At 69.1% G+C, this 54,001-nt stretch carries 60 protein-coding genes and 1 pseudogene (1 of these 61 cut by a window edge); 18 read left to right on the forward strand and 43 right to left on the reverse strand.

From position 1 onward, the window contains the following. Positions 1–80: 80 nt before the first annotated feature. The 9 genes from ACTHNQ_RS17960 to ACTHNQ_RS18000 all read right to left on the reverse strand — a co-directional run bounded on the left by ACTHNQ_RS17960 (position 81) and on the right by ACTHNQ_RS18000 (position 12,298). Entirely contained in the window at positions 81–1,577 is a 1,497-nt protein-coding gene (locus ACTHNQ_RS17960) for an MFS transporter (RefSeq protein WP_440335311.1), read from the reverse strand. A gap of 156 nt (positions 1,578–1,733) precedes the next feature. Further along, positions 1,734–2,714, reverse strand: a complete 981-nt coding sequence (locus ACTHNQ_RS17965) for a Gfo/Idh/MocA family protein (protein WP_440335312.1) — start codon at positions 2,712–2,714, stop codon at positions 1,734–1,736. Between the two features lie 35 nt (positions 2,715–2,749). Continuing rightward, positions 2,750–4,492 (reverse strand): family 43 glycosylhydrolase, encoded by a 1,743-nt coding sequence (locus tag ACTHNQ_RS17970; RefSeq protein WP_440335313.1) that lies wholly within the window; start codon positions 4,490–4,492, stop codon positions 2,750–2,752. A 37-nt stretch (positions 4,493–4,529) separates the two neighbouring features. After that, positions 4,530–5,396: a sugar phosphate isomerase/epimerase family protein gene (locus tag ACTHNQ_RS17975; protein ID WP_440335314.1), complete on the reverse strand. Its 867-nt coding sequence runs from the start codon at positions 5,394–5,396 to the stop codon at positions 4,530–4,532. Positions 5,397–5,401: 5 nt separating this feature from the next. Beyond that, entirely contained in the window at positions 5,402–6,235 is an 834-nt protein-coding gene (locus tag ACTHNQ_RS17980; RefSeq protein ID WP_440335315.1) for an SDR family NAD(P)-dependent oxidoreductase, read from the reverse strand. 87 nt (positions 6,236–6,322) lie between these two features. After that, positions 6,323–7,120: an SDR family NAD(P)-dependent oxidoreductase gene (locus ACTHNQ_RS17985; RefSeq protein WP_440335316.1), complete on the reverse strand. Its 798-nt coding sequence runs from the start codon at positions 7,118–7,120 to the stop codon at positions 6,323–6,325. Between the two features lie 3 nt (positions 7,121–7,123). Further along, the gene (locus ACTHNQ_RS17990; RefSeq protein WP_440335317.1) at positions 7,124–8,353 is read right to left on the reverse strand and encodes a glycoside hydrolase family 1 protein; all 1,230 of its coding nucleotides are present in this window, start codon (positions 8,351–8,353) and stop codon (positions 7,124–7,126) included. Positions 8,354–8,390: 37 nt separating this feature from the next. Continuing rightward, a complete protein-coding gene (locus ACTHNQ_RS17995) occupies positions 8,391–11,048 on the reverse strand; it encodes a family 78 glycoside hydrolase catalytic domain (protein ID WP_440335318.1) in 2,658 nt (885 codons plus the stop codon). A gap of 26 nt (positions 11,049–11,074) precedes the next feature. Next, a complete protein-coding gene (locus ACTHNQ_RS18000) occupies positions 11,075–12,298 on the reverse strand; it encodes an MFS transporter (RefSeq protein ID WP_440335319.1) in 1,224 nt (407 codons plus the stop codon). Positions 12,299–12,532: 234 nt separating this feature from the next. Here ACTHNQ_RS18000 and ACTHNQ_RS18005 point away from each other — a divergent pair, with 234 nt between their 5' ends. Continuing rightward, positions 12,533–13,177, forward strand: a complete 645-nt coding sequence (locus ACTHNQ_RS18005) for a TetR/AcrR family transcriptional regulator (protein ID WP_440335371.1) — start codon at positions 12,533–12,535, stop codon at positions 13,175–13,177. Between the two features lie 470 nt (positions 13,178–13,647). After that, positions 13,648–14,103 carry a hypothetical protein gene (locus ACTHNQ_RS18010; protein WP_440335320.1) on the forward strand — a complete coding sequence of 152 codons (456 nt, stop codon included), beginning with the start codon at positions 13,648–13,650 and terminating at the stop codon, positions 14,101–14,103. A gap of 178 nt (positions 14,104–14,281) precedes the next feature. Here the strand turns inward: ACTHNQ_RS18010 and ACTHNQ_RS18015 are convergent, their stop codons facing one another. The 3 genes from ACTHNQ_RS18015 to ACTHNQ_RS18025 all read right to left on the reverse strand — a co-directional run bounded on the left by ACTHNQ_RS18015 (position 14,282) and on the right by ACTHNQ_RS18025 (position 15,953). Then, the gene (locus tag ACTHNQ_RS18015; protein ID WP_440335321.1) at positions 14,282–14,677 is read right to left on the reverse strand and encodes a hypothetical protein; all 396 of its coding nucleotides are present in this window, start codon (positions 14,675–14,677) and stop codon (positions 14,282–14,284) included. Beyond that, entirely contained in the window at positions 14,674–14,976 is a 303-nt protein-coding gene (locus tag ACTHNQ_RS18020; RefSeq protein ID WP_440335322.1) for a hypothetical protein, read from the reverse strand. Before ACTHNQ_RS18020 ends, ACTHNQ_RS18015 begins: the two co-directional genes overlap by 4 nt. A 164-nt stretch (positions 14,977–15,140) precedes the next feature. Continuing rightward, the gene (locus ACTHNQ_RS18025) at positions 15,141–15,953 is read right to left on the reverse strand and encodes a nuclease-related domain-containing protein (RefSeq protein WP_440335323.1); all 813 of its coding nucleotides are present in this window, start codon (positions 15,951–15,953) and stop codon (positions 15,141–15,143) included. A gap of 183 nt (positions 15,954–16,136) precedes the next feature. On the opposite strand from ACTHNQ_RS18025, the gene ACTHNQ_RS18030 reads away from it, so the two are divergent. After that, positions 16,137–17,105, forward strand: coding sequence for a G5 domain-containing protein (locus ACTHNQ_RS18030; RefSeq protein WP_440335324.1), 969 nt, complete (start codon positions 16,137–16,139; stop codon positions 17,103–17,105). A 372-nt stretch (positions 17,106–17,477) separates the two neighbouring features. On the opposite strand, the gene ACTHNQ_RS18035 is transcribed toward ACTHNQ_RS18030, so the two are convergent. Beyond that, a complete protein-coding gene (locus tag ACTHNQ_RS18035) occupies positions 17,478–17,879 on the reverse strand; it encodes a zinc-binding dehydrogenase (protein WP_440335325.1) in 402 nt (133 codons plus the stop codon). Here ACTHNQ_RS18035 and ACTHNQ_RS18040 point away from each other — a divergent pair. Next, on the forward strand, positions 17,868–18,017 hold the full coding sequence (locus ACTHNQ_RS18040; RefSeq protein WP_440335326.1) for a hypothetical protein: 150 nt from the start codon (positions 17,868–17,870) through the stop codon (positions 18,015–18,017). The genes ACTHNQ_RS18035 and ACTHNQ_RS18040 overlap by 12 nt on opposite strands. A gap of 230 nt (positions 18,018–18,247) precedes the next feature. Here the strand turns inward: ACTHNQ_RS18040 and ACTHNQ_RS18045 are convergent, their stop codons facing one another. From ACTHNQ_RS18045 to ACTHNQ_RS18055, 3 genes and pseudogenes are all read right to left on the reverse strand, one after another. Continuing rightward, positions 18,248–18,685: a hypothetical protein gene (locus tag ACTHNQ_RS18045; protein ID WP_440335327.1), complete on the reverse strand. Its 438-nt coding sequence runs from the start codon at positions 18,683–18,685 to the stop codon at positions 18,248–18,250. A gap of 989 nt (positions 18,686–19,674) precedes the next feature. Next, positions 19,675–20,385: a hypothetical protein gene (locus ACTHNQ_RS18050; protein ID WP_440335328.1), complete on the reverse strand. Its 711-nt coding sequence runs from the start codon at positions 20,383–20,385 to the stop codon at positions 19,675–19,677. Between the two features lie 98 nt (positions 20,386–20,483). Beyond that, positions 20,484–20,675: pseudogene (locus ACTHNQ_RS18055) on the reverse strand (ParB/RepB/Spo0J family partition protein); the annotation flags it as partial. Positions 20,676–20,920: 245 nt separating this feature from the next. On the opposite strand from ACTHNQ_RS18055, the gene ACTHNQ_RS18060 reads away from it, so the two are divergent. Both ACTHNQ_RS18060 and ACTHNQ_RS18065 read left to right on the forward strand, forming a co-directional pair. After that, positions 20,921–21,199: a hypothetical protein gene (locus tag ACTHNQ_RS18060; RefSeq protein WP_440335329.1), complete on the forward strand. Its 279-nt coding sequence runs from the start codon at positions 20,921–20,923 to the stop codon at positions 21,197–21,199. Then, positions 21,196–22,200 carry a zeta toxin family protein gene (locus ACTHNQ_RS18065; RefSeq protein WP_440335330.1) on the forward strand — a complete coding sequence of 335 codons (1,005 nt, stop codon included), beginning with the start codon at positions 21,196–21,198 and terminating at the stop codon, positions 22,198–22,200. Before ACTHNQ_RS18060 ends, ACTHNQ_RS18065 begins: the two co-directional genes overlap by 4 nt. 43 nt (positions 22,201–22,243) lie before the next feature. Here ACTHNQ_RS18065 and ACTHNQ_RS18070 read toward each other — a convergent pair whose 3' ends face one another. Genes ACTHNQ_RS18070 through ACTHNQ_RS18100 form a run of 7 tightly spaced genes read right to left on the reverse strand, consistent with a single transcriptional unit; the run spans position 22,244 to position 25,498 of the window. Then, positions 22,244–22,468: a hypothetical protein gene (locus ACTHNQ_RS18070; RefSeq protein ID WP_440335331.1), complete on the reverse strand. Its 225-nt coding sequence runs from the start codon at positions 22,466–22,468 to the stop codon at positions 22,244–22,246. After that, on the reverse strand, positions 22,465–22,794 hold the full coding sequence (locus ACTHNQ_RS18075) for a hypothetical protein (protein WP_440335332.1): 330 nt from the start codon (positions 22,792–22,794) through the stop codon (positions 22,465–22,467). The genes ACTHNQ_RS18070 and ACTHNQ_RS18075 overlap by 4 nt, the downstream gene beginning before the upstream one ends. Further along, entirely contained in the window at positions 22,791–23,684 is an 894-nt protein-coding gene (locus tag ACTHNQ_RS18080; RefSeq protein WP_440335333.1) for a hypothetical protein, read from the reverse strand. The genes ACTHNQ_RS18075 and ACTHNQ_RS18080 overlap by 4 nt, the downstream gene beginning before the upstream one ends. Beyond that, on the reverse strand, positions 23,684–23,983 hold the full coding sequence (locus ACTHNQ_RS18085) for a glutaredoxin domain-containing protein (protein ID WP_440335334.1): 300 nt from the start codon (positions 23,981–23,983) through the stop codon (positions 23,684–23,686). The genes ACTHNQ_RS18080 and ACTHNQ_RS18085 overlap by 1 nt, the downstream gene beginning before the upstream one ends. After that, positions 23,980–24,525 carry a hypothetical protein gene (locus ACTHNQ_RS18090; RefSeq protein WP_440335335.1) on the reverse strand — a complete coding sequence of 182 codons (546 nt, stop codon included), beginning with the start codon at positions 24,523–24,525 and terminating at the stop codon, positions 23,980–23,982. Before ACTHNQ_RS18090 ends, ACTHNQ_RS18085 begins: the two co-directional genes overlap by 4 nt. A 50-nt stretch (positions 24,526–24,575) precedes the next feature. Next, positions 24,576–25,277 carry a ParA family protein gene (locus ACTHNQ_RS18095; RefSeq protein ID WP_440335336.1) on the reverse strand — a complete coding sequence of 234 codons (702 nt, stop codon included), beginning with the start codon at positions 25,275–25,277 and terminating at the stop codon, positions 24,576–24,578. Between the two features lie 2 nt (positions 25,278–25,279). Then, entirely contained in the window at positions 25,280–25,498 is a 219-nt protein-coding gene (locus ACTHNQ_RS18100) for a helix-turn-helix transcriptional regulator (RefSeq protein WP_440335337.1), read from the reverse strand. A gap of 114 nt (positions 25,499–25,612) precedes the next feature. Between ACTHNQ_RS18100 and ACTHNQ_RS18105 the strand changes: the two genes are divergently transcribed. The 3 genes from ACTHNQ_RS18105 to ACTHNQ_RS18115 all read left to right on the forward strand — a co-directional run bounded on the left by ACTHNQ_RS18105 (position 25,613) and on the right by ACTHNQ_RS18115 (position 27,565). Next, positions 25,613–26,203, forward strand: a complete 591-nt coding sequence (locus tag ACTHNQ_RS18105; RefSeq protein ID WP_440335338.1) for a hypothetical protein — start codon at positions 25,613–25,615, stop codon at positions 26,201–26,203. A gap of 361 nt (positions 26,204–26,564) precedes the next feature. Next, a complete protein-coding gene (locus ACTHNQ_RS18110; RefSeq protein ID WP_440335339.1) occupies positions 26,565–27,038 on the forward strand; it encodes a MarR family winged helix-turn-helix transcriptional regulator in 474 nt (157 codons plus the stop codon). A 38-nt stretch (positions 27,039–27,076) separates the two neighbouring features. Next, on the forward strand, positions 27,077–27,565 hold the full coding sequence (locus ACTHNQ_RS18115; RefSeq protein WP_440335340.1) for a glutathione peroxidase: 489 nt from the start codon (positions 27,077–27,079) through the stop codon (positions 27,563–27,565). Between the two features lie 9 nt (positions 27,566–27,574). Here ACTHNQ_RS18115 and ACTHNQ_RS18120 read toward each other — a convergent pair whose 3' ends face one another. From ACTHNQ_RS18120 to ACTHNQ_RS18135, 4 genes are all read right to left on the reverse strand, one after another. Beyond that, positions 27,575–27,895, reverse strand: a complete 321-nt coding sequence (locus tag ACTHNQ_RS18120) for a DUF7882 family protein (protein ID WP_440335341.1) — start codon at positions 27,893–27,895, stop codon at positions 27,575–27,577. A 19-nt stretch (positions 27,896–27,914) separates the two neighbouring features. After that, complete coding sequence (locus ACTHNQ_RS18125; RefSeq protein WP_440335342.1) at positions 27,915–28,262, reverse strand: hypothetical protein; 348 nt, start codon at positions 28,260–28,262, stop codon at positions 27,915–27,917. Positions 28,263–28,357: 95 nt separating this feature from the next. Next, entirely contained in the window at positions 28,358–29,254 is an 897-nt protein-coding gene (gene mmuM / locus ACTHNQ_RS18130; RefSeq protein ID WP_440335343.1) for a homocysteine S-methyltransferase, read from the reverse strand. Then, a complete protein-coding gene (locus tag ACTHNQ_RS18135; protein WP_440335344.1) occupies positions 29,251–30,516 on the reverse strand; it encodes a trans-sulfuration enzyme family protein in 1,266 nt (421 codons plus the stop codon). Before ACTHNQ_RS18135 ends, mmuM begins: the two co-directional genes overlap by 4 nt. Before the next feature lie 121 nt (positions 30,517–30,637). On the opposite strand from ACTHNQ_RS18135, the gene ACTHNQ_RS18140 reads away from it, so the two are divergent. Beyond that, complete coding sequence (locus ACTHNQ_RS18140; protein ID WP_440335345.1) at positions 30,638–31,081, forward strand: Lrp/AsnC family transcriptional regulator; 444 nt, start codon at positions 30,638–30,640, stop codon at positions 31,079–31,081. 51 nt (positions 31,082–31,132) lie between these two features. On the opposite strand, the gene ACTHNQ_RS18145 is transcribed toward ACTHNQ_RS18140, so the two are convergent. From ACTHNQ_RS18145 to ACTHNQ_RS18155, 3 genes are read right to left on the reverse strand one after another with little or no spacing between them, the layout of a single operon-like run. Then, on the reverse strand, positions 31,133–32,512 hold the full coding sequence (locus tag ACTHNQ_RS18145) for an aspartate ammonia-lyase (protein ID WP_440335346.1): 1,380 nt from the start codon (positions 32,510–32,512) through the stop codon (positions 31,133–31,135). After that, positions 32,509–33,918 (reverse strand): aldehyde dehydrogenase family protein, encoded by a 1,410-nt coding sequence (locus ACTHNQ_RS18150; protein WP_440335347.1) that lies wholly within the window; start codon positions 33,916–33,918, stop codon positions 32,509–32,511. Before ACTHNQ_RS18150 ends, ACTHNQ_RS18145 begins: the two co-directional genes overlap by 4 nt. After that, positions 33,915–34,970, reverse strand: coding sequence for a homoserine dehydrogenase (locus ACTHNQ_RS18155; RefSeq protein ID WP_440335348.1), 1,056 nt, complete (start codon positions 34,968–34,970; stop codon positions 33,915–33,917). The genes ACTHNQ_RS18150 and ACTHNQ_RS18155 overlap by 4 nt, the downstream gene beginning before the upstream one ends. 287 nt (positions 34,971–35,257) lie before the next feature. Between ACTHNQ_RS18155 and ACTHNQ_RS18160 the strand changes: the two genes are divergently transcribed. Genes ACTHNQ_RS18160 through ACTHNQ_RS18170 form a run of 3 tightly spaced genes read left to right on the forward strand, consistent with a single transcriptional unit; the run spans position 35,258 to position 38,719 of the window. Further along, positions 35,258–36,769 carry an amino acid permease gene (locus ACTHNQ_RS18160; RefSeq protein WP_440335349.1) on the forward strand — a complete coding sequence of 504 codons (1,512 nt, stop codon included), beginning with the start codon at positions 35,258–35,260 and terminating at the stop codon, positions 36,767–36,769. 8 nt (positions 36,770–36,777) lie between these two features. Next, entirely contained in the window at positions 36,778–37,926 is a 1,149-nt protein-coding gene (gene alr / locus ACTHNQ_RS18165) for an alanine racemase (RefSeq protein ID WP_440335350.1), read from the forward strand. Between the two features lie 40 nt (positions 37,927–37,966). Further along, entirely contained in the window at positions 37,967–38,719 is a 753-nt protein-coding gene (locus ACTHNQ_RS18170; RefSeq protein WP_440335351.1) for an IclR family transcriptional regulator, read from the forward strand. A 16-nt stretch (positions 38,720–38,735) separates the two neighbouring features. Here the strand turns inward: ACTHNQ_RS18170 and ACTHNQ_RS18175 are convergent, their stop codons facing one another. Continuing rightward, on the reverse strand, positions 38,736–39,530 hold the full coding sequence (locus ACTHNQ_RS18175; RefSeq protein ID WP_440335352.1) for an IclR family transcriptional regulator: 795 nt from the start codon (positions 39,528–39,530) through the stop codon (positions 38,736–38,738). 65 nt (positions 39,531–39,595) lie between these two features. Further along, complete coding sequence (locus ACTHNQ_RS18180; protein WP_440335353.1) at positions 39,596–40,093, reverse strand: DUF427 domain-containing protein; 498 nt, start codon at positions 40,091–40,093, stop codon at positions 39,596–39,598. A gap of 102 nt (positions 40,094–40,195) precedes the next feature. On the opposite strand from ACTHNQ_RS18180, the gene ACTHNQ_RS18185 reads away from it, so the two are divergent. Next, on the forward strand, positions 40,196–40,828 hold the full coding sequence (locus ACTHNQ_RS18185) for an LON peptidase substrate-binding domain-containing protein (protein ID WP_440335354.1): 633 nt from the start codon (positions 40,196–40,198) through the stop codon (positions 40,826–40,828). A gap of 23 nt (positions 40,829–40,851) precedes the next feature. Here ACTHNQ_RS18185 and ACTHNQ_RS18190 read toward each other — a convergent pair whose 3' ends face one another. Further along, positions 40,852–41,319, reverse strand: coding sequence for a hypothetical protein (locus ACTHNQ_RS18190; protein WP_440335355.1), 468 nt, complete (start codon positions 41,317–41,319; stop codon positions 40,852–40,854). 55 nt (positions 41,320–41,374) lie between these two features. Then, on the reverse strand, positions 41,375–42,370 hold the full coding sequence (locus ACTHNQ_RS18195) for an adenosine deaminase (protein WP_440335356.1): 996 nt from the start codon (positions 42,368–42,370) through the stop codon (positions 41,375–41,377). A 204-nt stretch (positions 42,371–42,574) separates the two neighbouring features. On the opposite strand from ACTHNQ_RS18195, the gene ACTHNQ_RS18200 reads away from it, so the two are divergent. After that, a complete protein-coding gene (locus ACTHNQ_RS18200) occupies positions 42,575–42,781 on the forward strand; it encodes a hypothetical protein (protein WP_440335357.1) in 207 nt (68 codons plus the stop codon). 10 nt (positions 42,782–42,791) lie between these two features. On the opposite strand, the gene ACTHNQ_RS18205 is transcribed toward ACTHNQ_RS18200, so the two are convergent. Continuing rightward, a complete protein-coding gene (locus tag ACTHNQ_RS18205) occupies positions 42,792–43,820 on the reverse strand; it encodes an NADPH:quinone reductase (protein WP_440335358.1) in 1,029 nt (342 codons plus the stop codon). A gap of 90 nt (positions 43,821–43,910) precedes the next feature. Next, complete coding sequence (locus tag ACTHNQ_RS18210; protein WP_440335359.1) at positions 43,911–45,410, reverse strand: MFS transporter; 1,500 nt, start codon at positions 45,408–45,410, stop codon at positions 43,911–43,913. 132 nt (positions 45,411–45,542) lie between these two features. Between ACTHNQ_RS18210 and ACTHNQ_RS18215 the strand changes: the two genes are divergently transcribed. After that, the gene (locus ACTHNQ_RS18215; protein ID WP_440335360.1) at positions 45,543–46,280 is read left to right on the forward strand and encodes a TetR/AcrR family transcriptional regulator; all 738 of its coding nucleotides are present in this window, start codon (positions 45,543–45,545) and stop codon (positions 46,278–46,280) included. Positions 46,281–46,352: 72 nt separating this feature from the next. Continuing rightward, on the forward strand, positions 46,353–46,988 hold the full coding sequence (locus ACTHNQ_RS18220) for a hypothetical protein (RefSeq protein WP_440335361.1): 636 nt from the start codon (positions 46,353–46,355) through the stop codon (positions 46,986–46,988). Between the two features lie 9 nt (positions 46,989–46,997). Here ACTHNQ_RS18220 and ACTHNQ_RS18225 read toward each other — a convergent pair whose 3' ends face one another. From ACTHNQ_RS18225 to ACTHNQ_RS18235, 3 genes are all read right to left on the reverse strand, one after another. Then, the gene (locus ACTHNQ_RS18225; RefSeq protein WP_440335362.1) at positions 46,998–47,471 is read right to left on the reverse strand and encodes a MerR family transcriptional regulator; all 474 of its coding nucleotides are present in this window, start codon (positions 47,469–47,471) and stop codon (positions 46,998–47,000) included. 9 nt (positions 47,472–47,480) lie between these two features. Further along, positions 47,481–48,353, reverse strand: coding sequence for an SDR family NAD(P)-dependent oxidoreductase (locus ACTHNQ_RS18230; protein ID WP_440335363.1), 873 nt, complete (start codon positions 48,351–48,353; stop codon positions 47,481–47,483). Between the two features lie 132 nt (positions 48,354–48,485). After that, positions 48,486–49,217 (reverse strand): alpha/beta fold hydrolase, encoded by a 732-nt coding sequence (locus ACTHNQ_RS18235; RefSeq protein ID WP_440335364.1) that lies wholly within the window; start codon positions 49,215–49,217, stop codon positions 48,486–48,488. 182 nt (positions 49,218–49,399) lie between these two features. On the opposite strand from ACTHNQ_RS18235, the gene ACTHNQ_RS18240 reads away from it, so the two are divergent. Beyond that, the gene (locus ACTHNQ_RS18240) at positions 49,400–50,263 is read left to right on the forward strand and encodes an aminoglycoside phosphotransferase family protein (protein ID WP_440335365.1); all 864 of its coding nucleotides are present in this window, start codon (positions 49,400–49,402) and stop codon (positions 50,261–50,263) included. A 17-nt stretch (positions 50,264–50,280) separates the two neighbouring features. Here ACTHNQ_RS18240 and ACTHNQ_RS18245 read toward each other — a convergent pair whose 3' ends face one another. The 4 genes in view from ACTHNQ_RS18245 to ACTHNQ_RS18260 are tightly spaced (each overlapping or abutting the next) and all read right to left on the reverse strand, a layout consistent with a single transcriptional unit that may run on beyond the window. Further along, positions 50,281–51,198: an ROK family protein gene (locus tag ACTHNQ_RS18245; RefSeq protein WP_440335366.1), complete on the reverse strand. Its 918-nt coding sequence runs from the start codon at positions 51,196–51,198 to the stop codon at positions 50,281–50,283. Further along, positions 51,195–51,953: a copper homeostasis protein CutC gene (locus ACTHNQ_RS18250; protein WP_440335367.1), complete on the reverse strand. Its 759-nt coding sequence runs from the start codon at positions 51,951–51,953 to the stop codon at positions 51,195–51,197. The genes ACTHNQ_RS18245 and ACTHNQ_RS18250 overlap by 4 nt, the downstream gene beginning before the upstream one ends. After that, positions 51,950–53,623, reverse strand: a complete 1,674-nt coding sequence (locus ACTHNQ_RS18255; RefSeq protein WP_440335368.1) for an ABC transporter ATP-binding protein — start codon at positions 53,621–53,623, stop codon at positions 51,950–51,952. The genes ACTHNQ_RS18250 and ACTHNQ_RS18255 overlap by 4 nt, the downstream gene beginning before the upstream one ends. Next, a protein-coding gene (locus tag ACTHNQ_RS18260) for an ABC transporter permease (protein ID WP_440335369.1) crosses the window boundary here: on the reverse strand, positions 53,620–54,001 show its end. It continues 554 nt past the right edge of the window; only the last 382 of its 936 coding nucleotides appear in the window; the start codon falls outside the window, past its right edge — the gene reads right to left on this strand; the stop codon is at positions 53,620–53,622. Before ACTHNQ_RS18260 ends, ACTHNQ_RS18255 begins: the two co-directional genes overlap by 4 nt.

Consider the following 54,001-nt stretch of genomic DNA (forward strand, 5'->3'; position numbering starts at 1 on the left):
TGCACGCGAGATGACCGAAGGCCGCGGACACCGGCGCATCCACGCCCGCATCCGCGGCCTCGACCTGCCGACTTTCCGTGTCAGACGGTGGCCTCCGCCGGGGCATCCGCCTGGAGCTCGGCCTTCCGGCTCGCGACGCGCTTCTGCACCTCGATCATCTCGCCGCGGGTCAGCTTGTAGCCGTGCATGGCGATGAGCGTGCAGATCCACCCGAGGATGGGCAGACCGAAGAAGAGCGCCATCGTCATGAAGAGGATCGCCGTGTTCGGACTGTCGGTCGGCTGCGGCATGACGGCCGAGAAGCCGATCAAAGCCACGGCCCCCAGCGCCAGCGTCGACCCGAGCGACGAGATGATCTGGTCGACGAAGTTGTAGGTGGCGGTCACCGTCGCAGGAAGAAACTTGCCGGAGCGGTCGAGCTCGTAGTCGATGACGTCGGCGCGCATCGCACCCGAGGCCACCGTGACCACCATCGACGCGCCGTTGAGCAGCAGGTACACGAGGAAGAACACGATCGTGAGCGGAAGGCTGCCGAGCACCGAACGCAGGTCGACGACCACGCAGAACACGGCGAGCACAGCCGCGAGGATGATGCAGATCCAGGTCCACGTCACCGTGGCGGCCTTCGATCCGTGCTTGCCCGTGTACCGCGCACCGAAGATCGCGAACACGATGCCGGGCAGGATCGCGATGAGGCTGAGCGTGGTTCCGAGCTGCATGTTGCCGAGCAGGATGCCCCACATCAAGGTTCCGATCACGGCCTGCGACTTCACGACCTGAGCGAGCTTGTCGGACGCACCACTGATGAGGTACCTCAGGAACGAGCCGTTGTGGGCGAGCACATTCCACATGTCGCGGACCGAGACCTCGGCATCCTTCTTCGTCACCGCGAGGTGAGTGAAGCTCTCAGGCTTGTCGACGCGGGCCACGCCGATGCACGCGAGGATCTGGAAGACCAGCGAGCAGGCCACGTAGGTGATCGCGGTCTCACTGAGCATCCCGAGCGTGAACTCGTTGCCGTGGCGGGGCAGGAAGACGACGGTCGACACGATGGTGAAGATCGAGGGGATCAGGTAGGCGTACACCGTCGCCCACACCTGGACCGTCGGCCGCTGGCGAGGATCGTTGGTGAGCACCGGGCCCGACATCTGACCGGCGATGTCGTTCATCGACGACCCGATGATGTACACGAGGTAGAACGCGATGAAGAACACGGGGCCGAGGCCCGCGTTCGACCCCCACACGAAGAGCATGAGGATCGCCAGCGATCGGATCGCCCAGCCGGTGAGCATGAAGAAGCGCAGCTTGCCGAACCGGAAGCGGACCTTCTCGATGATGAGGCCGACGAGCGGATCGATCACACCGTCGAACACGCGGGTGACGGTGAGGATGATGCCGGCGACGGCCACGGCGATGCCATAGCCGGCGTTCTGCAAGTAGCTCATGAGGCCGACGAGGACATAGAAGATCATCGCCGAGCCGTTGTTCAACTGAGAGAAGGCGATCTCCCAGGTGCGCGCACGTCGGTAGCTGACGCCGTCGGCTTCGCTGGCTGTCGGTTTCGGGTTACGCGCCATCGCGTTTCACACTCCTTTGGGGATACTGTCACGACCGAAGACGGGAGTCGATCCACGTCGCGCGTCTGAGACGACCGCAATGCTAAGTCGGCGGATCGACGGCCGAATAGAACCGAATCGTCACGAACAGCAGTAAAGCGGCGCGCGCGTGTTCGGCTAAGTCGCGATGTCACGTACGGTCGACATTCCCGCGAGGAGCGCATCGAGGATGCGAGTGATCGCGAGCGAATCCGAATGCGTGTGCCAGGGGTGCTCGAGGCTCCCGCGCCCGATCGCATCGGTGACCGCGGCGAGCATCGGCCCGTAGCCGTTCCCCTGCCGGGGATGCTCGATAACTTCAGGGGTGCCGAAGATCCGCTCCACCGATCCCGCGTGCACGCGGGCGCGGGATCCGGCCCAGAACATCGGATCGATGGTGATCCACCCCCGCTCTCCTGTGACGGTCGCCGTGAGATCGAGGAAGCGGATGCCCGACCACGAGAGCTGCGCGAAGGCCCGGTCGTATTCGAGCGTGGCGTGCCCGTCGATGTCGGTGCCGTCCTCGAAGACACCGGATGCCGCGAGCGAGGTCGGCTCGCCGAGGAACCAGTGCGCGAGGGTGACCGGGTAGATGCCACGGTCTCGCAGGATGCTGCCGCCCTGCGCCGGAGTGAGGACGCGGCCCCGCGCCTGGAACGGAGTGCCGAAGCTCGCCCGGACGCTGTGGGCTTCGCCGAGGAGACCGTCGCGCATGCGGTCGATCACCTCGACGTGGAGCGGATTGAACCGCATCCACATGGCCTCCATCACGAAACGCCTCGCAGCCCTCGACGCCGAGTACACGCGCTCGGCGTCTTCGGCACTCGTGGCGATCGGCTTCTCGATGAGCACATGCTTGCCGGCATGGAGCGCATCGACGGCGACGTCGGCGTGCGTGTGCGCCGGCGTGGCGATGTAGACCACGTCGACGTCGATCCGGGCGAGGAGTTCGTCGAGCGACACCGTCGAGAACGGGATGCCGTGGCCTCGCGCGAAGTGATCGGCTCGGTCGGGCGACCTCCCCCACACTGCAGTGACGGTCGCGTCTGGGAGCGCGGTGAGGTCGGCTACCAGCTTCTCCGAGATGTCTCCGGTGCCGATGATCCCCCAGCTGAGCATCGTTGCTCCTTTCTCTTCAGCGCCGTTGCGCGCTGCTAGATCCGAGTCGCCGTGCCCTCTGTCACGCCGGCGCCATTGAAGCTGTCGACCGCGAACCAATACGGCACGCCCGCATTGAGCGACCCGACGACCAGTTCGGAACGTTCGTAGACGAGCCAGCTGTGGTAAAGCTTCCCGGGCGACGTGCCGTAGCGCACGTTGTAGCCGACCGCACCCGGCGCTGGCTCCCAGGCCAGCCTCGCGGTGAGCTCATCGGTGCGTTTGCCGGTCGGTGTGACCGCCAGCGGCTTCGGACCGTCGGCAAGACCGAAGACACGAAGGCCGCTCACCGCGAAGTGGCCCCCGAAGGGCATGACTCCGGACGTCACACGCACGTACCGCACCCGTCGCGGCTCCTCGAGTTCGACGAACGCGTGAGGTGCGTCGGCGCGCGTGCCGATCGTGTCGTGCACGGTCACCCATTCCGCTGAATCGGTCGACACCTCCACCCGCAACTCGGTCGGCTGCGCATCCGGATATACGGCGCGCTTGCCGAGCGTCGCACGGTGGAGGTCGCGACGCTTGGGCGCTCGCGGCGCAAGGTCGTGATCGGCGAGGTTGACCTGCAGTGCGTGCACCGTGGCCTCATCTCCCAGATCGACGCACAGCCACTCCCCCGGCTGATCCGATCCGGCGACCCACCACGTGCGCACGGACTCATCCGTCGCGAGTTCTGGGGCATGGCCGGGGAGGGAGGAAGAAGCCGTCGTCGCGGCACGGTGCGACAGCAGCATCCATCCAGCGGATGCCTCCGTCCACGGGTCGAATGCCCGGTCGGGTACCTGCATCGGGTAGTCGGCGAAGTTCTGGTTGCAGAAGAGCACGCCGTCCTCGTCGAAGCCCGCGGGAAACAGGCCGAGCCGACGCTCGAAGTCCGCGTTCACCGAGATGCGCATCGTGGCAACGTGCCACCAGTTGCCGTGCCGGTCCTGGAAAGTGCTGCCGTGGCCCGCGCCGGTGATGAACCCGCCCGGCTTGGATGAGAAGGGGCTGTTCTGGTCGTATTCGAACGGGCCGAGTGGACCGGCGCCGACGAAGCATCCGTCGGCGTAGGTGTTGAACTGTGTGCCGGGGCCCGCGTACTGCAGGTAGTAGCGGTCGCCGACGCGGTTGACGTACGCGCCTTCGATGAACGGTGCGTCGCCGATGTACGCGTCCATGACCTTTCCCGCCAGGCCGGTGCGCTCAACGGGCACATAGTCGTCTCCGGTCCGCTCCCAGCCACGGCTGTCGGTGTCGGCCGAGATCAGGGCGGCAGGCTCGCCGATGCTCTGCAGGGTGTCGCGATCCAGCTCGACCCCCTGGATCGGCTCTTTGTGAGAGCATCCCCAATAGAGGTAGAGCCTGCCGTCATCGTCCTGGAAGGTATCGGGATCCCAGAATGCGATGTCGCTGGGGGCGATCTCCTCGAAGTCGTCGTCGAGCGGTTCGACACTGCGGAAGAAGCGCCCCTTCGAACGGCGGGACGCCGTGAACAGCAACGCGCCATCGACCTCGCGCACGTCGGGTGCGTAGTCGGTGGCAGGGATCCGCTCCGACGGCTGGTGCGTCCAGGTGACGAGGTCGTCGGAGTGCCAGAAGCCACGGGTCATCGACGCGAACATGTAGTAGCGGTCCCGGTAAACCACGACGGTCGGGTCCGCCGCTTCACGATGTACGGAGCGACCGCCGAACACCCCGCGCACATCTTGGTAGCGGTAGTCGAGGTCGAGCGGGTTGCAGACGATGCGGCCGGTCATGAGGGTCCTTGAGCAGATGAGGTCATCGAGGGAGTGGTCAGCGAAGGAGGCGCCGCAGTACCTGGGCGCTCACCTCGGCGCTGCGCAGCGGCGACCCGTCGATCCAGTTCTTGTGGGTCTCGATGACGACAGCATCCATGCGCAGGGATGCTGCACGGCCGACGATCGCGTCGACCGCCAGGTTTCCCGCGCCGAGCTCGACGCTGTCGACCTTCACGATGGGGGTCATCGTCGGACCGGTGACGCGCGAACCGCGATCGGTGAGATGGAGCAGACGCACGCGCTCGCCGAGGGCGTCCAGCAGCGCGAGCGGATCGGCCCCCGCGGTGGCCGCCCAGAAGCAGTCGAGTTCGAACCCGACAGCGTCCGGATCGGTCAGTTCGATCAACACGTCGAACGCGGTTCGCGATGGACTCACGCGCCGCAACTCGGCGGTGTGATTGTGATAGAGCACGCGCATGCCCGCGGCGGCGAGAACCTGACCGGCGGCGTTCAGGCGCTGCGCCAGCCGCACCACCGCGCTCTCGTCGCCATAGTCGAACCGGTACATGCCGGTCACCACGATGGTGCGTGTGCCGAACTCGGCGGCCCGCGCGACAACGGCGGCAGGTTCGCGTTCGATCGTGCCGAGGTCCTCGTGCAGCGCGACGACCGACAGCCCCGACTCCGCCACAAGGCGCGGCCAGTCGAGCCGCCCGCCGCGGCCTACCGGCATGCCCGCGACCTTCGTGAGCGCGCGCACGAACAGCGGTGTCGGGCGGGTCATGAAGCCGTTGAGCTCGATCCCCTCGAACCCCGCCGAAGCCAGGCGCGCGAGCGTATCGCGCGCCTGGCTCTCGGTGGAGGTCACTCGGCCGATCTGGATCTGCTGGATCGCGCGCAGCGGCCGCTCCGTGGCAGGCATGTGGATCAGAGCGTCTCGCCGGCGTCAGCCATCAGCGTGCTTCCGGTCATGATCATCGAGAGGTCGCTCGCGGCGAAGAGCACGACGCGGGCGATGTCGTCAGGGGTTCCCATTCGGCCGATCATGCTGTTGGCCATGACGTCGAGCGGGGGCATCTCGATCCCGGCCGCGGCGGCGGCCTCGGCCCCGGCCTTCGCGGCGGCGATGTTGCCCTCGGTCGGCACGAAACTGGGGGCTACACCGAGCACGCGGATGCCGAGCGGGGCGAGGTCGACCGCAAGCGCTTTGGTCATGCCGAGGGCCGCGTGCTTCGAGCCGACGTAGGCGGCCATACCCGGGAACGCCACCTGCACCCCGGCGGTCGAGACGATGTTCACGATGACGCCGCCCCACCCGTCCGCCGACATCCGGCGCGCGGCCTCGCGGGCTCCGAGGAAGACGCCACGGGCGTTGACGGCGAAGGTCGCATCCCACATCTCGTCGGGCATCATCGTCACGGGCGCGTTCGGGAAGATCCCGGCGTTGTTGACCCAGATGTCGATGCCGCCGAGTTCAGCGACGGCGAGGTCGGCCGCCGCGGCAACCGACGCCGCGTCGGCGACGTCGGCGCGCGTGCACACGGCTCGGACGCCGTACCGCCCCGACAGCTCCGCGGCCGCGACAGCGGCCGCATCGGCGTTGAGATCGATCAGCAGAAGGTCAGCGCCTGCTTCGGCCAGGCGCGAGGCGATAGCCTTGCCGAGGCCCTGCGCGGCGCCGGTAACGACGGCACGGCGTCCCCCGAGTGAGAGAAGGTCCGAAATCGGGCGATCCGAGACATCGGCGAACGGGAATGACATGGGTGCTCCTTTGCGTGCTGAATTCAGCGGGTTCGTCTGGGTGTTCGAAGGCGGGCGCTGACCAAGAGGACGTCAGCGCCCGCAGGGTCAGTTGAGCAGGGCGCCCATCTGCTTGGCGATGAGCGTGGTGGCCCGCCGGGGGCTGAGACGCGACAGCTTGTCCATCGCGGAGGCGTCGCTCCCGATGGTCGCGCGGTACTTGCCCTTGACCATCGCGTCGACGATCGTCGCTGCCGCCACAGACGGCGGTGTCGTCTTGTACGCGGGTGCGTCCTGCGACCCGTCGGACAGCGCGACGCCCGAGTTCGCGGCGATGTCAGTGCCGATCGCCCCCGGGAAGATCACCGTCACAGCGACGGATGTGTCGAGGAGCTCGGCGTAGAGCGCCTCGGTGAGCACCTTCACCGCTGCTTTGGAGGCGCCATAGACCGCCTGACCGGGAACCGGGGCATAGGCGCCCATGCTCGCGACATTCACGAGAGCAGCTTCGGGACGCGAGGTCAGAACCGGCAGGAACGCCTTGACCATGTTCATCGTGCCCCAGAAGTTCACGTTCATGACCTTCTCGATCTCCGCGTACGGCAGATCGGCGACCTTCACGAACTTCTGGATCACGCCCGCGACATTGATCACGCCGTCGGCGGGGCCGTGGGACGCCGTGACCTGCGCCGGCAGCGACTCCACGGCATCCCTGTCAGTGATGTTCACGACGTGCGCAGTGAACCGGGAACCGGCATCGGCGAGCTGCGCGGTCTTCTGCAGGCCGGCGTCGTTGAGGTCGACGCCCGCGACCGAAGCGCCGGCGGCGAGGAGCTGAAGCGTCACCTCGCGACCGATGCCGTTGCCGGCGCCGGTGACGACGAACGTCTTGCCCGAGATCTTCATCGGTCAGCCCTCTCGCGACAGCGCGTTGCGCTGCGCCACCTCGCCGAGCCAGCCGAGGCTGGGCTTCGCCGTGCGCGCGAAGGTGTCACGGTCGACGGCGATCAGACCGAAGGTCGGCTCCCAGTGGCCCCACTCGAAGTTGTCGAGCAGCGACCAGTGCAGGTACCCGCGCACGTCGATTCCGTCGTCGATCGTGCCGAGCAGGCCCCGGAGCGCCTCGTCGGTGTAGCGGATGCGCTGGGTGTCGTCGGCCGTGGCGATCCCGTTCTCGGTGATGAGAATCGGCGTGTGCTCGCTGACCTCCCATGCGTGACGGACGGCCATCGCGAGCGAGTCGGGCCGGAAGGCCGTGCCGACCAGCGTGTTGTCGGGGTGCGGCGGGTGAGGCACCAGCCCGTTGGCGTCGACCTCCTGCGAGCTGTAGGCCTGCACGCCGACGAAGTCGTCGCCGCGGCTGCCCTCCCAGTACACGTCCTCCTTGCCGTAGCGGATCTGGAGGAGCTTTTCCTTCCCGCCCGGGGCTGCCGTGAGCGCGCCGGCGGCGATCGTCCAGCCGACCTTCGCGCCGGTGCGCTCGCGCACGATCGAACGGGCAGCGTGGTGGATGCGGGTGAACAGACGGCCGATCTCGGGATCGGCGTAGGTGAGGAACTCGCTGTGCGTCTGCTTCTTCTCGTCGTCGCCCTCGGCTTCGACAGTCGGGCTTGTCCATTCGCCACCCGAGGCGGCGAGGTGGCGCATGGCGGTCATGATCGCGGCCTGCATGTTGGGCTCGTTCATCGTCACGACCCACTCGACTCCGTCGAGGATGGTGCAGGCCTGCTCGACGAACGCGCAGAACAGTTCCTGCGCCTCGGGGCCGTCCCACCCGCCGAGGGCTGCGAACCACTGGGGAGTCGTGAAGTGCTGCAGCGTCACGACCGGCGTCACGCCCAGCTCGAGGCAGAACTCGATCATCCGGCGGTAGTGGGCGAGCTCGGCCTTCGAGAAGTGCCCGCGCACGGGTTCGATGCGCGACCACTCGAGGCTGAACCGGTACGAGGTGAGGCCGGCGTCGGCGAGCAGCTGGATGTCTTCGCGGTAGCGGTGGTAGCTGTCGACGGCGTCGCCAGACAGCTCCATGCCCGGCATCATCTGCTCGCGCGCCCACCAGTCGCTGTTGACGTTGTTGCCCTCGATCTGGTGGCCGGCAGTTGCCGCACCCCACAGGAAGCCGTCGGGGAAGCTGGTCATGCCGTTCTCTCTTTCGCGTCGATGCGTCGGATGCGCGTCACCGGGTGGCGACGGCGAGGGTGGATGCCGGGAATCCGGCGGTCTGGTCGAAACGGCCCGGCCCGGCGGCGTGGGCGGTGCCGTCGGGGAAGACGATGCGCGCGGCGGTGCCGGCGGGGACGTCGGCGACGATGCGGATGCTGTCGCCTTCGATGCGCCATTCGACCGCGATCTCGCCCTGCGGGCCGTCATACGATCCCCGCGCCCAGGTCATGCCTGGTGCAGGCAGCGGAGCGATCGTGATCTTCTCCCACGCGATCGAGCCGGCATCCTGCCGGAGCCCGAGCGTGTGGGTGTGGAGGAACCGGATCACCGCGCCCTTGCTGTAGTGGTTGAGCGACTCGTGGGCGTCGCCGTTCTCGTCGATGCCCTCCCAGTCCTCCCAGATCGTGGTCGCACCGCGGTCGACCATGTACAGCCAGGACGGCGCGGTGCGCTGGGCCAGCAGCCCGTACGCGACATCGGCTCGCCCGGCGTCTGCGAGCACCGGGAGCAGGTCGCCCGTCGCGAGGAAGCCGGTGCCGAGGTGAGTTCCCGCATCCCGGATGAGCTCGACGAGTCGGTCGAGTGAGGCAGCGCAAAGGTCGGCAGGGATCAACCCGAACGACAGCGCGCGCACGTACGCCGCCTGGGTGTCGGTGACCGTGGTGCCGTCGCTGTTCAGGTAGGCCTGGCGCCACGCGTCGGCGACCCGTTCGGCGGTCTCGGCATAGCGCGCCGCATCCGCCTCGTATCCCAGGATCTCAGCGATCCGGGCGACCGTCGCGGTCGAGCGGTGCAGGTAGGCGGTGCCGACCTCGCCCTTGTCGGCCATGAACCACGCCATCGGGTTGTGCTTGATGGGGTCGATCCGGTTGCCTTCGGCATCCCGCTCCCGCGGCTCGGTCCACTCACCCCAGTGGAACGTGCCGTCCCACAGATACTGCTCGAACGGCTCCGGGTCGGGGGCGGCCTGAGCGCGGGCGTGGTGGCGCGTGGTGCGCGCCTTCTCGAGCGCCCACTCCACCCAGCGCACCATGGCGTCGTAGTTCTCCTCGAGCACCGCGCGGTCGCCGTACGCGAGATACATCTCCCACGGCACGGCGACGATCGCATCGCCCCAGCCCGAAGACCCGGTCATCATGGCGAACTGGTCGTCGAGATGGTGCTTGATCCGGCGTCCGTCGGGCGAGAAGTTCGCGATGCGTCCGTCGTCGAGCTGGTCGTCGCGCACCGACTGCAGCCACTTGCGCGTGAATCCGAGCACGTCGTACAGACGCGTCGCCGTCGGCGCGAACACCTGGTAGTCGCCGGTCCACGCGAGGCGCTCGCGCGTCGGGCAGTCGGTGGGCACGTCGACGGCGTTCCCGCGGAAGCTCCAGTCGGCGATCTCGTGCAGGCGGTTGAGGTCCTCGTCGCTGCTCTCGAACGTGCCGGTCCGCTTGAGGTCGCTGTGCACGATCTGCATGGTGATGGATGCCGCGTCAAGCGGTTCGCCCGCACGTGAGACGCGGGCGTACCTGAACCCGTGCACCGTGTGGCGTGGCTCGAACACGTCACCCGCAGCGCCGGCGACGACCTCGTCGCGCTGCACGAAGACCTTGCGCCCCTCAGGCCGCTCGGAGTCGAGGTGAGCCGTCGACAGGTCGCCCGAGGCATCCACGTACTCGCCGTAATCGATCACCGTGCGCGTACCCGGAGCACCCAGATCGGTGAGACGCACCCAGCCCGACGCGTTCTGGCCGAAATCGATCACGGTGACGCCGTGAGCGACCTGGGTCACGGCGACCGGGGCGCGAGATTCGAGCACGCGCACGGGCGGCGCAGGCGACCACGCGATCGACGGCGCATCGACGATGGCGCCGACGCGCACCGCGGTCGCGGTTTCGGGCGTCGCGGCGAAGTCGACCGTCTGACCTCCCATGAGGTCAGCGCGGGTCGTGGTCGACGGCACGCTCGTCCAGGTGCCGTCGGTGACGATCACCTGTGTGGTGCCGTCGGCGAGCCGCACGTGCAGTTCCGCCCGCACACCGAGCGTGGTCCCCCAGCTGGCGGGCAGTCGGAAGGCGCCGACCTGTCCGCGGTACCAGCCGTCCGAGAGTTCGATGTCGATGCGATTCGCCCCTGCTTCGAGGAGGGCGGTGACGTCGTGCGCCTGCGCGTACAGCGTGCGATCGTACGACGTCGAGCCGGGCGCGAGCTCATCGCTCCCCACGCGCGATCCGTTCACCGTCGCCGTGTAGATGCCGAGCGCGGTCGCGTAGAGGCGCGCCGATGCGATCCCTGCGGGGAGGGCGAACGTTGCGCTGAGCACGTGCGCCGGTCGTTCGCCGGAGCCGGCATCAGCCGCTTCGACCGGAGAGATCCACTCGGCCGTCCAGTCGGCGTCGAGCAGCCCCGCCTCGAACACCGCGGGCTGCGACCATGAGGCATCCGGCGCTGCCCGCCGAACCCTCCACCGCACGCGGCTGCCGCTGCGGAGCGCGGCGAACGGCCACTCGACGAATCGGTGCCCGCGAACCTCGGCAGTGACGACAGTGCCACCGTCGATCGTCGCCTCGATGATGTGCAGGTCGGAGCCGTCACTCACGAACGACAGACGAGGGCGATCGCCGGTGGCGACGAATTCATCGCCGCCGCTGTCGACAGACAGGGCGAAGGGGGCGTTGCGCGACATCAGGGTCCTCTCTCGGCTCGGGTGGTTCAGCGGACCGACTTGACCTTGAGCAGGATGATTAGTCCGCCGATGAGTGCAAAGAGGGCGCCCGTGAGATAGAGCAGGGTGTAGTTCTTCTCCCCGCCGATGGCGCCGATCGTGATGACCACCCCCGCGAGCAGCGGCGCGACCGCGCTGGGGATCTTCTGCGCGAACTGGATGACGGCCATGTACCGACCGGCCTGATCGCGCTCGGGGATGATCGCGTAGATGATCGCCTGGTCGACGGTGGCGAACACCGCGATCGCCAGCTGCATCAGGACCGCGCCGACGATGATCTGCGGCAGCGACCACGCGGTGGCCTCGGTGAGCGCGCCACCGACGAACAGGAGCGCGGCCAGCATGACGAACAGGCGTCGGCGCTGGAGCTTGTCGGAGAGGAATCCGCCCACGATGGCGCCGGCCGCCGCCGCGAGCACGCCGACCATCCCCACCGTCGCAACGATGCCGGCGACGTCACGCACCGGGAGATCGAGGCGCTGGGCGTAGAAGAAGGTGCCGAACGTGGTGTTGAAGTACAGGCCGACGAAGAAGATGAAGCGACCGAGCCAGTTCCAGGCGAAGTCGGGGTACTTGCGCACATTGAAGCCGTAGCTGGTGACGACGGACTTCACGGTGACGCCGGTCGTCCGCGGAAGGTCCTTGGAACTGCCTTCGGGCTTGACGAGGGGGAACAGCGCAAGCATCACCGCGCCGATGAGGCCGGGCACGAGGAAGATGAGCAGGGTGCTGGACGACACGGCGTAGGCGACGCCGATTCCGAGGACGGGTGCGATCTGCGTCATCAGACCGGTGAGGGCGGCGACCTTTCCGCGCTGCTTCTCGGGGAGCTTGTCGGCCTGCACTGTCTGCAGGGCGGCGCCGGCGATCGACCAGCCGGTCATGCCGAGCGCCCACCCGACACCGACGACGAGCAGCGTCGGCGCCAGCCCGATGACGACCAGCCCGATCAGTCCGATCGTCGTGCCGAGGTAGATGAAGGGTGAGCGGCGGCCGAAGCGGGAGCGCGTCCGGTCGCTCCAGATGCCGATCAGCGGACTGACGACGAGGTAAACGAGCTGCGCCGAGCCTGTGATGTAACCCAGCACTTCTTCGTGGCCCGGAGCGAGCTCGGTGATCCGGACGGCGATGCCGTACGAGAGCGGCACCATCATCGCCATCGACGCGCCGAAGCTGGCGAGCATCAGCCAGAAGATGTAGCTGCGGCTCATCGGCTGGTCTGGCTCTGACGCGACTCCGCTGGGAGCAATCGCCTCGTGCCTCTCCCTGAGGTTGTTGGTCATCATGACTCCTTCATCGTGTGATCCGATCCCGCTGCCGCGCGTGATCGCGAGCAAGCCGAGGCTCGCCAAATGTAACCGACATGGTTAGCGTTCCTGAAGAGTAACCACACTGGTTACGATTAGCAACCCAGTCGGAGGGATGAGAGACTCAGGAGGGTGGAGATGAACGGCATGGATGCCTCGGCAACGGCGGCCGAGAGCGCACATCATCGCCGGCGAGGGCCCTACGCGACGACGCCCGCGCGCCGAGCGCAGATCGTGCGCGCAGCGCTCGCGAGCATCGCCGAGCACGGGTACGAGCGGGCCTCGCTCCGTGACATCGCCGCCCGCGCCGACGTCACCCACGCGGCACTGCTGCGTCACTTCGCAGACAAGGGCGAACTCCTGGTCGCAGCCCTCGCCCAGCGCGACGCCGATGACGAGGACTTCGCCCGACACATCATGGAATCGCGGGTGCCGTCCGAGCAGGTGCTGTCCGCTGTCCTCAGGAACGAGTTCTCGCACCCCGAGCAGGGACGCAACTGGCTCGCGATCACCGTCGCCGCGACGAATCCGGAGCATCCCGCTCACGAGTTCTTCGTCGCGCGGCGCGAGCGGATGCGCTCACACCTGTCGAGCCGACGCTTCGGCACCGACGAGGACGGCGAAGAGATCACCGCCGACGACAAGGTCACGATGCTGGCGGCGATGATCGACGGTCTCCGCATCCAAGCCCTGATGGACCCCGGTCACGACGTCCTGCCGCTGCTCGAGGTCTTCATGCGATTGATCTCAACACCGAGCGTGGACCAGCAACCATCTGCATGATGCCGCGATACCTAGGGACGCCCCGCGCCACGGTCACCGCGCGCCGCGGCCGTCCCACGAAATGACGAATCCTCGGGGAGACTTTTGCAGTATCACCGGGAGTCCCACTGAACCGCTGGGATGACAGGATTTGAACTAGCGACGCTTTGTCACGTCAGTCCCCGCAGTCGGTTTTTCCGACAGTAGCGAGAACCGTTGACGTAGCCGGCTCGACGGACGAGGGCCCACCGAGAGCGAGCGGACCGCCCGCTGGGCCCGCCATGCGGGCATTGCTCGAAGAGCGATCCCCCAAATCGCGTGCGACGTCTTCAGGCTCGACGAGCGCCTTGACCCTGATCTGCATTTTCGCGCCGCAAGCACGTAGGAGCGTGGTATCGAACTTCGTGTCTGGGTCGTCGGCCAACACTCGCCGCTCGCGGGTGCTGACGCGCCGCTTCACGAAGTCGATGTGCCTGGCATAGCGTGATGGCGTGGACGACTCGGAGATGGCGGTACTCACCGCCGAGGTCCGATCGGGCCGGCTGCCACTTTTCCACGGGGGGCGTCCAGCTCTTCGTGTCGGCAGCGAGATCTTGCCCCCATCGCTTACGGGCGCAGCGAGTTCGCGCGCGGCGCAGCAGCGGTCGGGGCTCGGTCCGGTTCGGACGAGCGAAGACTTCGTGTATGTCACCACGGAGCAGCGTCTGGCGCTCGTTTCCGCGGCGTCCTGGATGAGCCGTGCGCCGGGGAACGGGCGCGGCTGGCTCTACCGTGTCGCAGTTGATGATGACGTCGAGCTCGAACTGGACGACGACCTCCCACGAGGGCCATTCGTCAGTTTTCAGCTTCGTCGCGCAAGGATTGTTGAGGTGCTGGACCGCGGCGTAGACCCGTCCGATCCAGCGCATCGAATATGGCTCGAGCAGTTTGTTCGTTCGCTTCCTTGACACCCCTGCATCCCGGGCGGGAGTCGACGTCGATCGGAATGGGCCGGCGAACCGAACCGCGGGGGCATGCACGCCGACGGTTTCCTACCGAGCCGTGCCCGCTTGAGGATCCAGCGGAAACCGTTCTTGGCTACTCGCAGGCGAGTCCGTCGCTGTCTCCGTCGCCACTGTTGCCGGTTCAGTTGGCGAACCAGTCGTATGGCTCTGTCTGGGTTGGGTCGTTGTGGTTGAAGGGCCCGGTGGGGTGCCCGACGGTGTTCTTCTTCAGCTTCGTGCAGGAGGAGTACTGCTCCCACCACCGGTCGGTAGGAGCGGGCGGCGGTGCGGCCGCGGCCGCTTCGCAGGTGACGGTGGTCACGGTGCCGTCCGGGCTGAGCGAGGCCAGCTGCGCGGCGTGGTAGTCGGCCTCACGCGGGTGGGCTGGATACCCGTCGGTTGAGTCGTAGCGGGCCACCGCGTGGCCGGCTTGGAGCTGCAGTAGGCCGAGGTCGACGCCAGTGGTGGTGGTGACGTAGCGGATGAGCCGCCCGTACTGGTCATGGTGGTTCTCTCCTGCGGGCAGCTCCAGCGTCACCGTGTCGCCGGGGCGAGCTGGCTCTCGATCGCGGCCGCGGCTTCATCGTCGCCGCACTCGCCGCGTTCGGGCGTGTCGATTCCGATGAGCTGGATCGTCCCGGCGCTGGTCTCGATGGTGTTGCCGTCGACCACCGAGACGAACGTGATGTGTTCTGACGCGGCACTGGTCGAATCCGGGTTGACTGCCGGTGTGGGCGCGGGCACGACCGGGTCGAGTGTCGGCGTCTGCGCTGCGCATCCTGACAGGACGAACGCTGCCACGAGCACCAGCCCGACCGGCGGGAGCAGCCGTCCCACAACCCGCATGGTCTCCCCATCCCGTGAGTGGCGTGCCGAAACTCAACGCCTTCTCGATCCCAGACCGATCGAACCTAGCAGTCGCGACCGATCTGCGACGACGGGCCCGGCCCCGTCTATGAGAAGGGCGGGCCTCCGCGCGTCCGATTCCTGACCGCGGACCGTCACGCGGCGGGGAACGCCTTCCCGAGACGGGAGTGGACGGTGTCGACATTGATGTTCTGCGAAGCGGCCTCGGTCATCCGTTTGATGAGGAGCCGGGGCCACAGCACGTGGATGCTGTCGACGGTGAACGAGCCACCGATGAGAGGCCAGTCCGCGTCGAGGAAGCACAGCACACCAAAAACGGGGGAGGCTTCGTCGCCGATGGCTGCGGTGACACGCTCGGCCTGGGCCCGCACCCCTGCGATGAGTTTGGTGCCGTCGCGGCCGCCGACCCGGAGGTGCTCGGTGCGAGGCCGAATGAGGCCGCCCTCTTCGTGGAGCGCAGGGCGTTTGTTCTTGTAGCGTTTCGCGTCGATCACCCACACGCCGGTGGGGCCCACGACGATGTGATCGATGTTCGCACGCGTGCCGGGTATGCGTCGGTCGTGCAACGTCCGGAAAGTGTCGGGCAGATCGGTGAGGCGCTGAGCGAGGAGCTCCTCGCCGATGGCTCCCTGCGCCCACGCCTGGGTGCTCTGCGGGTCGTCAGAGAGCGCCAGGATAAGCCCGCCGAGCTTGGGGTGCGCGCTGCGGATGCGCTGTTCCCGGTTCTGCTTGCGGCGTTCGTACTCCCGGCGAGCGGAGGCTCCGGCGGCCCCCGTTTCCGGCTCGGCCGTCTCGACCGTGCCGGGGCACTGCACGCAGCGCACGGTGCGGGTGCCGCGCTCGTAGACGGCGTCCATTCCCGCATTGAGGGGTGTCCCGCACAGATGGCAGGTGCCGGCGTACCGCAGCCGCATGCGCTTGTCGTCTGGCCCCAGTTCCAGCGTCACGACGCCGACCGTACCAGCCACACCCCACCAAGCCGCCGCCTCCTTGACGCACGAGCGCCGTCCCCGGGGAGGGCGATCCTCAAGGTCCGGTCAGGTTTGCCCAATACCGGTTCGTATTGCCGACATTGCGTCATGGTGGGGGCGCGGCGACGGCTAGGGTCGGAGAGATTCTGGGGAGATTCAATGACGATGCAGCCGGCTGGGTGGTATACCGATCCGGTCAACGCCAGCCGGCAACGCTGGTGGGACGGTAACGCCTGGGGCCCCCACGTCACCAGCAACGGCACCACCTGGTTCGAGCCGTTGCCTCCGATCGCACCGACCACGGGACGCTCTTCCCGGCGGATGCCGGTCTGGGCGTGGGTGCTCATCGGCGCGGTGGCGCTGATTCCCGTCATCTTGCTGTCGCCGGTTGTCGCCGTGGTCGCGTTGGTCATCCTCATCACCGGCATCGTGGCGCTGGCGAAGGGCACCCGCACCTGGCTGCGCCTCAACTCCCGCAAAGCCGCCATCGTGGTTACGGCCTCAGCCGCCGCGGTGCTGCTGGTCACCGGAAGTGTGAGCGCTGCGGTACTGCCGAACGCCGGCACTGGGTCCAACACGGAGGCGGCCCATTTCGCCGCGCCGTCGCCCGGCAAAGCGCACGAGTCCGAGGAGTCAAGCGCGTCACGCCCGACCCCGACGCCCACACCCACGCCGGTGGCGAGCACGCGTGAAGAGGTCGTCACCGAAGCGGTCCCATTTACCGAGACCCGGGTCGATGACGGCGCCCTGCCTGCCGGGCAGACGCAAGTCCGCACGCCCGGGCAGAACGGCGAGAAGACGCTGACCTACCGCGTTCACCTGCTGGATGGGCAGGAGGTGAGCCGAGAGCTCGTCTCCGAAGTCGTCACGACGCAGCCGGTCACCCAGGTGATCGCGAACGGCACCTACGTCGCACCACCCCCACCACCCGCCCCGGCCCCCGCGGCGCCAGCTGGGAACTGCGACTCCAACTACGCCGACGCCTGCGTCCCGATCGACAGCGACGTCGACTGCGCCGGCGGTAGCGGAAACGGCCCCTCCTACTTCAGCGGCATCGCACGCGTCGTCGGCCGCGACATCTACGACCTCGACCGCGACGGTGACGGGTTCGCCTGCGAACCCTACTAAGGACACCGCCACGCTCGTTGCTGTGGTGCCCCTTCCGCTCGTCGCTGGTTGGTGATGCCCATCGCTGATGTTCAAGGGGCGCGCGCCCGCCGGCCTCCTCATCCGCGCAATGCACGAATAGGGATGGGTCATTGTGCGACAGGCGGGCACCGGGTGGCGTTATCAAGCCGACCTGGCCCAGCGCGACCGCCTCGGTTTTACCCAAACGGGTAGGGAGGTGTCGCGGCGGACTCAGTGGTCGGCGAGCACGACGACGTGCTTTCCGGGGCGGTGTCCGTATTCGAGGTCTTGTTGCGCTGCGGCGACTTGGTCGAGTCCGTTGTAGACGCCGGCGACGAGGATCTTCATTGTGCCGTTTTCAATCGATCGGAGCTATTGGTCGAGTGCGGCGGCAGGGAGGTCGCGAGCCTCGCCTGCGTAGCTGGTGAGGCGTACGCCGTTCGGGATGGTGAATGGCGAGAAATCCGGAATCGTCCAGTGCCCGTTGAGCGCGCCGGTGAAGCAGACGGTGCCGCCTGGGCGGATGAGGCGGAGGGTACCGGGGAGTGTGTTCGCGCCGACGAGTTCCAGGGCGGCGTCCACTCCGTCAGGGGCGATGGCGCGGACGGCGGCGGCTAGTGTGTGGTCATCGCGCAGGGCGTGGTCCGCTCCAGCCTGTGTAAGGGTGTCGAAGCGCTCACGGTTGCGGCTGGTGGCGATAACGGTCGCGCCGAGTTGGTGGGCGATCCCGATCGCGGCGAGCCCGACGGTGGACGTGCCGCCGTGGATGAGCACGGTCTGCCCAGCTCGGATCTGGTGCTCGTGCCGATCTCCGACATCGAGCCGGCGACGATCGTGTTGTGCAGCCTCAGGCATTCGCCGAACCCGATGGTCAGGACGTTCCGCGAGACGACCCAAGAGCTCTCACGCTGATCGACGCGACGCTTTGGGGTCCGGCTACTGTCGTCGACAGTATCGCGGACGCGCAGGTCGGCCGGTAGTCGAGGCGACGACGACCCGTCCATGCGACCGCTTTCCAGCGACACACGCCCGAGGACCGACGCAATCACGCGAGCACCTTCCTCCGACCGCTTGATGCGACAGACGAGGTAGGCGTGGCGATCGTACGCGAGGTCGCAGGGGACCAGGGCCGCGCCAGATATTCAACGCGTTGACGAGTCGTTTCGCTGCCCGTCGACGCGCGCACCGGCTGGCTGCGCGAACCGCGCCACCATCAACCCTGCGACACCTCCGGTCCAAGTCGCCGGGGAAATACCGCCGAGCAGGTACACGGCGCGGAGGTCGATCAGGGAAGGTCTGCCGCCGAGCGAGTTGCCCCATCCAGCCGTGATCGCGACCACTGCGAGTATCAGGATGACCAAACCGGCGACCGCTCCCACTACCGGAGACTTGGCCGCCGTCGCGATCAGACCAGCAGTCGTGACGACGCAGAGAACTATCCCGGTCAGTGTCGCAGACGGCTCACCGAAGTTGCGCCACAGACCCGATCCGAATGCGAGTGCGAAGTAAGCGACGCAGGCCGCTACGACCGCGATCACGATCTGGGTCGCGCGCCTCGATGTGCTCATTGGACCGGCCATTCAGCAAGGCTACAGCGCGGCCCGTTTGATTCACCTCACCGCGGAAGGAATACCCTTTCCCCCTTGCGGATGTGAATCCGGATGCACGATACTGGCGACACTTTCAAGGGATGAGATTCCGGCCCTGAGCTGGGAAGTCTTTCGCCCACGACGAAGTGGAGATCAAAGATGAAGTCCAGTACGCAGATACTCCCCCGCCGCCGCTTCGGGCGCGGCGCTGCGGTCGCAATACTCGCCGTTGCCGGAGTTATGGCGACGGCGGTAAGTGCGTCGGCCGGCACGACTGACAGCCCGCCGCCAGACCGTGTGATCGTCGTGGATGGCCCGATGCCAACCGCGGAACCGCCGGCGTCGCTTCGCTCCGCCGCTGACGGAGTATCTGAATGGACCTCGGAGGCACTCCCGGTCCCGTCCGAGTATCAGCCTGAACCGGGACAGACCGTAACGATTCGCTACAACGATGGCGTCGTGTCTTACACCGGAGTCGTTGAAGAGAAGCCTGCCACCGCAAAGGTGGCGCCACTCGGCGCGCTGGCCTGCACGCACACCACCAGCGTGGGAAACCCGTCACTGATCTCCAGCCCCCTCCGCGTCAACTCGGCTTTGAGCTTCAGTATCAGCAGCGGCTGCGCTGGCTATGGCCAGGCAACAGGCCATCTGGACTGGCAGTGGCTCGGATTTGGCGTTGAGAAGGCGTCCGCGACGTCGAGTCTCATCGGCCCGGGAACGGCCTCGAACTGGAACGTCCGGTGGACATGCATCAACGCGAACTCAACGAACTGGCGAGGCTGGATTTCGTCGGCAGATACGGCGCCTCAGTACACCGGATGGGTGTCCCGCGGCTGCGGAGGATAACGAACCATCCTTGGAGTTAGAGAACGGGTGGGCATCCGAGCGGATGCCCACCCGTTGATTGCTGCGAGGCACAGTTTGAACATCGAGGATCTGCAGTCACCGACAAGACCCCTCGCCCCGTCAGCTACCACTCGTCACCGAAGACGTCCTGACTCGCGATCAAGCACTTGACCGTTGCCAACGTGGAAGGTCTTGTTGTTGGCGATGAGGGTGCGACGTTCGGCCTTCTGCTCGTCGCTCATCGGCCCATTGCCCGCACCCGCTCCATTGGCCTTCTTGAACCCTGCCCCTTTCGGGTCGGCGACGAAGTAGATGGTCTCGGTGATTCCGTCGAACCCGACCCGGACGTGCGCGGCGCGCCCGTTGACGTCGGCGACGTCAACCTCGGTGACAGGGTCGCCAGCGGTGGTGCGGAGATCGGTGATGCGGGTGTATTCGCCGTTGTAGAGCCAGTCCCGGTCCAGGACGGTGTACCCGCATGCGGTGAGGTCGGCTTCGGCGGCGGTGCGTGCCTGATGGCGGGTGCGGTCGTCGCGGGCACGCTGGGCGGCGTGGGCGAACTGGGCCGGGTCGGTCGTGGCGACCTGGATCAGGGTGGCGCGGACGTCAGGGTCGTCGTCGAACTCGATGAGCACCGCCGCCTGATCCAAGGTCAACTGCTGCTCCGCCATCGCGGTGACGGCAGTCGCGTTGTCGGCGACGGCCAGGCCGGTCTTGACTGTCCGCGGTTTGGTTCCGGTCCGCTTGGCGATGGCGGCGACTCCGAACCCTTCAAGCACCAGCTGCTGGAATGCGGCGGCCCGGTCGGCGTCGGTGAGGGCTTCGCGCTGGTCGTTCTCGACCATCTGGTGGATGATCCGCTCCGCCGCCGCCTCGTTCGCCTCCACCACGTACACCGGGATCGTCGGGGTGCCGGCTTCCCGGGCGACGAGGTGCGGCGCTGCCCGGCGCGGATGATGACGGTGCCGTCGGGGCTGCGGCGGGCAAGGACGGGGGTGAGGACGCCGTTGTGCTGGATGGACTGCACGAACTCCTTGGTGACCGGTGCGGACTGGCGCACGTTGTCTTCGATGACCAGGGTGGTTGGGTCGAGGTGTTCGATCGTGCCCCGCGGGGACGGCTGGGTGGTGGACATGGTTTGCTCCTTCGCTCAACTACTTTGTTCGCCTGGCTGGCAGGAAGATCGAGAGTGAGCGGACGGGGCGCAGTGCCGGGTCATGGAATACCGGGGGCCCGGAGCGCTAGCGGAGGGGTGAGGATATGCCGTGAAAGCCCGGCACGCAGCCACGGCAGCGAACTACGATCGGCCGGACAGACAGACGGACACCGGCAACCTCGCAGCAGACGCAGCCCGGTCGTGTCGATCGGTGACTGGGTACGATGGCGACAGAGGAGTGGTTGATGCCCGCTGTCACATCGGCTTGGCGCGCGAACGACGTCGTCGCTTACGACGCGATGCGCACTGCCGCCACCCGCCTCACAGCCGCACTCCTCAGCCACGCCAGACGCACAGATCACGCTGCTGAGCGTGCCCGTGACGAACTCATTCGGCTGCGTGAGGACGTCGCTGCAGTGGATGGGTATGACCGCACCGCCGTGATCGCCCTCAAGGATCGGATCCAAGCGCGGCTGCGCGAACTTGAGGAACGCACCCCATGAGCGACCCGGAGCAGGCTGCGGACTGGCGCGAGGATGTGTTGCGGCGGGACATCCTCCCGCTGTACTTCCCCGCTGGCGATCCTGCGGGCTCCCCGGAATTCGTGCTGCTGGCCGGGCAGCCTGGCTCCGGCCGGCTGCGCGCCGCCCGTCCTGCCGGCCTGGCAGGTGTCCCGGTGGTGGACGCGGCCGAGCTGCAGGCGTACCACCCCGACTACGCCCGACTGCATGCCTCTCGCGCCCCGGAGGCCGTGATGGAGCTGACACAGACGGCGCGTGGATGGGTGGCGACATGTATCCGTCACGCCCGCGAGACCCGCCGGTCGGTGGTGCTGGATGGCGCGTTCCTCGACCCGGTCGTCGCCGCACGAGCCGCAGAAGGGTTCGCCGCCGCCGGGTTCACGACCCGCCTTGTCATCGCCGGCTCCCGCCGGGCGGAGAGCCTGCTCACGGTGACATCGGCCCACCTGCAGGATCTTCTTCTCCGCCACCCGAGCGTGATGGTGACAGTTGACGCCCACGACGACGGACTGGACGCGACGCGACGCCTGGCGGCATCTCTCGAAGAAGCCGGCTGGGTGGATCGGGTCACTGTGCTCACCCGGGCCGGGCAGGTCACATACGACGCGAACCGACGGGCTGACGCTGCCGGGTTCGGCGATGTGCTGGATGCGGTGACGGCGGCGCAGTCGGAGCGGATGAACCGTTGGGATGCGACGCAGTGGCTCAGCGAACTGCACCACGTCACCGACTACGCGACATCGCTGCGGGTGATGCCCGACGGTGTCGGTGAGGTGCTGGTGGAGCTGCACGAGATCGCGCTGCGCGAAGTGATCCCCGAGTTGCACGTGCCCACGGACGGGACGTTCCGGTCCGCCATCGAGCAGAAGACCCGCACCCGCCTAACCGATCTGCGGCAGGCGACCCGGGTGGAGCCGGCCGTGGATGCTGCCGCACCGATCCTTGTTCCGGGAGGCCCCGAGACCGGCGGCCCGTCGCGATAGACCGACACCTTCCGCCGCGACGGCGGCCTACCCTCGCGCCTGGTCAGCGCGGGAGGCTGTCGAGGATGGCGACGGTGAAGTCGGGGTCAGCGCCGAGGACGTGGGCCGCGGCCACCCCGATGACCGCGACAACGGCTGTGGCGGCTCCTATGCGGAGCGCGCGGATGGGGCGCAGCCGCAGGACGTGGCCGATCAGGATCGTCAGCAACAGGATGGTTGTGCCTGCCGCGGCGACGACCACGCCGGCCAGGATCTGTGCAGTGCTCATGATTGTTCGCTCCGATGTGTTTCCTCGGGTTCGGGGTCCTCGTCGGTGGTGTCGTCGGGCTGGCTGATGCTGTCGAGGTAGCGGATGAAGGGGCGTCGGTTCGCGGTCGGGTCCGTGATCAGCAGCTGCACGGTGCGTCGAAGCTGGTCGAGCTCGTTGGCCGGCAGCGGCGTGAGTGGTTCCAGGCACCAGGCGACCTCCACAGCGATGTCGGCGTCGGTTGTGCCTTGGTCGTGGAGGAACGCGCGGATCGCGACACGGTAGAGTGCGTCGTCGGTGTGAGCGCGGTCGATTCTGACCGGAGCCGGGTTGGGTGTGGCGGTCATCGGTTCATTCCGGTCGGATGAGCGGCGGGTGCCGGGATGGTGCGGGGCGCGGCGGGGTCGTTGTGATGCGGCCGGCGGGGCGGGTCGCGGTGGCGGAGCCGGTCGTTGATGGCCTTGCCGATCGCTTCCTGCTGCGCGATCCGCAGCTCCTGCGGAGTGGTGGCCGGTCGCGGGTGGGGGCCGGTGCGGTCGAGCTTGCTGCGGAGGCGGGCGAGCTCGTCGCGCTGCTCGGCGAGGTAGTGGGCGGCGCGGGCGCGGGCGCACTCGCGTTCGAACGCGGCGAGCAGCTGTGGCGGGGTGGGCGGACCGTGGCGCAGCCGGTCCTTCATCCAACTCGGCCACCGCTGCCCGAAGAACTGCTCGGCCGCCGCATCGTTCGCTGCCCGCTCCGACGCCGACACGCGACGCAGCCGCGCGGCCGGCAGGCCGGCGTCGCGGCGGCGCTTGTCTTGGTCGCGTCGTGCCCGCTGCTTCTCAGCCTCCACCTCCCGGTTCGCGGCGTAGCGTTCGCGCCGGCGGGCTTTGATCTCTTCCGCGTGCTCGGCGTAGTGGCGGGCACGGCGCTGCTTCTTTGCCTCGGGATCGGCCTGATACCTGGCGCGCTGCCTCGCGTTCTGCTCGTCCCGGTGCCGGGCGTACCACCGGTGGGTGCGCTCGCGTTTGAGCTGCTGGTACCGCTCCGGATCTCGCTCGCGTTGCGCCGCACGGTACCGGCGCTGGTCCTCCAGCAGCTTCTCCCGGTTCCGGGCGTAGTACTCGCGCGCGTACCGGCGACGTTCGGCTGCTTGCTGCTTCTTGCGGTCATACAGCTGCGCCTGGGTGTGCGCGATTTGCAGTCGGAGCTTTTCGGACTGTTGCTCCAGCCGGTCCAGCGCGTCGTCGTCACTCATCACGTGACTCCACCCGAGAGGTCGGTGGTGCCTACGGCGGCGACGGGTTGGGCGTGAAGGCTGGCGGCGAGGCGGGCAATGGCGTCGGGCTGGAACCCGGCCCATTGGTCGTGCTCGTCAACGACGACCACCGGCGCACGCGAGTAGCCCAGGTCGCCGGTGACGTAGTCGCGGGCGGCGGCGTTCGCGTCGTCCGTCAGGTCGATGGTGTCGAAGCGGATCCCGACCGCGGTCATCACCCGTTGGGTGAGCTTGCATTGCTGACAGCTCTCCCCCGCCGTGTACACCGCGATGGTCATCGTCGCGTCACCTCCGCCGCCGACGGTGAGAGCGGATGCCACGTCGGCACCGGATCGCCCGGCACCGCTCGACTAGGGCGCGGCGTCGCGTCCGCGGTGATCGGGGATCGCAGGGCGAACAATGCCGTGGGCCCGGCGTGGTGTGGCGGCGCCGGGTACGGTTGCTCCGTTGCCCGGTCGCCGGCGGCATTGGTTCGTGGCACGTCGTCGACGACCGAGGTCCGGAAGACGGCGGCGTCTGCGGTCTCGGGCTTGGCGAGTTCCGAAGTCCGGGAGTGCGGGAGTTCGGAAGTCACGGAGTTGCGCAGTTCGTCCTCGGTGGACCCTCGGAGGTGGTCGGCGCGGGTGAGGAGTAGGTCGATCGCGACACGGATCAGGGTGTTCTCGGTGATCCGCTCCACCCGTGACGTGCGGCGTCGCATCAGGGCGTCGGCGAGCGCGGTGAGCGCGAGCTCCTGGTCCGGGCGGATGCGGGCATCTTTTCGGGAGAGTTGGGCGTACTTCGCCAACCCGCGTTGCTCCGGTGGCAGCTCTGCCTCCACTCGTGCGCGGGCGGTGCGGAGCTTGCCGGCGAGGTCGACTTTGGCCATGTTCACCACCGCCCGCTGTGGGCTGGGGTGAGCTGTTCGACGAGTTCTGCGGCCACCTGGGTGGCGTCGGCGATGACGCCGCGGGTACGGCGGTTGTCGCGCAGGTTCGTGACCAGATGTCCGAGGATCGGCGCATCGGCCAACGCCTTGTATTGCCGCAGGTAGTGCTCGAACCGGGGGTGCCCGAATTCCGTGTCGAAGAGCACCCGCCAGGTATCGGCCTGATCCGGGATGCGGGGGTCGATCCGGTTCAACACTACGGCGTAACGCAGATGACGTGGCTCGATCAGCCTGTGGATGGTCCGCAGCGTCGGGTCGACCGCGAGTGGCTCGGGGGTGAAGGGGACGAGGACGTAGTCGGCGGCGTCTAGCACCGTCTCCAGCGCCGGAGTGTCTTCGAGGTTGCCGGGGGTATCGACGAGCACGTAGTCATAGTCGATCCGCAGCTCCCGCAGCCCGGCGAGCGCCTTGGGGCTCTGGTTGCCGGCGAAGTCGAACGGCAGCCGGTCGCGGACGTTTTCCGCCCACCACACCGTCGACTGCTGTCGGTCGACATCGACGACCAGCACCCGATGCAGGCGCGACAACGCCGCGCCCAGCTGCATGGTGACGGTCGTCTTCCCGACGCCACCCTTCTGGTTCGCCACCGCGATGATTCGCATACGTTGTCTCCGATGCGATTCGGCTGTTTGATCGAAGGTCATGATCAAGTCCGATCTCGGGCCCTGTCCTCGATCCACGCTTCAACCTCGTCGAGGGCGTACACGACGACGCGGCCAAGCTTTCGATACCGGGGACCTTTCCCCTCATAGCGCCACATCGCGAGAGTGTTCTTCGTGACTCCCGGAATGGCTGCGGCGACTTCGTCCGGGCTCAAGAAGACGTGGCTGAGTCCTGCGGGACTTGCTTCAGTTGGTGTGGGCATGACCAGTCCTTGTTTTGCGGATCTAGTTTGATATACACCAGAAGTACACTCCTAATGCATATAGACGTCAAGAGGTAACTGCGGAACCCATCCGAGATAAGACAGGATGGGCAAATGAAGGTGGATGTGAAGACGCTTGACGGGCAAGCCATGACGGCCGAGCACGCGATAGTGCCCGTCGGCGCTTCACTCCGCATCGCCACGGACTTCCTAGCGTCAACGGTGGACACCGCGACCGGCATCGAGACGACGATCGAGGCGCACTTCGTGCCGAAGCGCGGCCGCTACGTCATCACCACCATCGTCAACCGGGCCATTGCAGATGACTTCAGCGAGGACAGACTGAAGCACGCGGCCCCACAGGCGATCATTCAGCGCGCGATCCCGCAGTGCATCGCGTTGCAGCTTGATGACAGCCCCGGAGCGACCTGGACGACGGTTGCGGATCTGACAAGTTCTGACGGGAACATCATCCCGCCATGGATGGCTCAAGCGGTCGTCAAGCGCGGGATGAAGGATGAGCGGTGGGCGGTTATCGAGATCCTCTACAGCACCGCTGCGCTCTCGGATCTGCCACCCGTGAAGCTCATTGCATCCGAGCTGGACATTCCCGAAAGGACCGCCTCCGACTGGATCCAGAAGGCCCGCACCGCCGGCTGGCTCATCGGCATGACGTCAAACATCGGCCGCCCGGCAGGCAGCTAGATCTCACCAGCGCTCGCTGGACGCGTTCTTGATGACGTCAGCCTCGCGGCGGCGATGTCCCCTGACTGGTGGCTGACGACGGAAGGCTCGATGCGACTCGGCGCGCCTCTGCGCGTGGACACGTTTTGGACACAAGCCCCGCAGAATCGTCGCGATCCTGCTGATCCAGTTCCGCTGAAGCGAGACGGTGTGGCACGCGCGCCTGCCGCGTAATCACGCGGCTGGAGGCGCAAATCGCGTGATTTCGAGCCTTCTCCGAAGTCCGCTCTCATGGGTGAACCGGAGATTCGACTCCCGCCGTCGCGTCCACTCGAGGACGAATGTCTTGTGTCCCAACTACTTGTACACAAGAATGTTTGGCATGAACTCCACCGCGCTGCCCGAGGCCGATCTGGAGGCATCCGTCTGCTTCGCGCTCTACACCTCCATGCAGGCGACCCTGCAGCTCTACCGCGACCTGCTGGCGCCGTGGGGCCTCACCTTCCAGCAGGCGCTCGTGCTCGCGGTGCTGTGGGAGCGCGGCGACGTGTCGCCCGGCGAACTCGCAGCCGCACTGCAACTCGACTCGAGCAGCGTGTCGGGCCTCCTCAACCGCATGGAAGCGGCCGGCCTCCTCCGCCGCGAGCCCTCTCCGACCGATCGCCGCGCCGTCCGCATCACGCCGACGGAACGCAGTCTCGAGATCCGGTCGGAGCTCGCTCCGGTCGGGCACTGCATCGTCGAAGCGCTCGATCTCGACCGCAACGATGCGGTCGAGCTCGTCCGCTCGCTGCACGCCCTGCGTGACCGCATCACCTCTTACGACACCGCGGCCGCGCTGGCCGCACACCGCTGACCCCGCAAGAAGCTGATCCCCCGACCCAAGGAGCGAGCATGGCTCTCCACAACATCCCCGTCACCACCATCCGCGGCGAAGAGACGACGTTCGGCGAGCTCGCCGACGGACGCGTCACCCTCGTCGTCAACGTCGCCTCGCGGTGCGGACTCACCCCGCAGTACGAGCAGCTCGAGGAGCTGCAGCGTGCGTACGGCGAGCGCGGCTTCACGGTGATCGGGTTCCCGAGCAACCAGTTCCTCCAGGAGCTGTCCACGGACGAGGCCGTGGCGGAGTACTGCTCGACGACGTGGGGTGTCACGTTTCCGATGTCGGAGAAGGTGCGGGTGAACGGCCGGCACGCCCACCCGCTCTACAAGGAGCTGACCGGCAACGCCGATGTCGAAGGAAAGTCCGGGCGCATCACCTGGAACTTCGAGAAGTTCGTGATCAGCCCGACCGGCGAGGTCAAGCGGTTCTCACCCAAGGTGGTGCCCACCGACCCCGAGGTCGTCGCATCCATCGAGGAGTGGCTTCCGACAGCCTGACCTGGCGCGTCACTCGGGTTCGGGAAGGAGCCGCAGACCCCCCGCGCTATTGGCCGACGCTGCGAGCAGCTCAAGCCACGCCCGGTTCACGCTGACGTCGGGGTCGCCGTCGAAGCTGAAGTACAGCGACGAGCTCTGCGAGATCCACACGGTTCCGTGCAGGCCGGGAGCCCGCGTCGCGTCGTCGCCCTCGACGTCGGGTTCGTCGTCCCAGTTGAAGCTGAAGCTCTCGTTCCGTCGCAGCTTCGTGACGATGACCGTGCGCAGGTGAGCCAGCGCGCGGTCCTCGATGCGGATCGCCGGGGCGACTCCATAGATCAGGTGCCCCATCGCCCTCTCCCTCCGCCGCTCAGATCCCGTAGTCGGTGTAGAAGGTGCCGCCGTCGGGCTCGTCTTCGGGCCTGTCGTCCACGGCAGGGCGATGGCCGAGCAGCCGCGCGGTTCGCGCCCGCAGCTCCGCCACGAGCGCCTCATCGCGAGGATCGGGCACGTCGGTGTCGACGCGGGTCGCCACCAGCTGGCTGGCAGGTCCGACGAGCATCTGCGAGACGCCGGGTCGGCCGTGCTCGTCGACGGTGGGAATCTCCACCGCGGCCGCCTGCCCCACATCAGCGAGCGCCTCAGCGTAGGCGACGAGGGTGTGCGCGATCTCGGTGCCGGTGAGAAGATGCTCCCCCGCGTAGCTGATCCGCTCCATGACTCCGGTCTACCCGGAGAGACAGACGTAGGCGCGGGGGTTTTCAGCCTCGGAGGCGTGTGCTACGCGCCGCGGAATCGCCAGGCCGCATCGGTTCACGCCAGTGCGCGCACCATCGCCGCGATCGTCGACGGCCCGACGCGGCAGCATCCGCCGATGAAATGCGCGCCCGCCGCCGCCCAGTCGCGCGTGATCGACAGATCGAACTCCGGATCGCCGACCCACTGACGCGCCGCGCCGTCCCACGTCTCGCCCGAGTTGGGGTACGCGATGCCCGGCTTGCCGCTGGCGGCCGTCGCCGCCCGCACCGCCGGCAGCACGTCGCCCGGCGCGCAGCAGTTCACGCCCACGGCCACGATGGAGCGACTCCCCGACGCGAGCGCGAAGGCCTCCGCCACAGGGGTGCCGTCGCGCAGCCGGTCCCCCGACACTGTGCCCGCCAGCCAGGCGGGGATCGCGAACTCGTCGGCGAGGTCGACGAGCACCGCGGCCTCGTCGAGGTCGGGGACCGTCTCGAACGCGAGCAGGTCGGGCCCCGCACTCGCGAGCAGCTCGATCCGCGGGGCGTGGAAGTCACGCAGCGCCGCGCGGCTCAAGCCGTACCGGCCGCGGTACTCCGATCCGTCGGCGAGCACGGCTCCGTAAGGACCGACGGATGCCGCCACCAGCCGCACCACGTCGTCGCCGGCCGATTCGGCTACCTCATCGCGCACCTCACGGGCGATCGTCACACTCCGCGTGATGAGCTCCTCGGCTTCGGCGCGCGTCAGTCCCTTGCGCTCGAAACCGGCGACGCTCGCCTGGTAGCTGGCGGTCGTGGCCACCTGCGCACCCGCGTCGAAGTAGGCACGGTGCACGGCGGCGATCTCACCCGGCGCGTCACGCAGCAGGCGCGCCGTCCAGAGCTCGTCGGTGAGGTCGTGGCCGCGGTCGGCGAGTGCGTTCGAGAGGCCGCCGTCGAGCACCACCACGGGGGATGTCGAGATCGTCACTGCGACATCATCTCGGATCGGATCCCGGTCGAGCGCGCCGCATGAGACCCGACGACATACGACGGGAACGTCGCGGCGAGGGCTTCTGCGAGATCCGCGAGCAGGTCGGCGGTGTCTTCGATGCCGACCGAGAGCCGCAGATGCCCGAACGTGCGGAACGGCAGGGGGTAGGTCGCGACGCGACCGCCTTCGGTGCCGGTGTGCACGATCAGCGAGTCGTCGTGCCCGAGCGAGAAGCCCGATGTGATGAGCCGCAGGTTGGCGACGAACCGGTTCTGCGTGTCGGGGTCGCCGGCGACGGCGAACGCGATCATGCCGCCGTACCCGCGACCGCCGAACTGCCGCGTCGCCAGTTCGTGCTCGGGGTGCGAAGGCAGACCCGGGTAGTAGACGTACTCGACGCGCGGGTCGGCATCCAGGTACTCGGCGACGGCGAGCGCCGACGCGAAGTGCTGGCGCAGCCGCAGCGGCAGCGTCACCGAACCCCGGTGGATCTGCCAGGCGTTGAAGGGCGAGATCACTCCCCCGACGTCGACCATCGCGTCGGCCTTGATCGGCTCGATGAGCTCGTGCGAGCCGACCACGGCGCCGCCCATCGCGTCGCCGTGGCCGTTGATGTACTTCGTCAGGGAGTGCACGACGAGGTCGGCGCCGTCGGCGATCGGGCGGTAGAACGGCGGCGGCGTGAAGGTCGAGTCGACCATCAGGATCGCGCCGGCGGCATGCGTGATCGCGGCGATCGCGGCGACGTCGGCCACCTTCGTGGTCGGGTTCGCGATGGCCTCGATGCAGACCAGCCGGGTGTTGGGTCGGAAGGCCGCGCGCAGCGCATCCAGGTCGCCGACGTCGACGAAGGTCGCCTCGATGCCGTACCGGCCCGGCAGCAGCTCGGTCCACAGCCGCCACGTCGCCTCGTACGTCACGTCGCTCACGATGACGTGGTCGCCGACGCGGACGTGCGTGAAGAAGACGGCGTGCAGGGCCGCGACTCCCGAGGCGAGCGCGACGGCGTCCTCGCCGCCGTCGAGGGCGGCGAGCTTGTCTTGCAGACCGGCCTGGTTGACGCCCGTGTTGCGCGTGTACAGCCCTGGCGCCGAGGCGGACCAGCTGATGTCGCTGGGGTCGTCCGGAAGCTCGTACGAGTTCGCCATCACCAGGGGCGTGCGCAGCGCCTTCGTCGAGTCGAGGCGATTGCCGCCGTGCACAGCGAGGCTGAGGTCTGACAGGGTCTCGGCCTGTCGGCGGTCCGGCCGTTGCGACATTGCGTTCCTCAATTCCAGCGAAGAGACATGGCATCAGGGACGAGCCGTCCGGGCGACGCCCCCGAACTACGGTAGTGTGTGGGATTGACACTTGCAATTGCCAATCGTGCACGGAGGCATCGTGGCCGCATCGCACCTGGACGACATCGACCAACAGCTCCTCGCCGCGCTCACCGCCGACGCGAGGATGCCGATGGTCAGCCTCGCCGGCAAGGTGCACTTGTCGCGCAACGCGGTGCGGCAGCGCATCGAGCGCATGGAGCGCGACGGCGTCATCGCCGGCTACACGGTCGTCAGAGGCACCGCTTCCCGCCCGCGCGTGACCGCGATGGTCATGGTCTATCGGGTGGACCGGATGCGCGACGACCGCGTGATCGGGGCCCTCCGGGGCATCCCCGAGGTCACCCGCTGCGATGTCCTCTCGGGGGCGTACGACCTCTTCGTGACCGTGGAGGCCGACTCGATGGACCGCGTGGGCCAGATCTGGGAGCAGATCGCCGCCCTGCCCGGCGTCGCCGACACCGTGACCGCCGTCTCGCTCTCACGCGCCATCGACCGACGATGAGACGCTGCCGCCCGGCACTTCGGGCGGCAGTGTCTCATCGCCTCACACGGCTCAGTGAGCCAGCATCCGGGCTGCGTCTTCGACCGAGAGCCCGCTGTGCTGCGCCACGGCGTCGGCGATCGGGATGCCGTCACGCAGGGCATGCTGGGCGGCCCGGGCCGCGGCCTCGTACCCGATCGACGGCACCAGGGCCGTCACCGCGCCCACCGACGACGTCGCATACCGAGCGAGGACGGCGCCGTCGGCCTCGATGCCCTCGACGCAGAGGCGCCGCAGCGCCGAGGCGCCCTTGGTCACCCACCCGAGCGACTGCAGCAGCGAGTGCGCCATGATCGGCTCGAAGGCGTTGAGCTGCAGCTGACCGCTCTCGGCCGCGACCCCGACGGTGACATCGGCGCCCATGACCGCGAACGCGATCTGGTTCACGACCTCGGGGACGACGGGGTTCACCTTGCCCGGCATGATCGACGACCCGGCCTGCCGGGCGGGCAGGCGGATCTCACCGAGCCCCGCCTGCGGACCGCTGCTCAGCAGCCGCAGATCGTTGCAGACCTTCGACAGCTTGATCGCCGTGCGCCGGAGCACTGCCGAGGACTGCAGGAACGCGCTGGCGTCCCAGCTCGCCTCGAACAGGTGCGCCGCCGGGGTCATCGGCAGCCCGGAGCGCTCGCGAAGCCGCTCGAGCACCAGTTGGCGGTACCCCGCCGGCGCCGTCACACCCGTGCCCACGGCGGTGCCGCCGAGGCTGCATTCCAGCAGCAGCGGCACCGTGTCGCCGATGCGCGTCACGTCTTCACGGATCGCGACGGCGAACGCGGCGAACTCGTCGCCGAGAGTCATCGGCACGGCATCCTGCAGCTGGGTGCGACCGATCTTGGCGATCGAGGCGAAAGCCGCGGCCCGCTCGTCGAACGCCTCGGCGAGCCGCTCCAGCTCGGGCACGAGCCGCAGCAGACCCGTCGCGACGGCGATCTTGACCGCGGTCGGGTAGACGTCGTTCGTCGACTGGCTGCGGTTCACGTCGTTGATCGGGTGCACCACGTCATAGCGGCCGCGCGGCAGCCCCAGGTGCTCCAGGGCGGCGTTGGCGATCACCTCGTTGGCGTTCATGTTCGTGCTGGTGCCGGCCCCGCCCTGCAGCACGTCGACGCAGAACTGCTCGCGCAGCTCTCCGCTGCGCACCCGTCGGCAGGCGGCGACGATGGCCTCCGCCACCCCGGGCGGCAACAGACCGAGCTCGTGGTTGGCGGCGGCTGCGGCATCCTTCACCGTCGCGAGGGCATCGATGAGATCCGGATGCCGAGAGATCGGCGTGCCGCTGATCTCGAAGTTCTCGCGGGCACGGGCCGTGTGGATGCCCCAGTAGGCCTCGGCCGGCACGGACAGCTCGCCGAGCGAATCGCGCTCGACGCGGATGGCGACCGCGTTCATGCGTTGATGCAGACGACCTTGGGCTGGGTCATCTCCTCGTACGCGAACCGCACCCCCTCGCGGCCCATGCTGCCGTACTTCGCACCGCCGAACGGCATGCTGTCGACGCGGTAGTCGGACGAGTCGTTGATCATGACTCCCCCGGCCTCCAACTGCTCCGACACCCGCAGCGCCCGCGTGAGATCACGCGTGAAGGTGGCGGCGTGCAGCGCGTAGTCGATCTCGTTCGCCTGCGCGATCGCCTGCTCCTCGGTGTCGAACGGGGAGAGCACGGCGACCGGCGCGAACGCCTCGTCGGCCCACAGCTCGCACGAGAACGGCACGCCCTCGACCACGGTGGGCCAGTAGACAGCGCCCTCGCGGCGGTGGCCCGCGAGCACGCGCGCGCCCGCCGTGACAGCATCCTCCACCAACCGCTCGGCCGCCGTGGCCGAGGCGACGGAGATCATCGGGCCGACATCGGTGGCCTCGTCACGCGGGTCGCCGGCGTTGAGCGCCATCGTCTGGGCCGCGAACCGGTCCCGGAACTCGTCGTACACCTCACGCTGCACGAGGATGCGCTGCGCGCCCACGCAGTTCTGGCCGGCCGCCCAGAAGGCGCCCGACACGCACGCTTCGACGGCGGCGGGGATGTCGGCATCCGAGAACACGATGACCGGGGCGTTGCCACCCAGTTCCATCGCGAGCTTCTTGAGCCCGGCGTTGCGGGCGATCGCCTCACCGGTGGCGAACCCACCGGTGAACGACACCATGCGCACCTCACGTGCCGCGGTGAGCGCCTGCGCCAGGTCGCGGTCGCCGTGCACGACGGTGATGATCTCGTCGGGCAGGCCCGCGTCGATGAGCAGGTCGACGAGGAACCGCGCGGTCAGCGGCGTCAGCTGGGAGGGCTTCAGCACGACCGCGTTGCCGCCCGCGATCGCCGGACCCAGCTTGTGCGCGACGAGGTTCAGCGCGTCGTTGTAGGGGGTGATGGCGACGATGATGCCCAGCGGCTCACGCGTGAACCAGCCGCGCCGGTTCTCGGACCCCTCGAAGGCGTCGAACGGGATGATCTCACCGGCATCCGACCGCGCCGCATCGGCCGAGAGCGAGAGGGTCATGACGGCGCGGGCGACCTCCTTGCGAGCCTGACGGACGGTCTTGCCCGCCTCGCGCACGATCAGGTCGGCGGCGACATCGCCACGCTCGCCGAGCAGCGCCGAGGCGCGCTCGAGGATCTTGTGCCGCGAGAAGCGCGAGAGCGACCGCGACAGCTGCAGCCCGGTGCGGGCGCGCTCGAGGATCTGCTCGAGCTGCGCCGGCCCGTTCTGCGGGACCGCCCCGATGACGGCGCCGTCGAACGGGTTCGTGACGACGAGGTCGGGGTAGCCCGTCATGATCGGGGCGTTCTGCACGATGCTCACCGGACCGCCTCCGCACGCGCGCGCTGGTGGGCGTCGATCGCGATGATGTCGGACAGCAGCGCGTAGGCGGTCTCGATGCGGCCCGCGCCCGGGCCCGAGACGGTCACGGTGCCGAGCAGGTCGGTGTCGAACGACACCGCGTTCGTCGGGCCGCTGACGCTCGCCAGCGGGTGGGTCAGCGGCAGAGCCACCGGCTCGACCTTCGCGGTGACGGATCCGGCTGCGTTGCGGAACGCCGACCCGATGAGCTTGTAGCGCTTGCCCTGCGCGGCGGCCTCGACGATGTCGGCTGCCGAGACCTGAGAGATCCCGCGCCGCGCGACATCGGCCGTCGTGATGTCGGCGCCGAGGATCTCGTTGGCGAGGATCACGACCTTCAGCTGCACGTCGGAGCCCTCGATGTCGGCCGTGGGGTCGGCCTCGGCGTAGCCGAGCGCCTGAGCCTCGGCCACCGCCGCCTCGAGCGTCATGCCCGACTCCATCTGGCCGAGCACGTAGTTGCTCGTGCCGTTGAGGATGCCTTCGACCGCGTTGATCCGCAGACCCTTGAGCGTCTCGGACGCGAAGCGCAGGATCGGCGTCCCGCTGACGACCGACCCCTCGTACTGGAACGTGACGCCGTTGGCGGCGGCGAGGCGGTTCAGCTCGAGCCCGCCGAGTGCGACAGGGCCCTTGTTGGTCGTGGTCACGCTCTTGCCGCTCTCGAGGGCCGCGCGTACGTGCGAGATGCCGGGCTCGCCGTCGATCGGGTTGGTGAACGTGGCCTCGACCACGATGTCGGCGGTGGTGTTGCGGATCACGTAGTCGTTCTGCGGTGCCGCGGTTCCGCCCGGCTTGCCGGCGAAGGTCTCGCCGTCGGGCATCGCGAACACGGCGGCCAGGTCGATGCCCTCGGCCTGCATCAGCGACCCGAGGCGCAGGTCGGTGATGGCGACGACGCGCAGGGCGAAGCCGAGGTCGGCGGCGAGCGCGTCGCCGCGGTCGAGGATGATCTGCGCCAGCGCACGGTTGACGCCGCCGAAGCCGATCAGCGCGATGTCATGACGGTCCACGTCGGGCTCCTTCAGAGATTCGGGAAGAGGTTCGACCCAGCCTCCCCGGCGGTCGCGTCAGCTCGCGCCTGCCGGATCGCTCGCGCAGGATGTCAGACTGACCAGCATCCGCAAGAAGTGCCCGAACCTCTCGCGGACGTCGCGAATTGTTGCGGATGCCTTGTGCGCCGGCCCTCGCGCCCCGTAATCTGCCCGACACACCCTTCGTGCACCATAGACACATTGTTGTGATCATGTAGCACGACAGGATCCCGACACCCGACTTCTCACCTCGAATGCGAGAACTCATGAGCCCGCTGCCCGAACAGAGTGCGCTTCCGAACGCGCTCCCCCACACCACCGCGACCCAGGTGCCGCTGCGACGACTGCAGCGCTCCATGGACGCCCGGCACCTGATCATGATCGCCCTCGGCGGCGTGATCGGCTCGGGACTCTTCCTGAGTTCCGGCTACACCATCAGCCAGGCCGGCCCGCTGGGTGCGATCATCGCCTACCTCATCGGCGCGTTCGTGGTCTGGCTCGTGATGGCCTGCCTCGGCGAACTGGCGCTGGCCTATCCCGTCTCGGGCGCGTTCCACATCTACGCGGCGCGGTCCATCGGCCCCGCCACCGGGTTCACCACGGCGTGGCTGTACTGGCTGTGCTGGGTCGTCGCGCTCGGCTCGGAGTTCACGGCATCCGGAATCCTCATGCAGCGCTGGTTCCCCGGCGTCGACGTGTGGGTCTGGTGCCTGATCTTCGCCCTCGCGCTGTTCACCGTCAACGCCATCTCGGCGCGCGTCTTCGGCGAGACCGAGTTCTGGTTCTCGCTCATCAAGGTGGTCGCGATCGTCGCGCTCATCGTGTTCGGCGGCATGGCGATCTTCGGCTTCACGCCGCTGTCGACCGAGCACCCGGCCGCGCCGCTGTTCAGCAACTTCACCACCCCCGACGGCCTGTTCCCGAACGGCGTCGCCGGCGTCGTGGTCACCGCCCTCGCCGTCTTCTACGCGTTCAGCGGCTCGGAGCTGATCGGCGTCGCCGCCGGTGAGACGAAGGACCCCGGCAAGAACATCCCCAAGGCCATCCGGTCGACGGTCCTGCGACTGCTGGTCCTGTTCGTCGGCTCGATCACGGTCATCGCCGCACTGCTCCCGTACGAGGACGCCAGCCTCACCAGCAGCCCGTTCGTGGACGTGTTCGAGTACGTCGGCATCCCGTATGCCGCCGACATCATGAACTTCGTCATCATCACCGCGCTGCTCTCGGCGGGCAACAGCGGCCTGTTCTCGTGCGCTCGGATGCTGTTCTCACTGTCGGAGGAGGGTCACGCGCCGCGCGTGCTGCGCCGCCTCACGCGGCGCGGCATCCCGCTGGTCGCCCTCACCGTCAGCCTGGGGCTGGGCCTCGTCTCACTGATCTCGAGCGTCGTCGCGCCGCAGACGGTCTACCTGGTGCTGGTGTCGATCGCCGGCTTCGCGGTGGTCGCCGTGTGGATGTCGATCGTGGCGTCGCAGTTCTTCCACCGCCGCCGGTTCGTGCGCGAAGGCGGCGACATCACCGCGCTCCCGTACCGCACCCCGCTGTACCCGGTGCTGCCGATCGTCGCGTTCGTGCTGCTGTCGATCTCGCTGGTGGCCATCGCGTTCGACCCGAACCAGGTCGCCGCCCTGTACTTCGGAGTGCCGTTCGTGGGGCTGTGCTACCTGTTCTTCTGGTGGCGCTACGGACGCCGCGGCGCACGCCAGGTCGCCGTGGTCTCGGAGGAGGCGCCCGTCGACGCGGTCGACGACCCCGTCGCCGAAGAACCCCTCCGATAAGCACCGCCATGAGCACCGCCACTCCCGTCTGGGTCGAGATCGACGCCGGCGCCATCGCCCACAACCTCGACGTCGTGCGGGGCGCGGTCGGCGATGCGACGCGGCTGTGCGGGGTCGTGAAGGCGGATGCCTATGGCCACGGCATCCCGACGGTCCTGCCGATCCTCACGGCGGCCAGCATCGACATCATCGGGATCACCTCCAACGCGGAGGCCGACGAGGCACGACGGCTGGGCTTCTCGGGACGCATCATCCGCCTGCGGGCGGCGCTGCGCGACGAGATCGAGGACGGTGGCCCGCTCGACATCGAGGAGTGGGTGGGCGGCGGCGAGCACGCGCGTGTCGTGACCGCCGCCGCCCGCGCGCTCGGGCGCCCGATCCGCGTGCATGTCTCGCTGAACTCCACGGGGCTCAGCCGAGACGGGATGGACTGGGACGACCCGCAATCGCAGCCGCACCTGCGACGCATCGCCGCGAGCCCTGAGCTCGCCGTGGTCGGGGTCTCCTCGCACTTCCCGTGCGAGGACGCCGACGACGTGCGCGTCGGCGCTCTCGCCTTCCGCGACCAGGCCGGGGCCGCCGAGCGGGTGATGGGCGCTCCGCGCGGCCGGTTCGAGAAGCACTGCGCCACCTCGTACGCGGCGCTGACCGTGCCCGAATCGCGCATGGACATGGTGCGGATCGGGGCGGCGCTCTACGGCGACACCTCGGCCGCGGTCCCCGAGCTCCGCCCCGCCATGAGGCTCGTGTCGCGCATCGCGGCGATCAACCCGTACCCGGCAGGGAGCACGGTCGGGTACGACCGGGCCGCGCGCCTTGTCCGCGCCGGCCGACTGGGCGTCGTCCCCGTCGGATACGCCGACGGCTACCCCCGCGCCCTCGGCGGCCGGGCTGAGGTCCTCGTCCACGGCACTCTCGCCCCGGTCGTCGACCGGCTGGCGATGAACAGCCTGGTCGTCGACCTGACCGAGGTGCCGTCGGCCGGGGTCGGCGACGAGGTGGTACTTTACGGGCGACAGGGATCGGCCGAGATCCGTTCCGAAGACATCGAGCGGGCGAGCGGCACGATCGCCGCCGGCGCCTACACCGCGTGGGCCCGGCTGAACCCGCGCGTCGTCGTCAACGTGCCCGCTCGCGAAGCGGTCGCCGCCCGGTGACCGGAGGGTCCGACCACCGGCCCAGAAAGCGCCCTCACATATGACTGCCCCGTCCTCGCTGCTGCAGGGTCTCGCGCTGCTCGACGCGGCCGTCACGCAGGAGCAGTCCGGACGCCAAGGGCACAACGCCTCGCGGCTGGCCGAGACGACCGGCATCGAACGGAGCCGTGTGTCCCGTCTGACGCGCGAACTGAGGGAGCTCGGCTACCTCGACCGCGACAACGCGGCGGTGCTGCGGGCCGGTGACGGCTACTTCCGTGCGGCCGGGGCGCTGAGCCGGCCATGGCTGCGGGCAGCGCGGGAGAGCCTGCGCGTGCTCGCGTCCACGTTGGGCGTCTCGGCGCAGCTGGTCGCCGCCGACGGCCCCGGCGCGATCCTGCTCCGGTCGGAGAAGGGCCCGGGTGTGTCTGCGGACTACCTGCGGCCCGGCATCCTCACCCCCATCTGGTGCACCGGACCCGGCCGGGCCCTGCTCTGGGATCACACGCGCGACGACCTCGAAACCCTCCTCGCAGACGTGCAGTTCGTCGGGGTCGGGGGCCCGGGAGCGGCGAGATCGGTCGATCAGCTGCACCGGCTGCTCGAGCGGGATCGGGATGCCGGCATGGTCGATGCCCGCGACGAGTACGTCGAGGGGGTGCGTGACTTCGCGCTGCCGATCCGCGACCGGCGGGGCATCGTGGTGTCGCTCGGCATCAGCACCAGCGGCCTCTCGGAGCGCCGTGCGCGCGAAGCGCAGTCGGCCGTTCGCGATGCCTGTGCCCGGCTGAGCACGCTGATCCAGGAGCCGTGACGGCCTCGGCTCGGGGTCAGTCGCCTCGGGCTTCGTCGGCGCCGAGCATCGTCGACAGCCGCTGAGCCGCGTCGACGACCGCCGCACCCAGAGCCTCGGATCTCGGCTCCAGGCGATGCCGCTCCCCCACGATCTGCAGGCCCGCGACGACCTCGCCGCGGAAGTCCCAGACGGGCGCCGACACCGAGTACAGGCCCGGCTCCGCCTCTTCCGCGACGATCGCGTAGCCCCGGGCGCGCGCTGCGTTCAGGCGCTCCAGGAACTCGTCGACCGATGCGGCGGCGCGAGGACCGGCGCTGCGGAAGGTCGTGCGGCTGAAGACGCCGCGCACCTCGTCGTCGGAGGCATCCCACAGCACCGCCTGACCGGCGTCACTGCAGAACGCCGGATACGCGCGCCCGATCCACGAACCGATCAGCCGCGCGGCCGGCGGCACGCTCTCGACGATCGTGACCGTCGTGTCGCCTTCGAGGACGCCGAGAAAGGATGCCTCCCCCACAGCTTCGGACAGCTCGTCGAGGATCGTGAGCCCCTCACTGCGCAGGCGCCGTTCGACGAGCTGCTCCGCCGAGGCGTACCAGCCCCACGCCAGCCGGTACCCGCCGTCGGAGCCCCGCGACACCAGTCGCTCCTGCGCCAGCGCGGAGAGCGTCCGCGAGACCTGCGACCGATCGCGTCCGAGCGCTCGGGCGATGGCCTGCACCGAGACGCCCTGCTCACTCGCCGCCGACAGGTCCGCCACGCACGAGACGACGTCCATGCCGCGGCCCATGCTGGTCCGCTCAGCGGCGACATCGTCTCGCAGGGTCACAGGGAGAGGATATCGAGGTGGCTCAGCGGGCGGTCACCGTCCCCGCCGAGCGCGTCCGGCCGCGCTCACCAGCCGAGGGTTCCCGGGCCGCCCTTGAAGGGGCCCCGGATCTCGGGCGTGATCCATCCCCCGTAGAACCGGCCGGGCTGCGGTGTCACGTCGACGCCGTCGACGGTGCAGCGGTCCATCATCGCCGAGTAGACGGCGACGCGATCGCGCAGCGCCTCATAGCCCGGCAAAGGGTCCGGGTACCCCCAGGCCGCGTGCGGACGCAGCTCGCCGCCGGCCTGCACGTCGAAGTAGCGGGCAGAGCCCTTGAACTCGCACACCGAACCGCCGGGGCCCGACGTCAGCACGCCGGGCGCGAAGGCGTCCTGCGGCAGGTAGTACACGGGCGGATGACTCGTCTCGAGCACGCGGACCACATCGGCCGTGTCGACGATCAGCACGCCCCCGAGCGTGATGCGCACACGCCGATCGACGTGCTCCACCCGCGGCGGGCGGGGGTAGTCCCAGACGGATTCCTGGCCGGCAGAGATCGGCTCGGGCTGCGGATGCGGCATGTCGTCCTCCTTCCGGTCAGCCTACGAACCGCCCGCCCGACCTCTCCCGATCCCAGCGATCTCTCAGCTCGAGGCTCGCTCCACCCCTGCTTGACTGGGCGCATGGCACCGGTGGCGATGTTTCCGCTCGGTTCGGTTCTCATGCCGCACACTCCCCTCGCCCTGCGCCTGTTCGAACCGCGCTACCTGACGATGCTCGGGCACCTGCTCGATCACGACGACCCGCAGTTCGGTGTGACGATGATCGAGCGCGGCAGCGAGGTCGGCGGCGGAGAGCAGCGCAGCCGCATCGGCACCATGGCACGCATCGTGCAGGTGACCTCGGCGGCCGAGGCGATGCACGTCGTCGCCGTCGGGGGCGAGCGCGTCGTCGTCACCGAGTGGCTCCACGACCACCCGTACCCCCGAGCCGACGTCGCACCGCTTGCGCCCCTGGTCTGGGACGACGCCCTGGCTCCCCTCCTCGACGAGACCGAAGCGATCGTCCGGCGCGTCGTGGGACGCGCCACGATGTACGGAGACCTGCTGGGCACGGTGCGATGGGATGCCTCGACCGAGGTCTCTGACGAGCCGATCGAAGCCGTGTGGCAGCTGGCGGCCATCGCGCCGCTGGGCGACTTCGACCGGCAGCGGCTGCTGCACGCGACCACCGTGGGAGGGCTCCTGCGGCAGGTGATCGACCTGACCCTGGAGCAGGAGATCCTGATCGGACGCCCGGCGTCTCCGGACGAGTGATCGAGTAGGCGCTGGTTGCCGGCTCACCCGAGGGCGGCCATCGCCTCCCGCCACAGCTCGCGCAGCCGTCGGTTCGGTTCCGGCGCGATGCGGTTGCCGGAGCGGAACTGGAACCGCCAGGCCACTTCGGGCACGACGACCTCGAGGACGTCCCTCGGCACTCGATCGGCCTCGATCACGAGCTCGTCGAACGCGACATCGACGAAGCTCGCCGTGCGCCGCGGATCGGCGAAGTGCACATCCTCGTACGGCTGCGTGAGCACCGTGCCGTGCCCGATGAGCCCGTACGACCCGCCCTGCCGCAGCAGCCACGCGTCGGTCCCGGGCTCCACCTCTCTGCGGGAGCCCACCGACCACTGCGTCACATAGGGCGTGCCCGCGGCAACGCCCGCCACGACCCCCGCGTACGAGCCTGGCCACTCGTCCCACAGGCTCGGATTCCAGCCCAGGATGACAGCGGCGTCGCGCCAGTGATCGGATGCCTCGGACATGCGACCGACCCTAACCCGGCGGTGGGGCGCCCGGCGCTCGCTCGTCGGATACCGCCTACGCCAGCGAGATCAGCTGCCGTCGCCGGTCCGCATCCACGAAGCTCGCGCGAACCGAGTTCACGGCCAGCTCCCTCAGATCGTCGGACGTGAGCGAGAACGCTGCCGTCAGCGCCCGGAGATTGTCGTCGAGGTAGCCTCCGAAGTAGGCGGGGTCATCCGAGTTGATGGTCACATGAAGGCCCGCGTCCAGCGCTTCTCGCAGGGGGAAACTCGCAAGGTCAGGGATGACCCGCAGTCGGACGTTGGAGAACGGGCACATGGTGAGCGGAACACCGTCTCGGGCGAGCCGGGCAACGAGGGCGGGATCCTCAAGAGCGCGATTCCCGTGATCGATTCGCTCGACGCCGAGGACGTCGAGGGCTTGCCAGACGTAGTCCGCCGGACCCTCCTCACCCGCGTGCGCCACCACCCGCAGACCCGCGTCGCGGGCTCGGCCGAACACGCTGCGGAACAGGGAGGGCGGGTAGCCGACCTCCGCAGAGTCCAGACCCAGGCCCGTGATCGCGAACCCGGACTCCAGCACGCGGTCGAGCATGCGCTCGGCTTCGATGACCGGGTCGTCCCTCAGGATGCAGACGATGATCGACGCGGTGATCCCGGTCTCTCGCCCCACGGTCTCGATCGCCCGGTGCAGTCCCGCCAGCACGACGGATTCGGCGATCCCTCGCTTGGAGTGCGCCTGCGGGTCGACGAACATCTCGGCATGAACGGTCCCCCCGGCGTGGGCGCGGCGCAGGTAGGCAGCGCCCAGCTCGAAGAAGTCCTCCTCGGTCTGCAGCACCCGCATGTTCTCGTAGTACAGGTTCAAGAACGACTGCAGATCGGCGAACCGGTACGCCTCGGCCAAGTCCCGTTCCGACGCGTACGGCAGCGGAAGCCCCGTCGCACGAGCCAACGCGAAGATGGTGGCCGGTTCGAGGGTGCCCTCGATGTGGACGTGCAGTTCACAGAAGGGCAGCCGGCGCACAGCAGCACCGGACGGATCGGTCATGTGGTCAGCTCCGTAGTCACCAGGTCGAGGAATCGGCGGTAGTCGAGGTCCACGACGATATCGATACGAGGCAGATCCTCCCAGGCGTGGTGGCGCCGGCGATCCATCTGCGTCGTACCTCACCGTTCCACGAGACTTCGAAGGTCCGTCGCGGGGAAGCGCCCAGGCGTGACGGCATCCACTCCCCAGGAGTACATTCGCGCCATGAAGCGTATGTGGCCGTGGCTCGCGCTGGGCATCCTGCTGGTGCTGGTCGGTGCGGTGTGGACCCTGCAGGGCCTCAACGTCCTCGGCGGGTCGGCGATGAGCGGGTCGCCGCTGTGGGCCACGATCGGGCCGATCGTGCTCATCGCCGGCGTCGTGCTGATCGTGGTCGCGATCGTCGTCGCCCGTCGGCGCAGAGCCGGCTAGCCTCTCAGGTTCAGCGGTTGTCGCCGGTGACGTCGATGAGCACCTTGCCGACGGCGCCCTGCTCGACCGCGTCGTGGGCGGCGGCGGTCTCTTCGAGCGAGAACCACGTCAGCGGCAGCCCGGCGGCCTCGCCGACGGGCAGTGCACCGTCGTGCAGCGCTGCGGTGATGTCTTCCGCGGCGGCAGACAGCGCCGCCTGCCCCACGGTGTACAGCAGCAGTCCCTGGATGCGCACGTTCTTCGCGAAGGTCGGTCGCACCGGGATCGTGGCCTGATCGCCGCCGTTGTCGGCGTAGTACGCGATCGAACCGTGGTTCGCGATCACCTGTGCGTCGAGCACGGCGTTCTGTGTGAGCGACACCTCGACGATGTGGTCGACGCCGGCAGGCGCGAGCGCGGCGATCTTCGCGGCGGCGGCACCGTCGCGGTAGTTCACGACGTGGTGGGCACCCGCGGCCGTCGCCAGCGCCGCCTTCTCATCGCTCGAGATCGTCGCGATGACGGTCGCGCCGGCCCAGACCGCGAGCTGGATCGCGGCGTGCCCGACGGCCCCCGCTCCCCCGGCCACCAGCACGATGCGGCCCTCGAGCGAGCCTGGCGAAAGCCGAGCGGGTCCGGACTCGTGAACGGTGAGGGCGCGGTGCGCCGTCATCGCCGGCACGCCGAGGCTTGCGGCCGCATCGAAGCCGATGCCGTCGGGCAGCGTCACCGCACGCTCTGCGGGGACGACCGTGTACTCCTGCGCGGTGCCGGTGGGTCGCTGATGCTGGGCGAGGTACAGCCACACGCGATCGCCGACCGCCGGCTGGGTCACACCCTCGCCGACGGCATCGATCACGCCCGCGCCGTCCTGGTTGGGCACGATCTCGTCGAACGCCGTCTTCTGCCCGCTGCCGGCGCGGGCCTTCCAGTCCGTCGGATTCACACCCGACACGGTGACCTTCACACGCACCTCACCGGGGCCGGGCGCGGCGGGTTCGCGATCGGCGAGCGAGAGGACGGACGAGCTGCCGGTACGGGAGTAGACGATCGATCTCATGCAAGGGGCCAACGTGTGTCAGGCACGGAGGCTTCCCGCTGCAGCCGCAAGACATCGGATGCTGCCGATCCGTCGACCGAGCCGACGTGTTCAGCCCTTCGCCGGCTCCAGTTCCACCCCATCCTCCGCCGCCCCCGCCGCGTGCTCATCCACCGTCCGCGCGTTGGTCAGGGTCAGGGCTCCCAGCCCTGAGATGAGCCCGACGGCGATGGCCAGCACGATGAACACGATCTGCTCGCCGTGGAAGAACGATGCCGTCAGCTCGGGGCTCCACGCTCCGTCGGGCAGCACCGTCGTGACGAGCACGGCGATGAGCGTGCCGACGACCGCGGTGCCTACGCTCGTGCCGACCTCTTGCGCGGTGTCGTTCATGGCCGCACCCATCGAGGTGCGGTTGTCGGGCATCGCGCCGACGAGCGCCACGGCGCAGATCGTCATGACGGTGCGCAGTCCGGCGGTCACCACGACCATCGCGACGGCGATCGCCAGGTAGGTCTGCTCGACGCCCCAGGCCATCAGGCCGAGCCCTGCCGCCAGCAGCGCTGCGCCGACCAGGCACGCGATGCGGTGGCCGAAGCGCCGCACGAGCCACTCCGTCAGCGGTGTCGCCCCGATCATCGTGACGATGATCGGCAGGTTGGCGAGCCCTGCCTGCAGCGGCGACCAGCCCCAGGCGTACTGGAAGTGAAGGATAAGCGCGAACATCACGCCCGCCATCGCCACCGACGTGCCGATCTGCGCGATGGCCGCACCGCGCACCGTCCCGAGCCGGAAGAGCGACAGGTCGAGCATCGGCGACGCGGCGCGACGTTCACGGACGATGAAGAGGGCGAGGGATGCCGCGGCCCCGAGCGCGACGGTGACCGTGACCGGCGACATCCACCCGTTCTCGATGCCGCTCGTGAGCGAATAGCAGGCGAGGCCGATCGTCAGGATGCTGAGCGCGGCGCCCGGCAGATCGAGGCGGTCCTTCGTGAGGCCGTCGGCGGTGTCGGCCGGCACGCCGAAGTGGACGCCCAGCGCGGCGATGAGCGCGATCGGGGCGTTCACCAGCAGCAGCCACTGCCAGGGCAGGTGCGCGAGCATCGTGCCGCCGAGGAGCGGACCCAGCACGAATCCCGACATGCCGACGACCATCATCAGCGTGATCGCGCGCATGCGCAGCTTCTCGTCGTCGAACAGCCGGAACACCAGCGAGTTCGTGATGGGCGCCATCGCGGCCGCGGCGATGCCGAGCGCGGCGCGCAGCGCGATGAGCTCGCCCGTGGAGCTCACGAGGAGCACCGCGAGGCTGACGAGTCCGAATAGCGCGAGCCCGATCTGCAGCACGCGGCGGCGGCCGAATCGGTCGGCGATCGAGCCTGCAGTCAGCAGAAGTCCCCCGAAGGTCAGCGAGTAGGCGCCGGTGATCCACTGCAGGGACGTGGTGTCGCCGCCGAGCTCGCGGCCGATCGTCGGCAGCGCGATCGACAGCAGCGTGTTGTCGACCATCTCGACGAAGAACGCCAGGCACAGCGCGGCGAGAGGGACCCACGCCGACTTCATCGATATGTAGGTGCGTGATGTGGGGGTGGTGGATGCCGTGCTCATGGCGCCTCCTCGGATCGAGCAGCGAATAGAACAGCGTTCGTTGTTCGAACACCGTTCGATAGAATAGAACGATGTTCGATAACTCGCAAGCGCCTCCGCTCTCTTCGGCGCATCCTGTGGTGGGATGGAGCCATGGCCACACCTCCGCAAGCCGGTGAGACGCCGTCGAGCGAGGCTTCGCCACGGTCGCGCGGACCACGTACCCGCACCCGCGCCTCGCACTCCCTCGAATCGGTGCTGGCCGGGGCGGTCGAGATCCTCGACGAGTCCGGCGCGCAGGGTCTGACGATCCGCGCGCTTGCGGCCCGGCTGGGCGGCGGCGTCGCGAGCGTGTACTGGTACGTGTCAGGCCGCGACGAGCTGCTCGACCTCGCGGCGGACTCGGTGCTCGGCGGTGTGCTCGAGGCGACCGCCGACGTCGGCGGTGGCGACCCCATCGACGACCTGCGCACCATCGCCGTCGCGATGTTCGACGCGATCGTGGATCGCCCGTGGCTCGGCGCCTACGTCTTGCGCGACACCGCGATCCAGACCCACTCGCTGCAGCTGTACGAACGGATCGGCGAGCAGGTCATGCGCCTCGACCTCACGCCCCGCCAGTCCTTCCACGCGACGTCGGCCGTGGTCGGGTACGTGATCGGCACCGCGGCCGACATGGGTCAGGAGCTTCCCGAGACCGTCGTCTCGGGCGAGCTCAGCAAGGAGCAGTACATGGCGAGCGCGACCGCCCAGTGGCGAGCGCTCGACCCGGCCCGGTTCCCCTACATCCACCACATCGTCGACGAGTTCGACGGCCACGACGACCGCGACCAGTTCGTCGGCGGCCTCGACCTGCTGCTGTCGGGCCTGCGCCTGCAAGCCGGACGCTGACGCGCCGAATGGATGCCGCCACCCCGGCGTGACGGCATCCATAATTCGTTCCTGACCGGCCATGATGGGCGCATGCGCTCTCTGTTTCCCGATCCCGGCAATCCGTGGCCGCACGACATGGTCATCACCGTCGAGGATCGGCCGCACGCCCTGCTGGAGCTGCTGTGGGTGCGCGAGGCGTACGGGCTGCGCGTGGAGGGCGACGACCTGCCGCCGCTGCTCACCGACACACCCGAACCGGTCGCGGGCGTCACCGAGAGGATGCGGACGGAATGGGAGCAGGCGTGGCCGCGCGTGTGGCGCGCGGCGGCGGCGCATGAGGGGCGGGACGATGCCTCCCGGCTGATCCAGGAGCTGCAGCGATCCGCGCTCGGATCCCGGGAGCGGTGGGAGCTGCTGCAGCAGCTCACGGGCCCCTCATGGCGGGACGAGGTCGGCGACGCGGTGTTCGACGACGGCTTTCGCGAGTGGGACCAGCGCGGACACGATCGCGTCATCGCCGCCATGCACGCGCCGGCACCGATCGGCCCCGAGCGCCGCGACCTCGACGACCTCATCGCCGCCTGGCGCGCCGGCCTCACGAAGGTCGTGACGATCCCGTGCGTGGGTGAGTTCGACCGCCGCCTCTCGCCGACGGCGCTGCTGACGACCGACGCGGCCCGCGCCGACAGCGACTCGTACCGCCGCGCGTTGAGGGCCTTCGTGTGACCCGCCGGCTCACCCCTCCGGGTGGGCGTCGTACTCGCGGATCTTGTACTCGGTCGTCTCCAGCGCCAGCGTCAGTTCGCGAAGCTGCCGCAGCACGCGGTCCCGCTGCTCGAACATCATGCGGCGCCGCTCGGGGATCGTCTGGTCTCCCTGCTCGACGAGCGCCACGTACCGGGTCAGGTCGCGCATGCTCATGCCCGACACCCGCATGCGCGTCACGAAGACCAGCCGGCGCAGGTCTTCGGCGGAGTACTCGCGGTAGCCGGAGTCGTTGCGGGCGGGATGCACGAGCCGCTGTTGCTCGTAGTACCGGAGCGTGTGGGCCGACAGGCCGAGCAGACGCGACGCGTCGGCGATGCTCAGCGGCTCCCGCTCAGGATCGAGCACGAGGTCGCTGTGCAGCGCGAGCAGGGCCTGAACGCCGGCATCCGGCGATCCCGGGTCGGCGTCGAGGATGCGTCCAAGCAGCACGTCGGTGGCCATGCGTCCAGGCTAGAACGCGCGCACGGCGGCGGGCACGCCGGGGAAGTCGGCCGACTCGCTGAGCGGCGCCCACGCCTCGACGTCGTCGAGCGCACGGCGGTAGACCCGCGTGAGATTGCGCACGGCCTCGGCCCCGAGCGGCAGCCGCAGCGGCGCGTCGTCGCGCTGGAGCACGTCGCGGATGACCGCCGCCGCACGCACCGGATCGCCTTCTTGGATGCCGTCGGCCTCGGCCATGTTGGCCCTCACTGCGCGGGTCACGCCCTCGTACGAGGCATCCGCTGCGGCGGTCTTCAGCACGTCGGCGGCATTGAACCCGGTGCGGAACCGGCTGGGTTCGACGATCAGCACGCGCACTCCGAACGGAGCCACCTCGCCGGCGAGGGCCTCGGACCACCCCTCCAGCGCGAACTTGCCCGCCGAATAGCTGCCGACCGCCGGGAACGACATGCGTCCGCCCTGGCTGCTCATCTGCACGATCGCCCCCGACCCCTGACCTCGCAGGTGCGGCAGCACGGCACGCACGAAGGCGGCGGGGCCGAACAGGTGCTGGTCGAGCATGTCGCGCAGGGCGGCATCCGACACCTCTTCCGCCGCGCCCACCTGGCCGACGCCCGCGTTGTTCACCAGCACGTCGACGCGGCCGAACTCCCCAACCGCCCGCTGCACCACAGCGGCGGCGCCCTCGGTGTCGCGCACGTCGTGCTCGACGCCCACGAAGCGGTCGGGGTACGCGGCGGCGAGAGCATCGAAACGTCCGGCGCGCCGCGCGGTCCCGACCACCCGTTCGCCGGCGTCGAGGGCCGCTTGTGCGAGGGCGAGCCCGAGCCCCGAGCTCGCCCCTGTGATGATCCAGACCTTCGTGTCGGTGTTCGTCGTCATGGCGGCGACGCTACGCCTTCGAGTGCGCTCGAAGGCAAGCCCGCGTTCTCACGTGGTCGGCATCCGTGCCGGAGACGACGGATCCCCCGGGTGGCGGCGCCTCGACCGCACCCCGGGGGATCCACCAGGAACTCAGCCGATCGACGCCGCGGCTGCCCGGATCGCGGCGAGCGCCGCCTCGGGGTGCGACACCATCGACACGTGCGACCCGTCGACCTCGCTGACCGTCGCACCCGCACGCTGTGCCTGGCGGCGCTGCGTGTCGATCGGGATGACGCGATCCTCGGTACCGAGCACGGCCCAGCTGGGGATCGTCTTCCACGCCGGCGGCCCCGATGGCGAGACGTTGGCCACGAAAGAGATCGGGCGCTGCGTCGCGACGATGGTCCAGCGGTCGACTTCGGGCAGGTCCTGCGCGAAGGCGGTGTGCACCGTCTCGGGCTTGAGGAACGCGTCGGCGGCGCCCTCGGGAGCCCCCGGATATCCGGCCACGTCGAGCACCGTCGTCGGGTCGGCGACGGCGAGCGCCGAGCCCGACCCGTCCAGGATGCTCACGACGGTCTCGCCCTCGTCGGGGATGAAGGCGTCGACGTACACGAGCGCGCGCACGTCGCCGCCCTGCGCACCGGCGTTCGTGATGACGGCGCCGCCGTACGAATGCCCGACGAGCACGACCGGCCCGCTGGTGCGCTGCGCCAGGAACGACGCGATGTACGCCGAATCGGACTGGAGTCCGCGCAGCTCGTTCGGCGGCGCGAGGACGGTGTAGCCCTCGGCCTGCAGGGGGACGCTCACGGCGTTCCAGCTCGATGCATCCGCCCACGCGCCGTGCACGAGGACGATGGTCGGCTTGGTCTCTGACATACGACTTCCCATCGGTGGTGTCGCCGAGCGGCGACGGCTGGATGATGCGGTCGCGTCACGTACTGCCCCAGACGCGCTATCGCACAACATAGGGGCGACCGCCGGGCCGGCACCAGAGTCCGACGCGAAACGCTTTCCGAACAGTCGTACGGCGGACCCGCGGACCTGCCAGGCTGGCAGGGATGCACATCGACGCCGCGCTCGTCTCCGCCCTCATCGCCGAGCAGCTCCCCCACCTCGCAGCACTCCCCGTCCGGCCGGTCGCCCGCCAAGGCTGGGACAACCGCACCTTCCGGCTCGGCGACGAACTGTCGGTGCGCCTGCCGAGCGCCGAGGGGTACGTCGCCGCTGTCCAGAAGGAGGAGCGCGCGCTCAGCTTCCTCGACGGACGCCTCCCCGTGGCGGTGCCGTCGGTCGTCGCGGTCGGTGCACCCGGGCGGGGCTACCCCTTCCCGTGGTCGGTGCGGCGCTGGCTGCCCGGCGAGACCGTCGAGGCGGCATCCGCTCTCGATCAGGTGGCCCTCGCGAAGGACGTCGGAGGGATGCTCGAAGCCCTGCGGGCCCTCCCCACGGACGCCGGCGTCGCCGCAGGCCGGCACTCGTTCTACCGCGGCAGCCACCCGAGCGCCTACAGCGACGAGGTGCAGCGGGCGCTGGAGCGGCTCGATGTCGATGCCGAGGCGTGCGCCGCCATCTGGCTGACCGCGACGACGAGCGTGTGGGAGCGGCGACCGGTGTGGTTCCACGGCGATGTCGCGGTCGGCAATCTGCTGGTGCGCGACGGTCGGCTGAGTGCGCTCATCGACTTCGGCACGTGCGGAGTGGGCGATCCGGCGTGCGACCTCGTGCTGGCGTGGACGCACTTCGGCGGTGACGCCCGGACGGCCTTCAGCGAGGCCGCGGGCCTCGACGACGCAACGTGGCAGCGGGCTCGCGGCTGGGCGCTGTGGAAATCGCTCATCGTGCTGGCAGGCGAGCCGAGCGCCGACACGGACGGAGAGCACCGGCGGATCCTCGCCGAGGTGCTCGCCGACCCGGTGGTCTGAGCCGCCTCAGCCGAGCGTCAGCCGACGGGGACGCGATCGGCGAGGTGGCGGGCCTCGGCGACGGCGCCGACGGCGCCTGCCCACTTGCCGAGCGTCGCGGGCACGATCGGCGGCACACGGTGGAACGTCGCGCGCTCGTCGACGAGAGCCCGTGCGCGCACGACGAGTCGGTGCGGCGTGCTGGCCAGCCCGCCGCCGACCACGATGACGCCCGGATCCACGAGGGCGAGCAGGGTCAGCACCGCGTCGGCGAGCGCCCCCGCACCCCGGTCGACCACCCGGATCGCACGCTCGTCGCCCGCCTCGTACGCCGACAGCAGGTCCTTCGGCGAGCCCTCGCCGCCGGCGCGGTTCCAGGCCCGGCGCAGCGCTGGAGCGCCGACGACGGTCTCGAGGCAGCCGCGCTGACCGCACGCGCAGCGCGCGCCCGACGGGTCGACGACCACGTGGCCGAGCTCGCCGGCGATGCCGTGCGCGCCGTCCACGACCCGGCCGTCGACGATGTGCGATCCGGCGATGCCGGTGCCGAGGGCGAGGGTGAAGACGTCGCGCTCCCCCGCGCCCGCGCCCCACCGCGCCTCGGCGACGGCGGCCGCTCGGCCGTCGTTGATGACGCCGACGGGCGCGTCCAACTCAGCCGAGAGCGCCGGGCCGAGCGAGAGCCCGTCGAGCGCCGGCAGGTTCGCCGACCGCAGCACGGTCCCGCTCGACTCGTCGACCAGTCCGGGGATCGCGACCACGACCGCCACGAGCCGGTGCGGCCCGGTGACGTCGCGCGCGATCGCGGCGAGCCCGGCCACCGGCTTCTTCTTGGGGGTCGACACGGTGCCCTGCGCGAGCGCTTCGGGGATCCGCTCGGAGGGGGCCGCCGAGGCAAGCCGGTACTTCACGCTCGAGCCTCCGACATCGAGGCCGAGCACCACTGCAGAACTCATCGGACGCCGACGCCTCCGAACGCACGGACGGCCGCGGCGATGTCGCGCGCGAGGTCGATGTCGACGGTGTCGTACGATCCGACGCCGTCGGCTTCGGCGGAGCCCATGCTCACGCCCGAGGCGTCCCGGACCGTGCGCTTGGCCGAGAAGTGGATCGAAGGGACTCCGCTGCGCAGGATGCCCTCGACCGACGCGGCCGTGACTCCCCCGCCCGCCATGACGTCGATGCGTCCGTCCGCGCGCGCCACCATGGCGGCGAGCGTCTCGGTTCCGTCGAGAGCGGTGGATGCCGCACCCGACGTCAGCACGCGCTCGACGCCCAGCGCGACGAGGTCGTCGATGGCCGCCAGCGGATCCGCCGACACGTCGATGGCACGGTGTGCGGCGAACCCGGCGTCGCCGGCGGCATCCCGCAGTCTGCTCATCTGGTCACGGTCGAAGCGGCCGTCGGCGTCGAGGCATCCGACGACCACGCCCGACGCTCCCGCCGCGACGGCCGCGCGCACGTCGTCCGCCATGACCCACACCTCGTCGGCGTCGTAGCGGAAACCGCCGGGGCGCACCCGGATGAGGGCGTGCACCTCGACCGCGCCGGCCGCAGCAGCGACGGCGTGCTCGATCGTCGCGATCGACGGGGTCAGGCCGCCGAGGGCGAGCGCCTGGCACAGCTCGACGCGGGCGGCGCCGATCTCGACCGCGACCTGGACCGCCGCCGCGTCCTGGGCGATCAGCTCCAGCGCGGGCACTGCGCTCACGCGACGGCCCGCGTCGTCAGGCGGGCGAGGCGCCGGCCGGCCTGGACCACGGGATCGGGCACCGGGACCGAGGCGAGCAGCCGCCTGCTGTACGGGTGCTGCGGGCGCAGCAGCACGTCGTCGGTGCGCCCGAGCTCCACGATCTGCCCGGCGTACATGACGGCCACACGGTCCGAGAACTCGTGCACGACGGCGAGGTCGTGGCTGATGAACAGGCACGCGAAGCGCATGCGCTCCTGCAGCTCGCGCAGCACCTTGAGCACTGCGGCCTGCACCGACACGTCGAGGGCGCTGGTGGGCTCGTCGGCGATGATCAGCTCGGGCTCCAGGGCGATGGCGCGCGCGAGTCCGATGCGCTGACGCTGACCCCCCGATAGTTCGTGCGGGTACCGGCTCGCGTATGACGCGGGCAGCTCGACCGCCTCCAGCAGCTCGCGCACCCGCGCGGCGCGGGCCCGGGCCGACATCGGGTGGGATGCGCGGTGCACGATGAGGGGTTCCGCGATCGCGTCGGCGACGGTCGCGCGCGGGTCGAGGCTCGAGCCCGGGTCCTGGAACACCGTGCCGACCCGGCCGCGCAGGCGGCGCTCGGCGCGGCCTCGGACCCCGCCGTGACCGACCTTCTCGCCGAACAGGCGCAGCTCCCCGCCTGACATAGGCACGAGGCCGAGCGCGACCTTGCCGAGAGTCGACTTGCCCGACCCGGATTCGCCCACGAGGCCCAGGATCTCGCCGGGAGCGATGTCGACCGATACCGCGTCGAGCGCGGTGAAGTGCTGTCCAGCCTTGCGGTACGTGACGCTCGCGTCGGTCAGCGAGAGGACGGGCGGTGCGGCGGTGGCCGCATCCGTCGGATCGGGCTGGACCTCGTCCGCCTCGGGCAGGCGCGGGACGGCCGCGAGCAGCCGCTGCGTGTAGGCCGCCTCGGGATGCCGCAGCACCTGGGCGGTGGTCCCCACCTCGACCATGTCGCCGCGGTACATCACCGCGACCCGGTCGGCGATGTCGGCGACGACCCCCATGTTGTGGGTGACGAGGAGGAACGCCGTTCCCCGCTCGGTCGCGAGATCGCGGATGAGGTCGAGGATCTCGGCCTGCACCGTCACGTCGAGGGCCGTCGTCGGCTCGTCGGCGATGATGAGCTTCGGGCCGCACGCCAGCGCGATCGCGATGACGACGCGCTGGCGCTGACCACCCGACATCTCGTGCGCGTAGCCGGCGGCGCGACGCTCCGGCTCGGGGATGCCGACACGCCGCAGCAGCTCGACGGCCTGGGCGCGGGCTTCGGCCTTCGTGATGGCCTCGTGGTTGCGCAGCGCCTCGGAGATCTGGTCGCCGATGCGCATCGACGGGTTCAGCGCCGCCATCGGCTCTTGGAAGATCATCGAGATCTCGCGGCCGCGCACGTCGTTCATCTGCGCCTCACTCAGCGCGGTGAGCTCGCGGCCGTCCAGCGAGATGGATCCCGTGCGGGTCGCCGCCGACGGCAGCAGCTGCAGGATCGACATCGCGGTGACCGACTTGCCCGACCCGGACTCGCCGACCAGTGCCAGCACCTCGCCCGCGCGGATGTCGAGGTCGATGCCCTTCACGGCCTCGACGGGGCCGTCGTCGGTGCGGAACGTGACCTGCAGGTCACGGATGCTCAGCAGCGGTGCGTTCGCGCTCAACGGTCGCGTCCCTTCACGTCGAAGAAGTCGCGCAGGCCGTCGCCGATCGCGTTGAACGCGACCACGACCAGCACGATGCACAGGCCGGCGGGGAAGATGAGCCACCAGGCGCCCGCGTACGTGTACTGCATGCCGCCGGTGAGCATGGCGCCCCAGTCGGTCGCGGGCTTCTGCAGCCCCATGCCGAGGAACGAGACGTACGCCACGAGCAGGATCGCATCGGCCACCTGGAAGGTCGCGTTCACGACGATCGTGCCCACCGTGTTCGGCACGATGTGCTTCATGACCGCGCGTCCGTGCGTGCCTCCCATGGCCCGCAGCGCGAGGACGTACTCGCGCGACTTCAGCGAGATCGACTCGGCGCGCACGAGACGCGCG

It is taken from the genome of Microbacterium sp., assembly GCF_051953575.1.
In the GTDB taxonomy this organism is placed as follows: domain Bacteria; phylum Actinomycetota; class Actinomycetes; order Actinomycetales; family Microbacteriaceae; genus Microbacterium.

Excerpts from the sequence above, each read along its gene's own strand:
- ACTHNQ_RS17960 (WP_440335311.1), bottom strand. The coding sequence starts at position 1,577 with ATGGCGCGTAACCCGAAACCGACAGCCAGCGAAGCCGACGGCGTCAGC.
- ACTHNQ_RS17965 (WP_440335312.1), bottom strand. The coding sequence starts at position 2,714 with ATGCTCAGCTGGGGGATCATCGGCACCGGAGACATCTCGGAGAAGCTG.
- ACTHNQ_RS17970 (WP_440335313.1), bottom strand. The coding sequence starts at position 4,492 with ATGACCGGCCGCATCGTCTGCAACCCGCTCGACCTCGACTACCGCTAC.
- ACTHNQ_RS17975 (WP_440335314.1), bottom strand. The coding sequence starts at position 5,396 with ATGCCTGCCACGGAGCGGCCGCTGCGCGCGATCCAGCAGATCCAGATC.
- ACTHNQ_RS17980 (WP_440335315.1), bottom strand. The coding sequence starts at position 6,235 with ATGTCATTCCCGTTCGCCGATGTCTCGGATCGCCCGATTTCGGACCTT.
- ACTHNQ_RS17985 (WP_440335316.1), bottom strand. The coding sequence starts at position 7,120 with ATGAAGATCTCGGGCAAGACGTTCGTCGTCACCGGCGCCGGCAACGGC.
- ACTHNQ_RS17990 (WP_440335317.1), bottom strand. The coding sequence starts at position 8,353 with ATGACCAGCTTCCCCGACGGCTTCCTGTGGGGTGCGGCAACTGCCGGC.
- ACTHNQ_RS17995 (WP_440335318.1), bottom strand. The coding sequence starts at position 11,048 with ATGTCGCGCAACGCCCCCTTCGCCCTGTCTGTCGACAGCGGCGGCGAT.
- ACTHNQ_RS18000 (WP_440335319.1), bottom strand. The coding sequence starts at position 12,298 with ATGAGCCGCAGCTACATCTTCTGGCTGATGCTCGCCAGCTTCGGCGCG.
- ACTHNQ_RS18005 (WP_440335371.1), top strand. The coding sequence starts at position 12,533 with ATGAACGGCATGGATGCCTCGGCAACGGCGGCCGAGAGCGCACATCAT.
- ACTHNQ_RS18030 (WP_440335324.1), top strand. The coding sequence starts at position 16,137 with ATGACGATGCAGCCGGCTGGGTGGTATACCGATCCGGTCAACGCCAGC.
- ACTHNQ_RS18045 (WP_440335327.1), bottom strand. The coding sequence starts at position 18,685 with ATGGCCGGTCCAATGAGCACATCGAGGCGCGCGACCCAGATCGTGATC.
- ACTHNQ_RS18050 (WP_440335328.1), bottom strand. The coding sequence starts at position 20,385 with ATGGTCGAGAACGACCAGCGCGAAGCCCTCACCGACGCCGACCGGGCC.
- ACTHNQ_RS18060 (WP_440335329.1), top strand. The coding sequence starts at position 20,921 with ATGGCGACAGAGGAGTGGTTGATGCCCGCTGTCACATCGGCTTGGCGC.
- ACTHNQ_RS18065 (WP_440335330.1), top strand. The coding sequence starts at position 21,196 with ATGAGCGACCCGGAGCAGGCTGCGGACTGGCGCGAGGATGTGTTGCGG.
- ACTHNQ_RS18070 (WP_440335331.1), bottom strand. The coding sequence starts at position 22,468 with ATGAGCACTGCACAGATCCTGGCCGGCGTGGTCGTCGCCGCGGCAGGC.
- ACTHNQ_RS18075 (WP_440335332.1), bottom strand. The coding sequence starts at position 22,794 with ATGACCGCCACACCCAACCCGGCTCCGGTCAGAATCGACCGCGCTCAC.
- ACTHNQ_RS18080 (WP_440335333.1), bottom strand. The coding sequence starts at position 23,684 with ATGAGTGACGACGACGCGCTGGACCGGCTGGAGCAACAGTCCGAAAAG.
- ACTHNQ_RS18085 (WP_440335334.1), bottom strand. The coding sequence starts at position 23,983 with ATGACCATCGCGGTGTACACGGCGGGGGAGAGCTGTCAGCAATGCAAG.
- ACTHNQ_RS18095 (WP_440335336.1), bottom strand. The coding sequence starts at position 25,277 with ATGACCTTCGATCAAACAGCCGAATCGCATCGGAGACAACGTATGCGA.
- ACTHNQ_RS18100 (WP_440335337.1), bottom strand. The coding sequence starts at position 25,498 with ATGCCCACACCAACTGAAGCAAGTCCCGCAGGACTCAGCCACGTCTTC.
- ACTHNQ_RS18105 (WP_440335338.1), top strand. The coding sequence starts at position 25,613 with ATGAAGGTGGATGTGAAGACGCTTGACGGGCAAGCCATGACGGCCGAG.
- ACTHNQ_RS18110 (WP_440335339.1), top strand. The coding sequence starts at position 26,565 with ATGAACTCCACCGCGCTGCCCGAGGCCGATCTGGAGGCATCCGTCTGC.
- ACTHNQ_RS18115 (WP_440335340.1), top strand. The coding sequence starts at position 27,077 with ATGGCTCTCCACAACATCCCCGTCACCACCATCCGCGGCGAAGAGACG.
- ACTHNQ_RS18120 (WP_440335341.1), bottom strand. The coding sequence starts at position 27,895 with ATGGGGCACCTGATCTATGGAGTCGCCCCGGCGATCCGCATCGAGGAC.
- ACTHNQ_RS18125 (WP_440335342.1), bottom strand. The coding sequence starts at position 28,262 with ATGGAGCGGATCAGCTACGCGGGGGAGCATCTTCTCACCGGCACCGAG.
- ACTHNQ_RS18135 (WP_440335344.1), bottom strand. The coding sequence starts at position 30,516 with ATGTCGCAACGGCCGGACCGCCGACAGGCCGAGACCCTGTCAGACCTC.
- ACTHNQ_RS18145 (WP_440335346.1), bottom strand. The coding sequence starts at position 32,512 with ATGAACGCGGTCGCCATCCGCGTCGAGCGCGATTCGCTCGGCGAGCTG.
- ACTHNQ_RS18160 (WP_440335349.1), top strand. The coding sequence starts at position 35,258 with ATGAGCCCGCTGCCCGAACAGAGTGCGCTTCCGAACGCGCTCCCCCAC.
- alr (WP_440335350.1), top strand. The coding sequence starts at position 36,778 with ATGAGCACCGCCACTCCCGTCTGGGTCGAGATCGACGCCGGCGCCATC.
- ACTHNQ_RS18170 (WP_440335351.1), top strand. The coding sequence starts at position 37,967 with ATGACTGCCCCGTCCTCGCTGCTGCAGGGTCTCGCGCTGCTCGACGCG.
- ACTHNQ_RS18180 (WP_440335353.1), bottom strand. The coding sequence starts at position 40,093 with ATGCCGCATCCGCAGCCCGAGCCGATCTCTGCCGGCCAGGAATCCGTC.
- ACTHNQ_RS18185 (WP_440335354.1), top strand. The coding sequence starts at position 40,196 with ATGGCACCGGTGGCGATGTTTCCGCTCGGTTCGGTTCTCATGCCGCAC.
- ACTHNQ_RS18190 (WP_440335355.1), bottom strand. The coding sequence starts at position 41,319 with ATGTCCGAGGCATCCGATCACTGGCGCGACGCCGCTGTCATCCTGGGC.
- ACTHNQ_RS18195 (WP_440335356.1), bottom strand. The coding sequence starts at position 42,370 with ATGACCGATCCGTCCGGTGCTGCTGTGCGCCGGCTGCCCTTCTGTGAA.
- ACTHNQ_RS18200 (WP_440335357.1), top strand. The coding sequence starts at position 42,575 with ATGAAGCGTATGTGGCCGTGGCTCGCGCTGGGCATCCTGCTGGTGCTG.
- ACTHNQ_RS18205 (WP_440335358.1), bottom strand. The coding sequence starts at position 43,820 with ATGAGATCGATCGTCTACTCCCGTACCGGCAGCTCGTCCGTCCTCTCG.
- ACTHNQ_RS18210 (WP_440335359.1), bottom strand. The coding sequence starts at position 45,410 with ATGAGCACGGCATCCACCACCCCCACATCACGCACCTACATATCGATG.
- ACTHNQ_RS18215 (WP_440335360.1), top strand. The coding sequence starts at position 45,543 with ATGGCCACACCTCCGCAAGCCGGTGAGACGCCGTCGAGCGAGGCTTCG.
- ACTHNQ_RS18220 (WP_440335361.1), top strand. The coding sequence starts at position 46,353 with ATGCGCTCTCTGTTTCCCGATCCCGGCAATCCGTGGCCGCACGACATG.
- ACTHNQ_RS18225 (WP_440335362.1), bottom strand. The coding sequence starts at position 47,471 with ATGGCCACCGACGTGCTGCTTGGACGCATCCTCGACGCCGACCCGGGA.
- ACTHNQ_RS18230 (WP_440335363.1), bottom strand. The coding sequence starts at position 48,353 with ATGACGACGAACACCGACACGAAGGTCTGGATCATCACAGGGGCGAGC.
- ACTHNQ_RS18235 (WP_440335364.1), bottom strand. The coding sequence starts at position 49,217 with ATGTCAGAGACCAAGCCGACCATCGTCCTCGTGCACGGCGCGTGGGCG.
- ACTHNQ_RS18240 (WP_440335365.1), top strand. The coding sequence starts at position 49,400 with ATGCACATCGACGCCGCGCTCGTCTCCGCCCTCATCGCCGAGCAGCTC.
- ACTHNQ_RS18245 (WP_440335366.1), bottom strand. The coding sequence starts at position 51,198 with ATGAGTTCTGCAGTGGTGCTCGGCCTCGATGTCGGAGGCTCGAGCGTG.